The sequence below is a fragment of the Pseudomonas sp. LAM2023 genome (genome assembly GCF_016620375.1).
Classification (GTDB): domain Bacteria; phylum Pseudomonadota; class Gammaproteobacteria; order Pseudomonadales; family Pseudomonadaceae; genus Aquipseudomonas; species Aquipseudomonas anuradhapurensis.
The window spans coordinates 1-57,671 of the sequence record NZ_JAENHV010000029.1; the positions used below are offsets into that span (position 1 = coordinate 1).

General features: G+C 62.4%; 42 protein-coding genes and 3 rRNA genes (1 of these 45 running past the window's edge). 31 read left to right on the forward strand and 14 right to left on the reverse strand.

The features are described 5' to 3' along the window. The 3 genes from JKP78_RS18380 to rrf (JKP78_RS18390) form a co-directional block, all read left to right on the forward strand. Positions 1-98 (forward strand): 23S ribosomal RNA (locus JKP78_RS18380); the annotation flags it as partial. 134 nt (positions 99-232) lie between these two features. Beyond that, a 5S ribosomal RNA gene (gene rrf / locus JKP78_RS18385) occupies positions 233-348 on the forward strand. 109 nt (positions 349-457) lie between these two features. Then, positions 458-573: ribosomal RNA gene (gene rrf / locus JKP78_RS18390) — 5S ribosomal RNA — on the forward strand. Positions 574-688: 115 nt separating this feature from the next. Here the strand turns inward: rrf (JKP78_RS18390) and JKP78_RS18395 are convergent. The 4 genes from JKP78_RS18395 to JKP78_RS18410 all read right to left on the reverse strand — a co-directional run bounded on the left by JKP78_RS18395 (position 689) and on the right by JKP78_RS18410 (position 5,554). Beyond that, the gene (locus JKP78_RS18395) at positions 689-3,169 is read right to left on the reverse strand and encodes a TonB-dependent siderophore receptor (protein WP_200627143.1); all 2,481 of its coding nucleotides are present in this window, start codon (positions 3,167-3,169) and stop codon (positions 689-691) included. Positions 3,170-3,289: 120 nt separating this feature from the next. Further along, positions 3,290-4,246: a FecR domain-containing protein gene (locus tag JKP78_RS18400; protein ID WP_186690701.1), complete on the reverse strand. Its 957-nt coding sequence runs from the start codon at positions 4,244-4,246 to the stop codon at positions 3,290-3,292. 4 nt (positions 4,247-4,250) lie between these two features. Next, the gene (locus JKP78_RS18405; RefSeq protein WP_200627144.1) at positions 4,251-4,754 is read right to left on the reverse strand and encodes a sigma-70 family RNA polymerase sigma factor; all 504 of its coding nucleotides are present in this window, start codon (positions 4,752-4,754) and stop codon (positions 4,251-4,253) included. Positions 4,755-4,864: 110 nt separating this feature from the next. Beyond that, entirely contained in the window at positions 4,865-5,554 is a 690-nt protein-coding gene (locus tag JKP78_RS18410; protein ID WP_186690705.1) for a GntR family transcriptional regulator, read from the reverse strand. A gap of 203 nt (positions 5,555-5,757) precedes the next feature. On the opposite strand from JKP78_RS18410, the gene lapG reads away from it, so the two are divergent. Together lapG and lapD are read left to right on the forward strand one after the other, a co-directional pair. After that, on the forward strand, positions 5,758-6,519 hold the full coding sequence (gene lapG, locus JKP78_RS18415) for a cysteine protease LapG (RefSeq protein ID WP_200627321.1): 762 nt from the start codon (positions 5,758-5,760) through the stop codon (positions 6,517-6,519). 10 nt (positions 6,520-6,529) lie between these two features. Continuing rightward, a complete protein-coding gene (lapD, locus tag JKP78_RS18420; RefSeq protein WP_200627145.1) occupies positions 6,530-8,476 on the forward strand; it encodes a cyclic di-GMP receptor LapD in 1,947 nt (648 codons plus the stop codon). A gap of 157 nt (positions 8,477-8,633) precedes the next feature. Here lapD and JKP78_RS18425 read toward each other — a convergent pair whose 3' ends face one another. Beyond that, positions 8,634-9,992 (reverse strand): HlyD family type I secretion periplasmic adaptor subunit, encoded by a 1,359-nt coding sequence (locus tag JKP78_RS18425; protein WP_170027725.1) that lies wholly within the window; start codon positions 9,990-9,992, stop codon positions 8,634-8,636. Between the two features lie 7 nt (positions 9,993-9,999). Continuing rightward, on the reverse strand, positions 10,000-12,156 hold the full coding sequence (locus JKP78_RS18430; RefSeq protein WP_170027726.1) for a type I secretion system permease/ATPase: 2,157 nt from the start codon (positions 12,154-12,156) through the stop codon (positions 10,000-10,002). On the opposite strand from JKP78_RS18430, the gene JKP78_RS18435 reads away from it, so the two are divergent. From JKP78_RS18435 to JKP78_RS18465, 7 genes are all read left to right on the forward strand, one after another. Next, positions 12,103-12,585, forward strand: a complete 483-nt coding sequence (locus JKP78_RS18435; RefSeq protein ID WP_200627331.1) for a hypothetical protein — start codon at positions 12,103-12,105, stop codon at positions 12,583-12,585. The two genes, JKP78_RS18430 and JKP78_RS18435, sit on opposite strands and share 54 nt — an antisense overlap. A 573-nt stretch (positions 12,586-13,158) precedes the next feature. Continuing rightward, the gene (locus JKP78_RS18440) at positions 13,159-27,507 is read left to right on the forward strand and encodes a retention module-containing protein (RefSeq protein ID WP_200627146.1); all 14,349 of its coding nucleotides are present in this window, start codon (positions 13,159-13,161) and stop codon (positions 27,505-27,507) included. Positions 27,508-27,678: 171 nt separating this feature from the next. Further along, positions 27,679-28,020 carry a tryptophan synthase subunit beta gene (locus JKP78_RS18445; RefSeq protein WP_170027728.1) on the forward strand — a complete coding sequence of 114 codons (342 nt, stop codon included), beginning with the start codon at positions 27,679-27,681 and terminating at the stop codon, positions 28,018-28,020. Positions 28,021-28,218: 198 nt separating this feature from the next. Next, the gene (locus JKP78_RS18450) at positions 28,219-29,118 is read left to right on the forward strand and encodes a TauD/TfdA dioxygenase family protein (protein ID WP_186687798.1); all 900 of its coding nucleotides are present in this window, start codon (positions 28,219-28,221) and stop codon (positions 29,116-29,118) included. Positions 29,119-29,135: 17 nt separating this feature from the next. After that, on the forward strand, positions 29,136-30,155 hold the full coding sequence (locus JKP78_RS18455; protein ID WP_200627147.1) for an ABC transporter substrate-binding protein: 1,020 nt from the start codon (positions 29,136-29,138) through the stop codon (positions 30,153-30,155). 6 nt (positions 30,156-30,161) lie between these two features. After that, entirely contained in the window at positions 30,162-31,025 is an 864-nt protein-coding gene (locus JKP78_RS18460; protein WP_200627148.1) for an ABC transporter ATP-binding protein, read from the forward strand. A 14-nt stretch (positions 31,026-31,039) separates the two neighbouring features. Continuing rightward, entirely contained in the window at positions 31,040-31,903 is an 864-nt protein-coding gene (locus tag JKP78_RS18465) for an ABC transporter permease (protein WP_200627149.1), read from the forward strand. 53 nt (positions 31,904-31,956) lie between these two features. Here JKP78_RS18465 and JKP78_RS18470 read toward each other — a convergent pair whose 3' ends face one another. Further along, entirely contained in the window at positions 31,957-32,517 is a 561-nt protein-coding gene (locus JKP78_RS18470) for a WYL domain-containing protein (RefSeq protein WP_186687779.1), read from the reverse strand. A gap of 207 nt (positions 32,518-32,724) precedes the next feature. Between JKP78_RS18470 and JKP78_RS18475 the strand changes: the two genes are divergently transcribed. From JKP78_RS18475 to JKP78_RS18505, 7 genes are all read left to right on the forward strand, one after another. Next, positions 32,725-33,519 (forward strand): tetratricopeptide repeat protein, encoded by a 795-nt coding sequence (locus JKP78_RS18475; RefSeq protein WP_186687777.1) that lies wholly within the window; start codon positions 32,725-32,727, stop codon positions 33,517-33,519. 139 nt (positions 33,520-33,658) lie between these two features. Further along, positions 33,659-34,111 carry a MarR family winged helix-turn-helix transcriptional regulator gene (locus JKP78_RS18480; RefSeq protein ID WP_186687775.1) on the forward strand — a complete coding sequence of 151 codons (453 nt, stop codon included), beginning with the start codon at positions 33,659-33,661 and terminating at the stop codon, positions 34,109-34,111. Continuing rightward, positions 34,108-36,195 carry an FUSC family protein gene (locus tag JKP78_RS18485; RefSeq protein ID WP_186687773.1) on the forward strand — a complete coding sequence of 696 codons (2,088 nt, stop codon included), beginning with the start codon at positions 34,108-34,110 and terminating at the stop codon, positions 36,193-36,195. The genes JKP78_RS18480 and JKP78_RS18485 overlap by 4 nt, the downstream gene beginning before the upstream one ends. Continuing rightward, on the forward strand, positions 36,192-36,404 hold the full coding sequence (locus JKP78_RS18490; RefSeq protein WP_114169105.1) for a DUF1656 domain-containing protein: 213 nt from the start codon (positions 36,192-36,194) through the stop codon (positions 36,402-36,404). Before JKP78_RS18485 ends, JKP78_RS18490 begins: the two co-directional genes overlap by 4 nt. Then, complete coding sequence (locus JKP78_RS18495; protein ID WP_186687770.1) at positions 36,401-37,276, forward strand: efflux RND transporter periplasmic adaptor subunit; 876 nt, start codon at positions 36,401-36,403, stop codon at positions 37,274-37,276. Before JKP78_RS18490 ends, JKP78_RS18495 begins: the two co-directional genes overlap by 4 nt. Beyond that, on the forward strand, positions 37,273-38,691 hold the full coding sequence (locus tag JKP78_RS18500; RefSeq protein WP_200627150.1) for an efflux transporter outer membrane subunit: 1,419 nt from the start codon (positions 37,273-37,275) through the stop codon (positions 38,689-38,691). Before JKP78_RS18495 ends, JKP78_RS18500 begins: the two co-directional genes overlap by 4 nt. Before the next feature lie 192 nt (positions 38,692-38,883). Beyond that, a complete protein-coding gene (locus JKP78_RS18505) occupies positions 38,884-40,827 on the forward strand; it encodes an FTR1 family protein (RefSeq protein ID WP_186687764.1) in 1,944 nt (647 codons plus the stop codon). Between the two features lie 152 nt (positions 40,828-40,979). Here the strand turns inward: JKP78_RS18505 and JKP78_RS18510 are convergent, their stop codons facing one another. Continuing rightward, positions 40,980-41,225 carry a TIGR02647 family protein gene (locus JKP78_RS18510; protein WP_170027740.1) on the reverse strand — a complete coding sequence of 82 codons (246 nt, stop codon included), beginning with the start codon at positions 41,223-41,225 and terminating at the stop codon, positions 40,980-40,982. A 69-nt stretch (positions 41,226-41,294) separates the two neighbouring features. Then, positions 41,295-41,597, reverse strand: a complete 303-nt coding sequence (locus tag JKP78_RS18515; RefSeq protein WP_186687761.1) for a hypothetical protein — start codon at positions 41,595-41,597, stop codon at positions 41,295-41,297. Between the two features lie 148 nt (positions 41,598-41,745). Between JKP78_RS18515 and JKP78_RS18520 the strand changes: the two genes are divergently transcribed. After that, a complete protein-coding gene (locus JKP78_RS18520) occupies positions 41,746-42,408 on the forward strand; it encodes a glutathione S-transferase (RefSeq protein ID WP_186687759.1) in 663 nt (220 codons plus the stop codon). 120 nt (positions 42,409-42,528) lie between these two features. Here the strand turns inward: JKP78_RS18520 and argH are convergent, their stop codons facing one another. Further along, positions 42,529-43,923, reverse strand: coding sequence for an argininosuccinate lyase (gene argH, locus JKP78_RS18525; protein WP_186687757.1), 1,395 nt, complete (start codon positions 43,921-43,923; stop codon positions 42,529-42,531). A 298-nt stretch (positions 43,924-44,221) separates the two neighbouring features. Here argH and JKP78_RS18530 point away from each other — a divergent pair, with 298 nt between their 5' ends. The 7 genes from JKP78_RS18530 (at position 44,222) to rsd (ending at position 50,681) form a co-directional block, all read left to right on the forward strand. Continuing rightward, the gene (locus JKP78_RS18530) at positions 44,222-44,965 is read left to right on the forward strand and encodes a LytR/AlgR family response regulator transcription factor (RefSeq protein WP_186687755.1); all 744 of its coding nucleotides are present in this window, start codon (positions 44,222-44,224) and stop codon (positions 44,963-44,965) included. 199 nt (positions 44,966-45,164) lie between these two features. Then, positions 45,165-46,106, forward strand: a complete 942-nt coding sequence (gene hemC / locus JKP78_RS18535; RefSeq protein WP_186687753.1) for a hydroxymethylbilane synthase — start codon at positions 45,165-45,167, stop codon at positions 46,104-46,106. Continuing rightward, positions 46,103-46,870, forward strand: coding sequence for a uroporphyrinogen-III synthase (locus tag JKP78_RS18540; RefSeq protein WP_200627151.1), 768 nt, complete (start codon positions 46,103-46,105; stop codon positions 46,868-46,870). Before hemC ends, JKP78_RS18540 begins: the two co-directional genes overlap by 4 nt. A gap of 45 nt (positions 46,871-46,915) precedes the next feature. Then, positions 46,916-48,016, forward strand: coding sequence for a uroporphyrinogen-III C-methyltransferase (locus tag JKP78_RS18545; RefSeq protein ID WP_200627152.1), 1,101 nt, complete (start codon positions 46,916-46,918; stop codon positions 48,014-48,016). Further along, complete coding sequence (locus tag JKP78_RS18550; RefSeq protein WP_170027747.1) at positions 48,013-49,251, forward strand: heme biosynthesis protein HemY; 1,239 nt, start codon at positions 48,013-48,015, stop codon at positions 49,249-49,251. The genes JKP78_RS18545 and JKP78_RS18550 overlap by 4 nt, the downstream gene beginning before the upstream one ends. A gap of 221 nt (positions 49,252-49,472) precedes the next feature. After that, positions 49,473-49,979: a disulfide bond formation protein B gene (locus JKP78_RS18555; protein ID WP_186687751.1), complete on the forward strand. Its 507-nt coding sequence runs from the start codon at positions 49,473-49,475 to the stop codon at positions 49,977-49,979. Positions 49,980-50,210: 231 nt separating this feature from the next. Further along, complete coding sequence (gene rsd, locus JKP78_RS18560; RefSeq protein WP_170027749.1) at positions 50,211-50,681, forward strand: sigma D regulator; 471 nt, start codon at positions 50,211-50,213, stop codon at positions 50,679-50,681. A gap of 9 nt (positions 50,682-50,690) precedes the next feature. Here the strand turns inward: rsd and JKP78_RS18565 are convergent, their stop codons facing one another. Then, entirely contained in the window at positions 50,691-51,329 is a 639-nt protein-coding gene (locus tag JKP78_RS18565; protein ID WP_186687750.1) for an FKBP-type peptidyl-prolyl cis-trans isomerase, read from the reverse strand. A 381-nt stretch (positions 51,330-51,710) separates the two neighbouring features. Here JKP78_RS18565 and JKP78_RS18570 point away from each other — a divergent pair, with 381 nt between their 5' ends. Then, on the forward strand, positions 51,711-52,928 hold the full coding sequence (locus tag JKP78_RS18570; RefSeq protein WP_200627153.1) for an AlgP family protein: 1,218 nt from the start codon (positions 51,711-51,713) through the stop codon (positions 52,926-52,928). On the opposite strand, the gene JKP78_RS18575 is transcribed toward JKP78_RS18570, so the two are convergent. Next, positions 52,907-53,386, reverse strand: coding sequence for a TIGR02444 family protein (locus JKP78_RS18575; RefSeq protein WP_200627154.1), 480 nt, complete (start codon positions 53,384-53,386; stop codon positions 52,907-52,909). The two genes, JKP78_RS18570 and JKP78_RS18575, sit on opposite strands and share 22 nt — an antisense overlap. A 50-nt stretch (positions 53,387-53,436) precedes the next feature. On the opposite strand from JKP78_RS18575, the gene abc-f reads away from it, so the two are divergent. The 3 genes from abc-f to JKP78_RS18590 all read left to right on the forward strand — a co-directional run bounded on the left by abc-f (position 53,437) and on the right by JKP78_RS18590 (position 56,684). After that, positions 53,437-55,347 (forward strand): ribosomal protection-like ABC-F family protein, encoded by a 1,911-nt coding sequence (gene abc-f, locus JKP78_RS18580; protein WP_200627162.1) that lies wholly within the window; start codon positions 53,437-53,439, stop codon positions 55,345-55,347. Next, on the forward strand, positions 55,347-55,934 hold the full coding sequence (locus JKP78_RS18585; protein ID WP_170027754.1) for a mechanosensitive ion channel family protein: 588 nt from the start codon (positions 55,347-55,349) through the stop codon (positions 55,932-55,934). The genes abc-f and JKP78_RS18585 overlap by 1 nt, the downstream gene beginning before the upstream one ends. A 117-nt stretch (positions 55,935-56,051) precedes the next feature. Next, the gene (locus JKP78_RS18590) at positions 56,052-56,684 is read left to right on the forward strand and encodes a LysE family transporter (protein ID WP_170027755.1); all 633 of its coding nucleotides are present in this window, start codon (positions 56,052-56,054) and stop codon (positions 56,682-56,684) included. A gap of 81 nt (positions 56,685-56,765) precedes the next feature. Here JKP78_RS18590 and JKP78_RS18595 read toward each other — a convergent pair whose 3' ends face one another. Next, positions 56,766-57,518: a slipin family protein gene (locus JKP78_RS18595; RefSeq protein ID WP_186687741.1), complete on the reverse strand. Its 753-nt coding sequence runs from the start codon at positions 57,516-57,518 to the stop codon at positions 56,766-56,768. 2 nt (positions 57,519-57,520) lie between these two features. Further along, positions 57,521-57,671, reverse strand: the end of a protein-coding gene (locus JKP78_RS18600; RefSeq protein WP_200627163.1) for an NfeD family protein. The gene runs 1,196 nt beyond the window's last position; only the last 151 of its 1,347 coding nucleotides appear in the window; its start codon lies beyond the right edge, outside the window; the stop codon is at positions 57,521-57,523.

A 57,671-nucleotide genomic window follows, 5' to 3' on the forward strand; every position in this document is an offset into this window, starting at 1 on the left:
TGAAGGGCCGTCGAAGACTACGACGTTGATAGGTTGGGTGTGTAAGCGCTGTGAGGCGTTGAGCTAACCAATACTAATTGCCCGTGAGGCTTGACCATATAACACCCAAGCAATTTGCTAGCGCAGATTGCGGTGGTGAAGATGATACGAACCGAAAGTTCGCAACGAACCACGAACATCACATATCCGAATTCGCTGGAGTGTCTATCAGGACCTTCTGGCAACAGAATTTCTTGACGACCATAGAGCATTGGAACCACCTGATCCCATCCCGAACTCAGCAGTGAAACGATGCATCGCCGATGGTAGTGTGGGGCTTCCCCATGTGAGAGTAGGTCATCGTCAAGATTCATTTCGCAAAACCCCTATCTGCACATGCAGGTAGGGGTTTTGTCTTTAAGTAGGAACTACAGAGATTCGCAGGCACGTCCGAGGGACGGGCCAGCACACAGAATTTCTTGACGACCATAGAGCATTGGAACCACCTGATCCCATCCCGAACTCAGCAGTGAAACGATGCATCGCCGATGGTAGTGTGGGGCTTCCCCATGTGAGAGTAGGTCATCGTCAAGATTCAAATCCAAAGCCCCTGTCTGCGCTGCAGACAGGGGCTTTGTCTTTTCCGGGCCATGACTCCCAAGCCAGGGCGATAGCGGTATAGGAATGTGCAGCTACGGCTACCGCGGGTTCAGAACTGATAGCTGACGGTAGCACTCACGTTGCGTTCCTCTCCCATGTAGCAGTAGTCCAAGCTGGCACACGAGCTGATGTAGCTTTCATTGGTCAGGTTGTTGGCGTTCAGGCGGACATCCACACCCCGAAGGCCGATCTTGCTCAGGTCATAGCCGATCGAGGCGTCGAACAAGGTGTAGGCGGGCACTTTCATGCTGTTTTCCGCATCGACCCAGCTGTACCCCACATATCGCACGCCACCGCCCAGCCGCAGGCCATCCAGCGCCCCTTGCCGGAAGTTGTAATCCGCCCACAGGGAGAACATCTGTTTTGGCGCCTGGGTTGGTGAATTGCCCTTGTTGTCCAAGGTGGCCGACACCAGGCTGGGCATGGACTTGGCGTACTCGATATCGGTGAAGGTATAGCCGCCCAGCACCTTCAAGCTGTCGGTCAGCTGCACATGGGCCTCCAACTCGAGCCCTTGCGAGCGCACTTGGCCTACAGGGCGATAGAAGTCTTCGTCAGGCTGCTTGGAGGCCAGGTTCTCCTGTTCTATTCGGAATAACGATGCAGTGAACAGGTTGTCGCTCCCGGGCGGTTGATACTTGATGCCGGCCTCCCATTGAGTGCCCTCGGTTGGTGCCAATGGGCGACCAGCCTGGTCGGAAACCGTATTGGGGTTGAATGACTCCGAGTAGCTGACATAAGGCGCAATGCCATTTTCGAACAGGTAGAGCACCCCAGCGCGGGTAGTAAACCTGGAGCGCTGATCATTGACCTTGGTGTTGCTATCGCGGTTCTCCTCGGACACCTTCACCCAATCCTGGCGCAGCCCCAAGGACAAACGCCACTGGTCCAGTTCCACAAGGTCCTGCAAGTACACACCCGTTTGTTGTAAACGCCGCTGGTAGCGGTTTTCGCCCAGCACCCGCAGGTTGCCATTGCCGTACTGCGGGTTGCCGGCATCCAGCGGGTCGACTGTGCCATAACGCCATGCCACATCGGCCTTGCGTCGTTGATAATCGGTACCCAGCAGCAAGGTATGTTTGGCGGCCCCCGTGAAGAATTCGGCCTGCAGCATGTTGTCGATGATGTACGAATGCAGGCGCTCGTCGCCGCCGGTGTAGGCGCGGTTGAGGATATTGCTGTCGGCATCCGCCCAACCGGCGGAATACACCTGGTCCATCGACACGTCCGAATCCTGGTAGCGGAAGTTCTGTCGCGCGGTGAGTACATCGTTGAAGCGATGCTCGAACTGGTAGCTGAAGGACTGCTGGGTACGCTCGTAGTTGTCGATACCCGGCTCACCCTCGAAGAAATGGTCCGACAGGCGCAAGCCGTTGCGCTTGTGCAGCATGCCGTTTGCGGGGTTGCCGCCGTGGTACCCGCCGTTGGGGTCGTGTTGCAGGTAGGCCTGCAGGGTAAGCGAGGTGTCCTCGCTGAAGTCGATGCTGATGGCCGGCGCGATGGCGTAGCGTTCTTCCTTGTTGTGGTCGAACTGCGTGTCGGAAGCATCCGCAAGGCCTGTCAGGCGGTACGCAATGCGCTTGTCGTCATCCACAGGGCCGCTGAAGTCGAAACCCATGCCTCGCTGGCCTTGGGTACCGACCGTGGCCTGAACTTGGCGGTAGCGGGTGAACAACGGCTTCTTGGTGGTCAGTGCTACCAGGCCTCCTGGGGAGCTACGGCCATAGAGTACCGAAGAAGGCCCCTTGAGGATGTCTATCCGTTCCAGGAAGTAAGGGTCCACCTGCATGGTGCTGTAGGTACCGTTGTCCCCCATCGACTTGAGCCCATCGACGTAGATGTTGTCCACCGAGCCGTCATTGAAACCACGCATGGCCACATAATCGTAGCGGTGGGTAGCACCGTAGGGGTTGGTCAGTACCCCGGGTGTGTAGCGCATGGCCTGGGCAACCGTCTGTGAGCCCTGGTCGTCCATCTGCTGCCGGGTGACCACCGAGACCGATTGGGATGTTTCGACCAACGCCATACTGGTCTTGGTCGCCACCTGGCTGTGCGTGGCGTTGTACCCGTCCATGCTACCCAGCGCATTGCCTAGGGTGAAACCATGGATATCGGTGTCTGGCAGCGACAACGCCGCACCTTGCGGTTGGGCTTGCAGCACGTAGCTACGCCCGTCCTGGCTGACTGCTTCCAGGCCGCTGCCGTTAAGCAGCTGCCGCAGTGCCTTGTCGGTAGGGTATTGCCCCTGCAACCCGTTGGACTGCAAGCCTTGGGTGAGCTGCGGTGTGGCTGACAGGGTGATGCCGGCCTGGCGGGCGAACTGGTTGAGCACATCATCCAACTGGCCGGCCGAAATTGTATAGTGTTGGCTAAGCTCGGCAGGTTCAGCTGCCATGGACATCGATGTGACAGCTGTCAGGCCCAATGCGGTACCGAACAAGGCGGCCCGGATCGCTTTGTGAAGTTTTGTTGAGTCTAAGACAGGTCGAAAATCATTCGCGTTGGCTGGGTGCGCGGAGGCGGTAGGCATGAAGGGTCCGTTAACGTGAGGGCAGGGGAAGGTTTACTGTCCTAGCCGAACTGGCATTCGAAACCCGCCAAAAAAGCTGTTGGAGCGCTTCGCAGCGCCCAAGGCAAGCGTCGTCACCCGTCAGGCCAGCCCCTCGACACGCACCCACCAGCGGGTGACTTGCCGGAGCTTTACCGGCAGCGTCCGTGGCAGCACCAGCAACAATTGCTCCGGGTCTTCGAGGCGGAATACACCAGACAGGCGCAAATCGGCGGTGTCATCGCTGCAGCCCAGATAACCATGACGATAACGGCTGACCTGCGTGAGAAAGTCGACCAGGCGAATGTCCCGGGTGACGAGCAACCCTTCAGTCCAGGCCATCGCATCCATGTCCACCTGCTCAAGCCGATAGGCCCCTTGTGCATCCAGGCGCCAGTTCTGGCCGCTTTCAATCCACTGCATCGCGCCTTTGCCGGGCCGGTGTATCGCTACCCTGCCATGGCTGACACTGACCCTGGTGCAGTCGCTGTCCTGCCGCGCCACGAAGCGTCCTTCGAGCCCTTCCAGCAGTGCGTCGCGTGTTTGTACAAGAATCGGCCGCTGCGGGCCGCAGGTAATCAGCATTTCCCCTTGCTTCAGGCGGATCAGGTTTTGCCCGTCTTTGAAAGCCAGGTCGACTGCGCTGCGCGTATTCAGTTGTATCGACGTTCCATCGGGAAGCCGGAAGCTGCGTCGTTCTCCCGTGGCGGTGGCATAGTCCGATGTCCAGCTATTGATGCCATCAAGGCCTGTGCCTAGCCATGCCGCCGAGCCAACCATCGCAACCCCGCCAAGCAGTTTCAGGGCCTGCCGACGCTGCAAGCGGCGCTGGCTGCTTTCCAGGGTTTGCATGGCCAGCCCAGCTCCGGGGATTGCGCGCATGTCGAGTTCCTGGTGCAGGTGTACCAGCCGTTGCCAAGCCTGTTCGTGTTCGTGGCGGGCTTCCCGCCATTGCGCGCACTGTCGCTGCAGGGCAGGATCGTGCCCGCTTTCGCGTAGCCTCAGCATCCACTGGATGGCCTGCTTGACCGTCGTTGCATCAGGCTGTGCGGTGCTCATGGCATCAGTACTCGTCTGCGTAGCGCAGCAGGTAGCAGTGGTAGAGCGCATCGGCTATGTAGCGCTCCACGGTACGCACCGAGATTCCCATCTGGTCGGCAATGGCCTGATGCTTCAGCCCCTCGTATTGGGCCAGCAGGAAGGCGCGGCGTACCTTGGGTTTGAGGCCGTCGAGCATGCGCGCGATGCGCTCCAGCAACTCCAGCAGCAATTCCTGGGTTTCGGCCGAGGGGGTGTGTGCTTGCGGCAGGTGTGCCAGCGCCTCGAGATAGGCCCTGTGCAGTTCCTCGCGCCGCCAGTGATCAATTACCAGCCCACGCGCGACCGTCCGCAGGAAGGCACGTGGCGTATTCAGTTGCAGGTGTTCGCGACGCTGCAGCAAGCGCACGAAGGTATCCTGGGCCAGGTCTGCGGCATCGGCGGCATTGCCCAGCTTGCTGCGCAGCCAGGCATGCAACCAGCTGTGGTGGTCACTGTAGAGCGTTTGCAAGGAGTCGTTGCTGGACATGGATGAGGGCGCTGCCATCAATGGACATGAATGATAATTAGTCTCATTGTTGGCGGAGGCCGATCGATTTGCAACCCATGCCTGATCCGTGCCCGGGTGTCATTGCACGGCTAGCGCCCCAACTGGCTATCGAGGTACCTGCGGATCACCCCTGCTGCGGTATTCAGGTGTTTTTCCAGCACCGTTATCGCTTCGTCTACCTGCTTGGCGCTGGCCGCATCGACCAGTGCGTTGTGATCGTCCTGGGTAAGCTTGCCCAGGCCCATGGATGAGAGATGAAAGCGCAGGAAGCGTTCTTCCTGGTTCAGCTCATCTTCGATCAGGCGCAGCAATTTCTTGTTGGGTGCCTTGTTGTACAACGACATGTGCAACAGGCGATTGAGACGGCCGATTTCGGCATGCCGGGTTTCGTTCTCCAGTTGCTGGATATATCCGCGAGCGCTGGCGATGTCGCTGGCATCGAGCAGCGGAATGGACTGCCGCAGCGCCTCGGTTTCGAGCAGTACGCGCAGGGCATAGGTATCCACTGCGTCCTCGCCAATCAACGGTGCAACCACTGCACCCTTGTGCATTTCCACCTTCAGCAACGATTGAGCCTCGAGCTGGCGCAGCGCCTCGCGCACGGGCATGCGGCTGACACCGAACAAGGTAGCGAGCTCCTGTTGCCGCACAGCAGTACCCGGAGGCAGGCGGCCATCCAGAATGGCACTGCGCAGGCGTTCTTCGATAACGCCACGGGCCTGGTGCGGCAACAGCTGTTCACTGGCCAGCACATTGCTCAATTTGAATTTCTGGGCCACGCGACGTCTGCCTCAACGATGACTAAAGTTGGATCCAATGACACTAGTAAAGCTCATGGGAGCGTCCAGCTTGCCCCCGCAGTGGAACGGGCGCCCCAAAAGCGCGGCTATGGTGGATGAAGTCGCCTGTCAAAGGAAGCGGCCCAACGAAGGTTATAAGCCTAAAGTGTAGGTCGGCTGACAAGCGGATGCATGATTGCAGGGTGCCATTGTCTTTTGCCGCTGCAAGCCGCACCATCGCTGCTTTCGACAGGCCTGAACAGGGCTTCGCAGTGGCGCTAACCTGGATGCTCAAAACCGTTGTGCAACGTGTCGGCCTCGCTGCGCTGCTGGGCAGCATGCTGCTGGGCGGCCTGCACGCGGATTGGGACTTTTCCCAGATCAGCCGCAAGTCGCAGGCGCTGTATGGCTCGTTGGGGAGCGGGCAGGGTCGCATCGATGCCTGGCAGAACCTGATGGCTACCCAGAAGCAGGGTACGGAGCTTGAGCGACTGCAGGCGGTCAACCGCTTCTTCAACCAGCAGTTGCGCTATGTCGAGGATATCGACCTGTGGCACGAGGTCGATTACTGGGCCACGCCGATCCAGGCGCTGATCAAGGGCGCAGGGGACTGTGAGGACTATGCCATCGCCAAGTATTTCAGCCTGCGGCGCATGGGTATCCCTAGCGAGAAGCTGCGTATCACCTACGTCAAGGCGCTGCGGCAGAACCGGGCGCACATGGTCCTGACCTATTATTCAAGCCCACAGGCACAGCCATTGGTGCTGGACAGCCTGATGGACGCCATCAAGCCGGCCAGCCAGCGCACAGACCTGCTGCCGGTTTACGCTTTCAATGGTGAAGGGCTGTGGCTGACGGGCGCCGCAGGCAACAAGAAGGTCGGCGATACCAAGCGGCTTTCACGCTGGCAGGATCTGCTGAAGAAAATGCAGGCCGAAGGGTTCCCGGCCGAGCCGGTTTACTGAAGGAGCACAGATGTCACTGTTCAAACAATTGCTGTTGGCCATTTGCCTGTTCCTGGTGGTCGCCTTCAGTGGCAGTTTCATGGTCAGCCTGGAGAGTTCGCGCAGCCAATACGTCAACCAGTTGCGCTCGCACGCCCAGGATGCGGCGACTGCGCTGGCGCTGTCGCTGACACCGAATATCGACGACCCGGCGATGGTCGAACTGATGGTCAGTTCAATCTTCGACAGCGGTTACTATTCGAGCATCAAGGTCGTCGACCTGGGTTCCAATGCGGTGCTGGTGGAACGCCATGCCGAACCGGACCCTGGCGGTGTGCCGCGCTGGTTCGTACGCCTGATCGGCCTGGAAGCCGCCGGGGGCGATGCCATCGTCAGCCGCGGCTGGCAGCAGGCCGCGCGCGTTGAAGTGATCAGCCACCCAATGTTCGCCGTCGCCAAGCTCTGGCAAAGCGCCCTGGGCAGCCTGGGCTGGTTGCTGCTGTGTGGCGCGGCCAGCGCGGTGCTCGGCGCGTTGCTGCTGCGCCGCCAATTGCGCCCGCTGGATTATATGGTCGAGCAGTCCCACGCTATCGCCCGCCGGGAATTCCTCAGCCTGCCAGAGTTGCCGCGTACGCCGGAACTGCGCCGCGTGGTGCAGGCGATGAACCAGATGGTCGAGAAGCTCAAGGCCCTGTTCACCGAACAGGCCGAGCGCAGCGAACGGCTGCGGGCCGAGTCCTACCAGGACAGCCTGACCGGGTTGTCCAACCGGCGTTATTTCGAGATGCAACTGAACACCCGTGTGAGCAACCTGGAAGAAGCGCGCTCCGGCTACCTGCTGTTGCTGCGGGTCCAGGGGCTGGCGGGGTTGAACGCCCGCCTTGGTGGTCAGCGTACCGACCAGTTGCTGCAGGCTGTGGGCGAGCAGTTGCGCCGCACCTGTGCCAGCTACCCGGAAACCAACGACCTGATTTCCCGCAGCCGCGGTGGCGAGTTCGCGGTGCTTGCGCCAGGCATGGTGCATGAAGAGGCGGTGCAGCTTGCCCAGGCCCTGGAAGCGACCTTGCACAGCCTGCATGAGACTGGCGCCAGTGATATCGACCCAGTGGCGTGCATCGGCCTGGCGCCCTACAGCCCAGGCGACTCACCACAGGCGCTGCTGAAGCTCGCCGATGAGGCCCTGGCGCGTGCCGAGAACCAACCGACGCCGGGCTGGGTATGCCTCGAGCAGGGTGTGGCCGCCGTTGCCGCCGACAGCCAGCATGCCTGGCATGAGCGGCTGGACCAGGCGTTCAACAATGGGCATTTCGAGCTGTTCTTCCAACCGGTGGTGGATTGCGACACCGCGCAACGAGTACTGCACCACAAGGTGATTTCACGTTTGCAGGATGGCCAGGGCGAGGCACTGCCGGCGGGCCGCTTCCTGCCCTGGCTGGAGCGTTTTGGCTGGATGCCACGGCTGGATGTGCTGGTGCTGGAAAAGGTGCTCGCACACCTGCGCGGGCATGACCAGGTGCTGGCGCTGAACCTGTCAGCAGCTACCTTGGCCGATGCCAAGGCCCTGCAGCGTATCTTCGAATTGATGAGCCAGCATGTGGCGCTGGGGCCGCGTCTGATTTTCGAGATTGGCGAAGAGCAACTGCCCGAACAAGCTGCCCTGGAGCAGCTGACCCGGCGCCTGCATGCGCTTGGCTTCGGCCTGGCGCTGCAACGCTTTGGCGGGCGCTTCAGCATGATCGGCAACCTGGCGCACCTGGGCCTGGCGTACCTGAAGATCGACGGTAGCTACATCCGCAACATCGACCATGAACAGCACAAGCGGCTGTTCATCGAAGCGATCCAGCGCGCGGCACACAGCATCGACTTGCCGCTGATTGCCGAGCGGGTCGAGACCGAAGGGGAGCGGCTGGTGTTGCGCGAGATGGGCGTGGGCGGGATTCAGGGGCAGTTGGTCGGCGAGCCTGCGCCTTGGCGCTGACAGCCTACAGGTATCGCTGAGGAACAATGCGGTAACTTGTAGGAGCGGCCTTGTGTCGCGAAAGGGCTGCACAGCAGCCCCAGCATTTCACGCATCGCTGCTGAATTCCGGGGCCGCTGTGCGGCCCTTTCGCGACACAAGGCCGCTCCTACAGCGATCAACGCTCGCGCAGCGCCTCCGAACGCGCCTTCATGATCGGCTTGAGCAGGTAGCTCATGATGGTCTTCTTGCCGGTCATGATGTCTACCGTTGCCACCATCCCCGGAATGATGAGCAACGGCTTCTCGTCAGTCCCCAGGTGGCTGCGATCGGTGCGCAGCTTGATCAGGTAGTAGGTGGTCTTCTTGTCTTCATCGGTGATGGTGTCAGCGCCGATCTGTTCCAGTTTGGCCTTGAGCCCGCCGTAGATGGTGTAGTCATACGCGGTGAACTTGACCGTCGCCTCCTGCCCCGGGTGCAGGAAGGCGATGTCCTTGGGCAGGATCTTCGCCTCGATGACCAGCGTATCGTCCAGGGGTACCACTTCGAGGATATCGCTGCCAGGCTGGATGACCCCACCAATGGTGTTGACCAGCAACTGTTTGACGATACCGCGTACCGGCGAGGTGACCATGGTGCGGTTGACCCGATCGTCCAGGGCCTTGCTGGTTGCGGTGGCCTTGTTCAACTCGGTGCGCGCTTCGTTCAGTTGGGTCAGCGCCTCGCTGCGGAATTTGCCGCGGGTCTCTTCGATCTTGCTTTGCACCTCACGGATCGCCGCTTCGGCCCGGGGGATGGCCAGCGCGGTGGAATCCAGCTGGCCGCGGTTTTCCACTTCGGCACGGCGCAGGCGCAGTACTTCGACCTGGGAGATCGCGCCGGTGGCCACCAACGGCTCGGACATGCTGATTTCTTTGCGCAGCAGTTCCAGGCTGTTGGCGTACTGGGCGCGTTTGGAGCTGTACTCGCGCAGCTCCTGCTGGCGCTGTACCAGCTGTTGTTGCAGGCCGCCAATTTCGTCCTGCAGTTGCTGGCGCCGGCTCTGGTACAGCGATTCTTCGCTGGCGGCCTGGCTTGGTGCAGCCTTGCGCAGCGCCTCGTCGATCTTCAGTGGGCGATCTTCCACTTCGGCACTCAGGCGCTCGACCCGCAGGGCCATGGACAGGCGGTCTGCTTCGGTTTCACCAACGTTGGAGGCGAAGCGGGTTTCATCCAGGCGCAACAACGGCTGGCCCACTTCGACGATCTGCCCTTCCTTGGCGAAGATTTCGGCAACGATGCCGCCTTCCAGGTTCTGGATCTTCTGTACTTTGGAGGACGGGATGGCCTTGCCTTCGCCGCGCGTGACTTCGTCGATGGGGGCAACGCTGGCCCATACGATAAGGAACACGAAGAACAGGATCACGCCCCAGATGGTCAGCCGCACGACCCGCGGGGCATCCTCGATCAGGGCCTTGTTGACCTCGGGCAGCGGCTGGCCGCCCAGTGAGTCGGAACCTTTGAAATAGCGCCGCAGGCCATCCTTGAATTGCCCCATATCCAGCTTATGCAACACTGATCTGCCCCTTCTTCAACGCATCCATGACCGCGGCTTTCGGGCCGTCGGCGACAATCTGCCCGCGATCGATCACGATCAGCCGGTCTACCAGCGACAGCAGCGAGGCACGGTGCGTGACGAGCAGCACGGTCTTGCCTTCCACCACCGCTTGCAGGCGTTGCTTGAGGCGTTCTTCACCGGTGTTGTCCATGGCGCTGGTCGGCTCGTCCAGCAGAAGAATCTGCGGGTTGAGCAGCAGCGCACGGCCAAGGGCGACGTTCTGCCGCTGGCCGCCGGAGAGGTTCTGGCCGCGTTCACCCACTTGCAGCTCGTAGCCGTCCGGGTGCAGCCGAGCGAACTCATGGACGCCCGCCAGTTCGGCGGCTTGCAGGATCAACTCGTCCTCGATGTAGCGCGCGCCGCTGACCAGGTTGTCGCGCAGGGTGCCCGCCAACAACTGGATGTCCTGCGGTACGTAGCCAATGTTGTGGCGCAGTTCGCTGACGTCGATCTGGCGAATGTCCACGCCATCGACCAGCAGCGACCCGGCATCGGCCTCGTAGAGGCCGACGATAAGCTTGGCCAGCGAGCTTTTACCCGAGCCGCTGCGGCCGATGATGCCCACCTTTTCGCCGGGGCGGATGGTCAGGTTGATGTTCTTCAGGGCCTGGTTCTGCTGGTTCGGGTAAGTGAAATCGACCCCGCGGAATTCGACGCTGCCCTGCAGCACCTTGCGGCTCAGCGGGCGCTCTTCGAAATTGCGCTCTTGCGGCAGCTCCATCATGTGGTCGGTGGAGACCATGGTTACCTTGGCCTGCTGGTAGCGGGCGAGCAGGCCGTTGAGCTGGCCCAGCGGGCCGAGGGCACGGCCGCTGAGCATGTAGCAGGCAACCAGGCCGCCCATGCTGAGGTTGCCGTCGATGATCAGGTACACGCCGACGCAGATCATCGCCACGCCCGCCAGTTGCTGGATCAGCAGGGTGATGTTCATCGCCAGGCTCGACAGTAACTTCACTCGCAGTTCCAGGCGGCTGAGGGTGCCCAGGGTCTGCTCCCAGAGGTACTGGCGTTCACTTTCGGCATTGTTGACCTTGACCGCGTCCAGGCCAGCCAGTGTTTCGATCAGGCTGGACTGGCGCTCCGAGGCCAGGGCCATGGTTCGCTCCATGGTCGCCATCAATGGCCGCTGCAGGGCATAACCGATGCCCAGGGCCAATGGGAAGGCGATGATCGGAATCCATACCAGGTGCCCGCCAATGACCGCGATGACAATCAGGATGAGAATGGTGAACGGCAGGTCGATCAGGCTGGTGAGGGTCAGCGAGGCGAGAAAATCGCGCAGGCCCTGGAACTCGTGAATGTTCTGGGCAAAGCTGCCGACCCTGGCCGGGCGGTACTTCATCGACATGCCGACGATGCGTTCGAACAGGGTTGCCGAGATGATCAGGTCGGTCTTCTTGCCGGCCAGGTCCAGGCACAAGCCTCGCAGGCCCTTGAGGATAAGGTCGAAGATGTAGGCGCCGGCGATACCGATCGCCAATACCCAAAGGGTCGAAGTGGCCTGGTTGGGCACCACCCGGTCATACACGTTCATCACGAACAAGGGGGCGGCCAGGGCGATCAGGTTGATCACCAGGCTGGCGGCGATGGCATCGATGTATAGCCACTTGCTGCGCAGCAAGGTGTCACGGAACCACGACTTCGCCCGCGGGATGAGGTTGCCGTGGTTGACGTCGAACTTGTGCTGCGGCTGGGCGAAGAACACCCGGCCGCTGTAATCGCTCTGCAGGGCTTCGCGGCTGACATGCACCTCGCCACCATCGCTCTCGCTCAGTAGCAGACGCGCAGTGTCTTCGTTTTCCCAGCCCAACAGGACGGCGCTGCGGCCTTCCTTGAGCAGTAGCATGGCCGGCATGGCGATGCTCGGGATCTGCTCCAGCTTGCGCTGGAGCAGGCGCCCTTGCAACCCGGCTCTGGCGGCTGCGCGCGGCAGCAGCTCGGGGCTCAGGCGCTGGGCAGGCAACGGCAGGCCGGTGGTCAGCATGACCCGGCTGGCTGGTTTCTGGTGCAGGACACACAGGCTCAACAGACTATCCAGCAGAGGATCGTCATGCTGACTGCGTGGATCGTGGCTGAGTTGGACTCGACTGACTTCGGATTCCACGCGGCGCTCTCTTCATCCTTGTGGTGGGTAGGGGGTGAGCCGCCGTTCGAGTTGGTTGGCTCACCTTGGCGTTCAAATGCTGCTGCCAGGCAGTGGGCCTGGGGGCTACGGCATCTGACGCTTGGGCAACCGGCCAATGGTCGCCTTGAATCGATATTGAGTAAACAATTCTTCGGTCTTCATTCTTACCAGACGATGCCTGGTTGTGGTTGCTTCAGTTTTGTACCAGTCGGCTTGCACGCCGAAGCTCATTTGCAGCATAGCCTGCCATCTCATTGCCGACAGATTGCAATCAGTACCGACTTATCCAGGCGTCAGGAATCAGGCGCTGGCGCGTTGACGTTTTTTGGCGGGTTATTAGTCAAAATTCATATATTGAAAAATGGGCTTCCGTCAGGTTTGGTTGCGCAGGTTCGCAATGCTTTTTGATTGACGGGGTTACAAGTATTCGCGCAGTTCTTCGTTATCTCTTTGATCCAAGGCAAATCGTTCTCACGGGCTAGGCAGCGCTGCGAGCTGCTGCCAATCGGATTGGCTTGCAACCCCGCTCCGGCCGGCCTTTCGGGCGCTGCAGGCCGCATGTTGGGCAAGGTTTGTGCTTGTAGTCATTGTGAGCGCCTGGGTGACGGAAATTAACCCTGAATATTGATTCGGCCTCTATGCCAGCTGCCGATGGACGGTGGCGCTGACGCCAAATATGTGACTGTGACCGCATGGAAAATCGCACGTTATTCAAACCATGGACACGCTTTTGATGATGTGCGGCAGTTGTTCCCAGGAAACGTTTGGCTAGGGTTCAAATATCAATGTGACATTACATTGCCGATTGTTTAGGATGGCATGTATAAGGTCAATAGTTTGGCAGTTATACAATCCTCAATCGTTATAGACGGAATATTGACGCCAAAAAGCGTCAACAGATCATCGACATAGTTCCGCCTGAAGTGGCTTGTGAGTGCCGCTCTGGCAGGGAAGTACCCATCGGGTCACACGGAGAGTCCAATGAGCAGCGTTGTAGCCATCGTCAAAAGTATTGTCGGCCAGGTTATTGCGGTATCCCCAGAGGGCATCCGGCGTGTACTGATTGAAGGAGATCGTCTGCTGGCCGGTGAGGAAGTGCTCACCGGCCCGGGCGGCGCAGTTACTCTGGAGCTGGCCGATGGCCGTCTGCTCGACCTGGGCCGCGATAGCCAATGGAGCGCTGATGCACCTGACAGCGGCGCCGACCTGAGCCAGGCGACTGCCCAGGCCGCACCGTCGGTGGAGGAACTGCAACAGGCGATCGCTGCCGGTGTCGACCCGACTACCGAACTGGAAGCGACTGCGGCTGGCCCATCGGCGGCGGGCGGTGGTGGTGCGCTGGGCGGTGGCCACAGCTTTGTCATGCTCGAAGAAACGGCAGGCCGGGTTGATCCTACCGTCGGCTTCCAGACTGAAGGGCTGGGTTTTGCCGCGGCGCCTGGTGACGAAGAGGTTGGCGTGCTGGACACAACCAGCAACAACCTGGTGACCACGCCGCCGACTGAAACCAATGTCATTACCGACCTGGTTCTGGGTGCTACACCCTCAATCAGCGAAGCGGGCGGCGTAATTGTTTATACCGCCACGGTTGGTCAGGCTCCGACCAGCAATCTGATCGTCACCCTGTCCAATGGTGCCGTCATCGTCATTCCCGCCGGGCAGACCAGCGGTAGCGTCAACGTGGTAGTCCCGGCGAACGATACCCCGTATATCGATGGTGGTCAGATTTCGACGACCGTGACGGGTACCAGCGGAGGCAATGGTTTGACGGTGACAGTGCCGCAAACGCCAGCGGTTACCCAGGTTACCGATACCATCGACACCACGACTGCCACCCTGACGGCTACCCCGTCCGTGAGCGAGGGTGGTGTTATCACTTACACCGTGACCCTGAGCAATCCGGCCCAGACTCCGGTGACCGTGACCTTGTCCAACGGTCAGACCATCACCGTTGAAGCCGGCAAGACCCAAGGCAGCGTTGACTTCGCGACCCCAGCGAACGACGTCTACAACAACGGTTCGACCGTCAGCACCACGATTACCGGTGCGACCGGTGGCAACTTCGAGCAGCTGGTTCCGAACCCGGCTCCGGCCCAGACCACGATCAATGACTCGGTCGACACCACCACTGCGACCCTGACGGCTACCCCATCGGTAACCGAAGGCGGCGTCATCACCTACACCGTGACCCTGAGCAATCCGGCCCAGACTCCGGTGACGGTGACCCTGTCCAACGGCCAGACCATCACGGTCGAGGCCGGCAAGACCCAGGGCAGCGTCGATTTCGCGACTCCGGCGAACGATGTCTACAACAACGGTTCGACCGTCAGTACCACGATTACCGGTGCCACTGGCGGCAACTTCGAGCAGTTGGTCCCGAACCCGACTCCGGCCCAGACCACGATCAACGACTCGGTCGACACCACCACTGCGACCCTGACAGCCACTCCTTCGGTAACCGAAGGCGGCCTCATCACCTACACCGTGACGCTGAGCAATCCGGCCCAGACTCCAGTAACCGTGACCCTGTCCAACGGCCAGACCATCACCGTTGAAGCGGGCAAGACCCAAGGCAGCGTTGACTTCGCGACGCCGGCGAACGACGTCTACAACAATGGCTCGACTGTCAGTACCACGATTACCGGTGCGACCGGTGGCAACTTCGAGCAACTGACCCCGAACCCGACTCCGGCCCAGACCACGATCAATGACTCGGTCGACACCACTACCGCGACTCTGACAGCCACGCCTTCGGTAACCGAAGGTGGCGTCATCACCTACACCGTGACGCTGAGCAACCCTGCTCAGACTCCGGTGACTGTGACCCTGTCCAACGGTCAGACCATCACTGTTGAAGCGGGCAAGACCCAGGGCAGCGTTGACTTCGAGACCCCGGCGAACGACGTCTACAACAACGGTTCGACCGTCAGCACCACGATTACCGGTGCGACCGGTGGCAACTTCGAGCAGCTGACCCCGAACCCGGCTCCGGCTCAGACCAAGATCAATGACTCGGTCGACATTACCACTGCGACCCTGACAGCCACTCCTTCGGTAACCGAGGGTGGTGTCATCACTTACACCGTGACCCTGAGCAATCCAGCCCAGACTCCGGTGAACGTGACCCTGTCCAACGGGCAGACCATCACTGTTGAAGCGGGCAAGACCCAGGGCAGCGTTGACTTCGAGACTCCGGCGAACGATGTCTATAACAACGGTTCGACCGTCAGCACCACGATTACCGGCGCAACCGGTGGTAACTTCGAGCAGCTGACCCCGAACCCGGCCCCGGCACAGACCACGATCAACGACTCGGTCGACACCACCACTGCGACCCTGACGGCTACCCCATCGGTAACCGAAGGCGGCGTCATCACCTACACCGTGACCCTGAGCAATCCAGCCCAGACTCCGGTGACCGTGACCTTGTCCAACGGCCAGACCATCACCGTTGAAGCGGGCAAGACCCAGGGCAGTGTCGATTTCGAGACCCCGGCGAACGACGTCTACAACAATGGCTCGACCGTCAGTACCACGATTACCGGTGCCACTGGCGGCAACTTCGAGCAGTTGACCCCGAACCCGACTCCGGCCCAGACCACGATCAACGACTCGGTCGACACCACCACTGCGACCCTGACAGCCACTCCTTCGGTGACTGAAGGTGGTGTCATCACCTATACCGTGACCCTGAGCAACCCTGCCCAGACTCCGGTGACCGTGACCCTGTCCAACGGTCAGACCATCACTGTGGAAGCCGGCAAGACCCAGGGCAGCATCGACTTCGCGACCCCGGCCAACGACGTCTACAGCAATGGTTCGACCGTCAATGTGAGCATCGAGAATGCAACCGGCGGTAACTTCGAGCAGCTGACTCCAAACCCGACTCCGGCCCAGACCACGATCAACGACTCGGTCGACACCACCACCGCGACCCTGACAGCCACGCCTTCGGTAACCGAGGGTGGTGTTATCACTTACACCGTGACCCTGAGCAATCCAGCCCAGACCCCGGTAACCGTGACTCTGTCTAACGGCCAGACTATCACCGTGGAAGCGGGCAAGACCCAGGGTAGCGTTGACTTCGAGACTCCGGCGAACGACGTCTACAACAACGGTTCGACCGTCAGCACAACGATTACCGGTGCGACCGGTGGCAACTTCGAGCAACTGACCCCGAACCCGACTCCGGCCCAGACCACGATCAACGATTCGGTCGACATTACTACCGCGACCCTGACAGCCACTCCTTCGGTGACTGAGGGTGGTGTCATCACCTACACCGTGACCCTGAGCAATCCGGCCCAGACTCCGGTGACCGTGACCTTGTCCAACGGCCAGACTATCACCGTGGAAGCGGGCAAGACCCAGGGTAGCGTCGACTTCGAGACCCCAGCGAACGACGTCTACAACAACGGCTCGACCGTCAGCACCACGATTACCGGCGCAACTGGTGGCAACTTCGAGCAGTTGGTCCCGAACCCGGCTCCGGCCCAGACCACGATCAACGACTCGGTCGACACCACTACCGCGACTCTGACAGCCACGCCTTCGGTAACCGAGGGTGGTGTTATCACTTACACCGTGACCCTGAGCAATCCGGCCCAGACTCCGGTGACCGTGACCTTGTCCAACGGTCAGACCATCACCGTTGAAGCGGGCAAGACCCAGGGCAGCGTCGACTTCGAGACCCCGGCGAACGATGTCTATAACAACGGCTCGACCGTCAGCACCACGATTACCGGCGCAACCGGTGGCAACTTCGAGCAGCTGACCCCGAACCCGGCTCCGGCTCAGACCACGATCAATGACTCGGTCGACACCACCACTGCGACCCTGACGGCTACCCCATCGGTGACCGAAGGTGGTGTTATCACTTACACCGTGACCCTGAGCAATCCAGCCCAGACTCCGGTGAACGTGACCCTGTCCAACGGGCAGACCATCACGGTTGAAGCGGGCAAGACCCAGGGCAGTGTCGATTTCGAGACCCCGGCGAACGACGTCTACAACAACGGTTCGACCGTCAGCACCACGATTACCGGCGCGACCGGTGGCAACTTCGAGCAGCTGGTTCCGAACCCGGCTCCGGCCCAGACCACGATCAATGACTCGGTCGACACCACCACCGCGACCCTGACGGCTACCCCATCGGTAACCGAAGGCGGCGTCATCACCTACACCGTGACCCTGAGCAATCCGGCCCAGACTCCGGTGACCGTGACTCTGTCCAACGGGCAGACCATCACTGTTGAAGCGGGCAAGACCCAGGGCAGCGTTGACTTCGCGACGCCAGCGAACGATGTCTACAACAACGGCTCGACCGTCAGCACCACGATTACCGGTGCAACCGGTGGCAACTTCGAGCAGTTGGTCCCGAACCCGACTCCGGCTTCTACCGTCATCAATGACAGCATTGATACCGTCACGGTAAGTATCGTCAGCAATGGCAATGTGACTGAAGATCAGCAGCCGTCCTTTACCGTGAAGGTAAGCCAGGCGCTGGATCGACCATTGACCGTAACCCTGTCTAACGGCGAGACCGTGACCATCGAGGCAGGTAAAACCGAAGTCGAATACAAAACGCCAGCCCAGGGCGATGACGTCATCAAGGACGCCGGCTCTATTACCCTGAGCGTTACTGACGCCACTGTTCCGGGTGCCACTTTCGAGAAGCTGGCCTTGAGTGGCCCAGCTACCGTTGAGATCTCGGATACTATCAGTGAGGTCGTGGCCAAGCTGACCGCCACCCCTTCGGTTACCGAGGGTGGCCAAATCACCTATACCGTGACCTTGACCAACCAAGACGGCCTGCCAATCGACAAGCACGGCGCGCTGACCTTCACGCTGAACGATGGCACCACCATCACCATGCCGGCGAACAGCACTACCGGCAGCACCACTGTCACTGCGCCGGACAACGTCTACGTCGGTGCCAACGACCCTGTGATCAAGTCGATCGCCTCGGTCAGCGGCAACGATGTCGGCAAGTTCGAGCAACTGACCCTGGACAAGACCCCCGTCAGCACCACTGTCACTGACGAACCGGGTACTCCGGGCAACGAAGGCGACCTGGTCAAGGTCACCATCACCGCCGACCAGCCTTCGGTGGCCGAGAACGTCAAGCCGACCTTCACCGTGCACATCAACCAGGCCCTGGCTCACGATCTGGTCGTGACCCTGAGCAACAATGCCCAGGTCACCATCAAGGCGGGTGAAACCAGCGCAGCGTACGAGCACGCGGCACAAGGCGATGACGTGTACAAGGACTCGGGTGAACTCAGCCTGGGTATCAACTCCGCCGTTGATGTCGATGGCCGTACCTTCGAAAACCTGCAGCTGGGCGATGCCGCCAAGGTTCAGGTCACCGACACTACTGACGAAGTGGTGGCCAAGCTGACTGCTACTCCTTCGGTTACCGAAGGTGGCGTAATCACCTACACCGTGACCCTGACCAACAAAGACGGCCTGCCGATCGACAAGCACGGTGCGCTGACCTTTACGCTGAACGATGGCACTACCATCACCGTTCCGGCGAACAGCACTACCGGCAGCATAAATGTCACTGCGCCGGACAATGTCTACGCAGGTGCCAATGATCCGGTTGTGAAGTCCATCGCCACCGTTGATGGCGTTGACGCCGGCAAGTTCGAGCAACTGACTCTGGACAAGACCCCGGTCAGCACCACGGTCACCGACGAGCCAGGTACGCCGGGCAACCCAGGCGGCAACAACGAAGGCGACCTGGTCATGGTCACTATCACTGCCGACCAGTCTTCGGTGGCCGAGAACGTCAAACCGACCTTCACCGTGCACATCAACCAAGCCCTGGCCCACGACCTGGTCGTGACCCTGAGCAACAATGCCCAGGTCACCATCAAGGCGGGTGAAACCAGCGCAGCGTACGAGCACGCGGCCCAAGGCGATGACGTGTACAAGGATGCGGGCGAAGTCAGCCTGGGTATCAAGTCCGCGGTGGACGCCGATGGCCGTACCTTCGAGAACCTGCAACTGGGCGATGCCGCCAAGGTTCAGGTCACCGACACCACTGATGAAGTGGTGGCCAAACTGACCGCAACGCCGTCGGTTACCGAAGGCGGCGAGATCACCTACACCATCACGCTGACCAATAAAGACGGCTTGCCGATCAACAACCACTCGGAGCTGTACTTCAAGCTGACCGATGGTACAACCGTCGTTGTGGCAGCCAACAGCACCACCGGTTCGGCTACTGCAGCCGCGCCTGACAACGTCTACGTCGGTGCCAACCAACCGGTGGTCAATGCCATCGAGGCGGTCAGTGGTGCGGATGTCTGGAAGTTCGAAAATCTGAATCTGGACAAGACTCCGGTCAGCACTTCCGTCACCGACGAGCCGGGTACCCCGGGCAACGAAGGCGACCTGGTCAAAGTAACCATCACCGCCGACCAGCCTTCGGTGGCTGAAAACGTCAAACCGACCTTCACGGTGCACATCAACCAGGCCCTGGCCCATGACCTGGTCGTGACCCTGAGCAACAATGCCCAGGTCACCATCAAGGCGGGTGAGACCAGTGCAGCATACGAGCATGCTGCGCAGGGAGATGACGTCTACAAGGACTCGGGTGAACTCAGCCTGGGCATCAAGTCCGCTGTGGACGTCGATGGTCGTACCTTCGAGAACCTGCAACTGGGCGATGCGGCCAAGGTTCAGGTCACCGATACCACTGACGAAGTGGTGGCCAAGCTGACCGCAACGCCGTCGGTTACCGAAGGCGGCGAGATCACCTACACCATCACGCTGACCAATAAAGACGGTCTGCCGATCGACAACCACTCGGAGTTGTACTTCAAGCTGAGTGATGGCACCACAGTCGTCGTGGCAGCCAACAGCACTACCGGTTCGGCTACTGCAGCCGCGCCAGACAACGTCTACGTCGGTGCCAACCAACCGGTGGTCAATGCCATCGAGGCAGTCAGCGGTGCAGATGTCTGGAAGTTCGAAAATCTCAATCTGGACAAGACCCCCGTCAGCACCACTGTCACTGACGAACCGGGCACCCCAGGCAACGAAGGCGATCTGGTCAAGGTGACTATCACTGCCGACCAGCCTTCGGTGGCCGAGAACGTCAAGCCGACCTTCACCGTGCACATCAACCAGGCACTTGCCCACGATCTGGTCGTGACCCTGAGCAACAATGCCCAGGTCACCATCAAGGCGGGTGAAACCAGCGCAGCGTACGAGCACGCGGCACAAGGCGATGATGTGTACAAGGATGCGGGCGAAGTCAGCCTGGGCATCAAGTCCGCCGTGGACGTCGATGGTCGTACCTTCGAAAACCTGCAGCTGGGCGATGCGGCCAAGGTTCAGGTCACTGACACTACCGACGAAGTCGTGGCCAAGCTGACCGCCACCCCTTCGGTTACCGAAGGCGGTGACATCACCTACACCGTAACCCTGACCAACAAAGACGGCCTGCCGATCGACAAGCACGGTGCGCTGACCTTCACGCTGAACGATGGCACCACCATCACCGTGCCAGCTAATAGCACGACCGGTTCGGCTACTGTCACCGCTCCGGACAACGTCTATGTCGGTACCAATGACCCTGTGATCAAATCGATCGCCTCGGTCAGCGGCACCGACGTCGGCAAGTTCGAGCAACTGACTCTGGACAAGACGCCCGTCAGCACCACCGTCACCGACGAGCCGGGTACTCCGGGCAACGAAGGCGATCTGGTCAAGGTCACCATCACTGCCGATCAGCCTTCGGTGGCCGAGAACGTCAAACCGACCTTCACCGTGCACATCAACCAGGCCTTGGCCCACGATCTGGTCGTGACCCTGAGCAACAATGCCCAGGTCACCATCAAGGCGGGTGAAACCAGCGCAGCGTACGAGCACGCGGCACAAGGCGATGACGTGTACAAGGATGCGGGCGAAGTCAGCCTGGGCATCAAGTCCGCGGTGGACACCGATGGCCGTACCTTCGAGAACCTGCAACTGGGCGATGCGGCCAAGGTTCAGGTCACTGACACTACCGACGAAGTCGTGGCCAAGCTGACCGCCACCCCTTCGGTTACCGAAGGCGGTGACATCACCTACACCGTAACCCTGACCAACAAAGACGGCCTGCCGATCGACAAGCATGGCGCGCTGACTTTCACGCTGAACGATGGCACCACCATCACCGTGCCGGCTAATGGCACGACCGGTTCGGTCACTGTCACCGCTCCGGACAACGTCTATGTCGGCGCTAACGACCCTGTGGTCAAATCGATCGCTTCGGTGAGCGGCACCGACGTCGGTAAGTTCGAACAGCTGACCCTGGACAAGACCCCCGTCAGCACCACTGTCACTGACGAGCCAGGTACGCCGGGCAATCCAGGTGGCAACAACGAAGGTGACTTGGTCAAAGTCACCATCACCGCCGACCAACCTTCGGTGGCCGAAAACGTCAAACCGACCTTCACCGTGCACATTAACCAGGCACTCGCCCACGATCTGGTCGTGACCCTGAGCAACAATGCCCAGGTCACCATCAAGGCGGGTGAGACCAGCGCAGCCTACGAACACGCGGCCCAAGGCGATGACGTGTACAAGGATGCGGGCGAAGTCAGCCTGGGCATCAAATCCGCCGTGGACGTCGATGGTCGTACCTTCGAAAACCTGCAACTGGGCGATGCGGCCAAGGTCCAGGTCACCGACACCACTGACGAAGTGGTGGCCAAGCTGACCGCTACCCCTTCGGTTACCGAAGGCGGCGTAATCACTTACACCGTGACCCTGACCAACAAAGACGGCCTGCCGATCGACAAGCATGGCGCGCTGACTTTCACGCTGAACGATGGCACCACCATCACCGTGCCGGCTAATGGCACGACCGGTTCGGTCACTGTCACCGCTCCGGACAACGTCTATGTCGGCGCTAACGACCCTGTGGTCAAGTCGATCGCTTCGGTGAGCGGCACCGACGTCGGTAAGTTCGAACAGCTGACCCTGGACAAGACCCCCGTCAGCACCACTGTCACTGACGAGCCAGGTACGCCGGGCAATCCAGGTGGCAACAACGAAGGTGACTTGGTCAAAGTCACCATCACCGCCGACCAACCTTCGGTGGCCGAGAACGTCAAACCGACCTTCACCGTGCACATCAACCAGGCACTTGCCCACGATCTGGTCGTGACCCTGAGCAACAATGCCCAGGTCACCATCAAGGCGGGTGAGACCAGCGCAGCGTACGAGCAAGCGGCCCAAGGCGATGACGTGTACAAGGATGCGGGCGAAGTCAGCCTGGGCATCAAATCCGCCGTGGACGTCGATGGTCGTACCTTCGAAAACCTGCAACTGGGCGATGCGGCCAAGGTTCAGGTCACTGACACCACTGACGAAGTGGTGGCCAAACTGACCGCCACCCCTTCGGTTACCGAAGGTGGTGACATCACCTACACCATCACCCTGACCAACAAAGATGGCCTGCCGATCGACAAGCATGGCGTGCTGACCTTTACGCTGAACGATGGCACCACCATCACTGTTCCGGCGAACAGCACTACCGGCAGCACTACTGTCGCTGCGCCGGACAACGTCTATGTCGGCGCTAACGACCCTGTGTTCAAATCGATCGCTTCGGTGAGCGGCACCGACGTCGGTAAGTTCGAACAGCTGACCCTGGACAAGACGCCCGTCAGCACCACCGTCACCGACGAGCCGGGTACTCCGGGCAACGAAGGCGATCTGGTCAAGGTCACCATCACTGCCGATCAGCCTTCGGTGGCCGAGAACGTCAAACCGACCTTCACCGTGCACATCAACCAGGCCCTGGCCCACGATCTGGTCGTGACCCTGAGCAACAATGCCCAGGTCACCATCAAGGCGGGTGAAACCAGCGCAGCGTACGAGCACGCGGCACAAGGCGATGACGTGTACAAGGATGCGGGCGAAGTCAGCCTGGGCATCAAGTCCGCGGTGGACGCCGATGGCCGTACCTTCGAGAACCTGCAACTGGGTGATGCGGCCAAGGTCCAGGTCACCGACACCACTGACGAAGTGGTGGCCAAGCTGACCGCAACGCCGTCGGTTACCGAAGGCGGCGATATCACCTACACCATCACGCTGACCAACAAAGATGGTCTGCCGATCAACAACCACTCGGCACTGACCTTCACGCTGAGCGACGGCAAAACCATTACCGTGCCCGCCAATGACACGACCGGTTCGGTCACGGTCACCGCTCCGGACAACGTATACGTAGGCGCCAACGACCCCGTGATCAAGTCGATCGCGTCGGTCAGCGGCACCGACGCCGGCAAGTTCGAGCAACTGACCCTCGACAAGACGCCGGTCAGCACCACGGTCACCGACGAGCCGGGTACTCCAGGCAACGAAGGCGACCTGGTCAAGGTCACCATCACTGCCGACCAGCCTTCGGTGGCCGAGAACGTCAAACCGACCTTCACGGTAAACATCAACCAGGCACTGGCCCACGATCTCGTCGTGACCCTGAGCAACAACGCCCAGGTCACCATCAAAGCCGGCCAGACCAGCGCAGCGTACGAGCACGCAGCACAAGGCGATGACGTCTACAAGGACGCAGGCGAAGTAAGCCTGGGTATCAAGTCGGCTGTGGACGTCGATGGCCGTACCTTCGAAAACCTGCAACTTGGCGATGCGGCCAAGGTTCAGGTCACCGACACCACTGACGAAGTGGTGGCCAAACTGACCGCAACACCGTCGGTTACCGAAGGCGGGGTAATCACCTACACCGTGACCCTGACCAACAAAGACGGCTTGCCGATCGACAAGCACAACGCGCTGACCTTCACCCTGAACGACGGCACCACCATCACCGTGCCGGCGAACAGTACTACGGGCAGCACCACTGTCACTGCGCCAGACAACGTCTACGCAGGTGCCAACGACCCCGTGATCAAGTCGATCGCGTCGGTCAGCGGCAGCGACGTCGGCAAGTTCGAACAGCTGACCCTGGACAAGACCCCGGTAAGCACCACCGTGACCGATGAGCCAGGCAGCGGGCAGGGCGATGTCACCACGGTTGGCATCAGCGGTAGTACGTCGCTGACCGAAGGCGAAACCGGCCACTACACGCTGGCCCTGAGCAACCCATCGAAGTCTGAGGTAACCATTACCCTCAGCTACAGCGGCACTGCCAAGAATGGCGAGGACTTCACCGGTGTCACCACTGTGAAGATCCCGGCCAACAGCACTGGCACCACCTTCGACATCGCGACCATTGACGACAAGCTTGTCGAGGGTACCGAGAACTTCACCGTGAAGATCGAAAGTGCCACCGGTGGCAGCTTCGAGAACCTGAAGGTCGACAGCAGCAATGCCAGCGTGACCACGGCCATCCTCGACAATGACCACTTGCCGGTTTCTCCTGGCGGTGCAGTGTTTGGCGTGGAAGACACCGACTACGTGTTTGCCTGGGGCGATTTCAAAGTCACCGATGCCGATACCAACACCGGCTTGTCCGTGACCATTACCTCGCTACCGGCTGCGGGTAGCCTGCAGTTCTTCAACGGTACAACGTGGGTGAACGTGACCGTTGGCCAGGTGGTCAGCCAGGCTGATATTACGGCCAACAACCTCAAGTTCGTTCCGGCTCCCAACCAGTCAGGTACGGACAACTACGGAGGGAATGGCGTAGGTAACCAGCAGGCCGACTACGCGCAGTTCAAGTTCAAGCCGAACGATGGCACCAACCTGGGCAGTGAAGTGACCATGAAGGTCGACATCAGCCCGGTTGCCGACAAGCCGACCCTGAGCTTCGGCAGCGCCGAGATCGAGTCCAAAGGCCTGACCAAGGAAGTTTGGACCAGCCTCAAAGGCCTGGGTACCGACGGTAGTGGCATTACCGGCGACGCCCTGAAGACGGTCTTTGCCAACTCCGGCAATGCCAACGCCAGCAGCACCACCACCAATGTGCAGTCCGATGGCAGCGTCAGTGCTGGTACCGGCTCGAAAACCTCCGGCCTGATCTATCTGGAAGCCGGCAAGACCTACAACTTCAGCGGCACCGCCGACGACAGCTTCGTGGTCACCATCGGTGGCAAGACTGTGGTCACCGCCACCTGGGGCGCGGGTGGCCAGGTTTCGGGCAGCTTCACCCCGAACACCAGTGGCTACTACCCGATCGAGGTCTACCATGCCAACCAGACTGGGCCAGGCAGCTACGACCTTAACATCCAGGTCGGCTCGGGTGCTGTCACCGACCTGAGCAGCTCGAACATCAAGATGTACCAGAACGTGACCGAGATGGCCAACGCAGGCCTGGGCGTGTCCGACCTGCACACCGTCAATGGCCAGAGCTACTACGACGGCTACAAGCTCAATGAAGGGCCGGAAGGTGGTTCGGTGAAACTGGTCGGTATCTCGACCGCGCTGACCGATACCGACGGTTCCGAGAGCCTGAGCGTATCCCTCAGCGGTATTCCGAAAGGCACTGTGCTGAGCGATGGCGCAGGCCACACTGTCACGGTCGGTACGGGCCCCGTAGACGTGACCGGCTGGAAACTCAGCAGCCTGACGCTGACTCCGCCGGCCTACTTCAAAGGTTCGTTCGACATCGCGGTCACTTCGGTCGCAACCGAAAGCGTGGGCGGTTCGGCTGTCACCACCGGCAATATTCCGGTGACCGTATACGCTGCCACCTATAAAGCCAACGTTGGTACTTCGGGCAACGATACGATGACCGGCGGCGAAGGCAACGACATCATGGTCGCCGACGTATCCGGGCTGAACGTGGTTCAGGGCAAGAACTACAACATTGCCTTTATCGTCGACAGCTCCGGCAGTATGAGCGACAAGTCGATTTCGGACGCGAAGACTCAGCTGGCCTCGGTGTTCAATACGCTCAAGGCCAGCCTGGGTTCGGATACTTCGGGCACGGTCAACATCTTCCTGGTCGACTTCGATACCCAGGTCAAGCAGAACGTGGCGGTGAACCTTGCCGACCCGAATGCCCTGAGCAAGCTGCAGTCCGTGTTGAACTCCATGGCGAGCGGTGGTGGTACCAACTATGAAGACGTGTTCAAGGCTACGGCCAACTTCTTCAAGAGCACCATGGCCAGCAGTAACACCAATGCCGAGAACCTGACCTACTTCATCACCGACGGCAAGCCGACCTACTACCAGAGCGGGGAGAGCACCAACCCGCGGCTGTGGACCAACGGCAAGTATCTGGATGACGTGGTCAACGTCAACAACTACAAACTCGGCGACACTTTCAGCGTTTGGGCCGACGCCACTCACAAAGTCGAGATCAGCAGCAGTGGCTCGGTCAAGGTTCTGACCTACGGCGAGAACAAGAAAGGGGAGTTGGTGCTGCAGTCCACCAACACCGTCGGCACCTTGCATGCCCAGGGCGATGGCACCTATGAGTTCTCCAGCCTGGACGGTTCGGGCTACGGTGAGTACTGGAACTACCAGGAGTCGGCAGCAGGCACTACCGCCAGCTTCAACCTGCTCGGTGGCACCAACGGCGTGAGTAAAGTGCAGGCGATTGGCTTGAACAGCGATGTCACGCTGAACGACCTGAAACCGTACGACTCTGCTGGCAAACCCCAGGCAGGCATTGACCCGTCCGATCTGGCCAAGGCGATTCTCGGCCATTCCGAGGCGACCTTGCCGGGCGCCGACAGCCTTGATGGCGGCAATGGCAACGACATCATCTTCGGCGACCTGATCACCCTCGACGGTGTCGTCAGCGAAGGCTACCAAGCGCTGCAGACCTATGTGGCACAGAAGAGCGGCGTCGAAGCCAGTGCCATTACCACCAGCAACGTCCACCAGTACATTACCGAGCACTACAACGAGTTCGATATTTCCGGTGCCAACGACGGCCACGACTTCCTGTCGGGCGGCAATGGCAATGACATCCTCTTTGGTCAGGGGGGTAACGACACGCTGGATGGTGGCAAAGGTAACGACATCCTGCTGGGCGGTACCGGCAACGACACCCTCATCGGCGGCCAGGGTAACGATATCCTGATCGGCGGAAGCGGTGCCGACACCTTCGTGTGGAAGGCTGGTGACATCGGCAACGATGTGATCAAGGACTTCAAGGTGGCCGAGGGCGACCGGATCGACCTGAAGGACCTGCTCCAGGGCGAGAAGGGCAGCACCATCGACAACTACCTGAAGCTCACCACGGTGGAAGGCACGACGACACTGCAGGTGAGCAGCGAAGGCAAGCTGAACGCCGAAGGTGGTATCGCCAATGCTGATGTGACCATCAAGCTGGAAGGGGTGAACTGGTCCAACACCACGATCAACTCGTTGATCAGCGGTGCTGACCCGACCATCATCATCCACAACAAGGACAGCTGATAGCTGGTGCGCTATTGGGCTGCCCTGCAGCCCAATAGCCAGCTGGCACGCTCCCTCAGATCTTTCCCGCAACCCTGCGACAGCGCATACTCTGGCGCCGTGCCTGCGCGCCCGGCAATCTTTGCCTATGCTGCTGCCTACCAACAAGGAACCAATGTGACGAGGGACGCCATGTTCTATGTGCAACGCGATGCTGCCGGCCAGTTGCGGCGGGTAGAGGCAGCCGCTTTCGACGAGTTCACAGAAATGCTCCCTGCCGACCATGCCGATATCCAGGCCTGGTTCGCCGACGACATTGTGGAAAACAGCCTCAACCAGCTCAAGCAAAGCGACCTCGACATGATCCGGGTGCTCGAGGACCTGATCGACGTGCTGACTGCCAAGGGGGTCTTCAAGATCACCGACCTGCCTCCCGGGGCGCAGGCCAAGCTGCTTAATCGCTCCACGGCGCGCAAGGCGCTCAGCAGCCTGAACAACCTTATCGAAGAAGAAGAGCAGGGCGGCCTGATCTGATCGGGGAATAGGCAAACGCCAGTGCTATGGTTATTCATTAAAGATATTTAAATTATAGGTTTTATGCCTTTATAGTCGCTTCCACTGCGTACCCGTCGACCAATCGGCGCGCCGCACGACTTGAATCCACACGGGAAATCCCCGTGCGTTTCTGATCGTTGCGCGCCATTGACGTCGCGCACTGCGTGGGAGTTAAAAATGTCAGCCGCCTCGAACGCCTTGTCGATCATCGACAGCGCCCAGCCGCAACGCTTCGAAATCCGCCCGTTCTCCGCTGCCACAGGCGCCGAAGTCATCGGCCTGGACCTGGCTCAACCGGTCAACACCGAAGATTTCGCCCGTATCCACCGCGCCCACCTCGACCATCATGTGCTGGTGTTTCGCGACCAGCGCATCAGCCCCGAGCAGCAGATCGCCTTCAGCCGCCGTTTCGGCGAGTTGCAGATCCACGTGCTCAAGCAGTTCCTGCTAGCCGGCCACCCCGAAATCCTGATCGTTTCCAACATCATCGAGGATGGTCGCAACATTGGCCTGGGGGATGCCGGCAAATTCTGGCATTCGGACCTGTCGTACAAGGAACTGCCAAGCCTCGGCTCCATGCTGCATGCCCAGGAGCTGCCCATCGAGGGCGGCGATACCCTGTTCGCCGACATGCACAAGGCCTGGGACGCCGTCCCCGAAGCCTTGCGCAAGGTGGTCGAGGGGCGCAGTGCCGCGCACTCCTACACGGCCCGTTACGCCGAGAACAAGTTCGAAGGCAACTGGCGCCCGACCCTGACCGCAGAGCAGTTGGCGCAAGTTCAGGAAGTCATCCATCCGATCGTCCGTACCCACCCGGAAAACGGCCGCAAGGCGCTGTTCGTCAGTGAAGGCTTCACCACCCGCATCGTCGGCATGCCAGACGACGAAAGCCGCGAGGTGCTGCTACAGCTGTATGCCCTCAGCGTGCTGGAACAGAACATCTACCGCCACCAGTGGCAGCCCCACGACCTGGTGTTCTGGGACAACCGCTCGTTGATCCACCTGGCCACCGGCTGCCCAGCAAACCTGCGCCGCAAGCTGTACCGCACCACTATCCAGGGCGATGCCCCGTTCTGACCACTGAGGAACCCAACATGCGCAAATCCATCAGCCGCCTGGCGGCAAGCATCGGCCTGGGTGCGAGCCTGGTTGTCGGCAGCCTGGCCGCTCCTGCTGCGGCGCAGGCAGAAGGCAAGATCCGCATTGCCGAACAGTTCGGTATCGTCTACCTGCTACTTAACGTGGTGCGGGACCAGCACCTGATTGAAAAGCACGGCAAGGCGCAGGGCATCGACATCGAAGTCGACTGGGCCCAGCTATCCGGTGGTTCGGCCATCAATGACGCTTTGCTGTCCGGCTCGGTGGATATCGCCGGCGCTGGCGTCGGCCCGTTGCTGACGGTTTGGGACCGTACCCAGGGCCGGCAGAACGTCAAGGCTGTGGCCTCGCTGGGCAACTTCCCGTATTACCTGGTCAGCAGCAACCCCAACGTCAAGACCATCGCCGACATCTCCGACAAGGACCGCATCGCCGTGCCGGCGGTAGGCGTTTCGGTGCAGTCGCGCTTCCTGCAGTACGCTGCCGCCCAGCAATGGGGTGACAAGCAATACGACCGCCTCGACAAGTACACCCTGGCCGTGCCGCACCCGGATGCCACTGCCGCGCTGCTGGCCGGCGGCACCGAGCTCAACGGGCATTTCTCCAACCCGCCGTTCCAGGACCAGGTGCTGGCCAACAAGGCCGTGCACGTGGTGCTCAACAGCTACGACCTGCTCGGCCCCAATTCGCCGACCTTGCTGTTTGCCACCGAGAAATTCCGCAAGGACAACCCCAAGACCTACAAGGCCTTCGTCGATGCGCTGGCCGAGGCTGCCGACTTCGCCCAGAACGACAAGGCAGCGGCTGCCGACACCTATATCCGCGTGACCAAAGCCAAGATCGACCGCGACACGCTGATCAAGCTGATCGACAACCCGCAGTACGAATTCACCATCACGCCAAAAAACACCTACAAGCTGGCCGACTTCCTCTATCGGGTGGGCGCCATCAAGCACAAGGCGGAATCGTGGAAGGACTATTTCTTCCAGGATGAACGCCCGCTGCAGGGGAGCTGACCGATCATGACCGCCCCTTTGCCAGGCCGCACGGCCAGCAACCTGAGCCATGTCGCTACGCCGCCTTTGCTCAAGGTGGACAACCTCAGCCTCGAATACCGTACCGCGCAACGCGTGGTGCGGGCCACCCACCAGGTCAGCTTCGAAGTCGACCGTGCCGACCGGTTCGTGCTGCTCGGCCCCTCTGGTTGTGGCAAGTCCACCTTGCTCAAGGCGGTGGCTGGCTTCATTTCGCCCCAGGAAGGGCAGGTGCTGTTGCAGGGCCGGGCGGTCAATGGCCCGGGCCCCGATCGCATCGTGGTGTTCCAGGAATTCGACCAGTTGCCGCCCTGGAAGACGGTGAAGCAGAACGTCACGTTCCCGCTGCTGGTATCGGGCCAACTCAAGCGCGCGGAGGCCGAGGAGCGGGCGCTGCATTATCTGGACAAGGTCGGCCTGGCCGCCTTCGTCGATGCCTACCCGCACACCCTGTCGGGCGGCATGAAGGCCCGCGTGGCCATCGCCCGGGCCTTGGCCACGCAGCCGAAGATCCTGCTGATGGATGAGCCGTTTGCCGCACTCGATGCGCTGACCCGACGCAAGATGCAGGAAGAACTGTTGCTGTTGTGGGAGGAGGTGCGCTTCACCTTGCTGTTCGTCACCCACTCCATCGAAGAAGCGCTGGTGGTCGGCAACCGCATCCTGCTGTTGTCGCCACACCCTGGGCGGGTACGGGCCGAAGTGCACAGCCACCAGTACGACCTGGGCAGCCTGGGCGGCAACGACTTCCAGGCCAGTGCCCGGCGCATCCACCGTTTGCTGTTTGACGAAGCGGGCGCGCCGGAACCGGCTGGTGAGCTTGGCTTCAACGATATCCGCATCGCCTACTGACAGGAGCTTCAGCCATGACCACTACACCTGTACGCCAGGAATACGAGGTGCAACTACAGCCCCTACTCAGTGTGCCCGTGGAACGTCAACTGCCGTTGCTGCAGCGCCTGTGGCAGCAAGGCTGGTTGCGCAAGGCGGTCATCCTGCTGGTGATCGTCGTGCTCTGGGAGGCCGTGGCCCGCTACCAGGCCAACGACCTGTTGCTGCCAAGCTTTGTGCAAACCGCCGTCGCCTTGTGGGATGGCCTGTTCAGCGGTGAACTGCCAGCCAAGGTCGGCGTCTCGCTGGTGATTTTGCTCAAGGGTTATGTGCTGGGCATCGTCCTGGCCTTTGGCCTGACCAGCCTGGCAGTGTCGACCCAGTTGGGCCGTGACCTGCTGGGCACATTGACCTCGATGTTCAACCCGCTGCCGGCAATTGCCCTGCTGCCATTGGCCTTGCTCTGGTTCGGGCTGGGTGACAACAGCCTGATCTTCGTGCTGGTGCACTCGGTGCTATGGGCGTTGGCGCTCAATACCTATGCCGGCTTCCTCGGCGTGTCGGAGACGCTGCGCATGGCCGGTCGCAATTATGGCCTGAAGGGGCTGCGGCTGGTGCTGCACATCCTGGTGCCGGCGGCGCTGCCGTCGATCCTGTCGGGGTTGAAGATCGGCTGGGCATTTGCCTGGCGCACCTTGATCGCCGCCGAGCTGGTGTTCGGTGCCAGCAGCGGCAAAGGTGGGCTGGGCTGGTACATCTTCCAGAACCGCAACGAGCTTTACACCGACAAGGTATTCGCCGGGTTGGCGGTGGTGATCCTGATTGGTCTGCTGGTGGAAGGGCTGGTGTTCAATACCCTGGAGCGGCTGACCGTGCGGCGGTGGGGGTTGCAGCGCTAACGGTAAGCCGGTACCGGTGCCTCGCGGCTTCACCCGCGAGAGGCCGGTACCGGCTATGAATTCTGGTACTGCGCAGCCGCATTGTTGAGTATTCTGCCAATCTCTTCCCGCAGGCCGGTAGGCTGCTCGACCACCACCCCATCGCCATGGCTCAACAGCCACCAGCGCAGCGGCCAGCCATCACTCACCGTGGCCCGCATCCGATGCCCGTGTTCCAGCGCCGTCAGTTGCATGTCACTACTCAGCGGCGCATCGCGCAATTGCCGCGCCAGTGCATCGCTGATCCGTGCCACCAACTCGACCCCCTCACCCCGTGCCGGTTGCAGCGCGTCGCCGCGCAGGTGCGTCAGCAGATCGAAATTGCCGCGCAATTCGCCCACCGCGCTCGCCGACCAGTGCCAGCCAAACGGGATGCTCTTGTCATTGCGCTCCAGCGGGAATATCAGCGACAGCTCATTGAGGTCGCGTTCGACGGTACGTTTGCTGACAGTGAAGCCTACGTCACGCAGGCGCCAGACCAGCTCGGCGCTGGTAATGCCTGGAGAGCGGCTGGGCAGCTGGCGCAGCAGCGCCCACTGACGGCTGAGGGTGGCGCGGGTAGTGGCGAACGGCAAAAGGTAACGTCCTTGTCTAGGCTTGCCGCAATAGGATGGCGGCAGGCGTGGGGCATGGCAATTGGCCACAGCCTGCTCAGATCAAGGAAGTCGCATTTGGTTGCCAGGTGCCGATTCGTTCGCGACAGGTTTTGACGTGTCGTCACGCAGAATCACGCCTCATCACAGCCGAAGGTTGGGGTTGTGCGTCGTTCAATGAGGATGAACATGTCTGCTGCCAGCAATATCCATTCGCTGCTTGCCCGTCTCCTGCCCGAGCGGGTCATCGCCCCACCGATTGCTGTCGGGAGGCGACAGCGGTTGTTTGCCGGGGTAGGGCTGCCCAGCCAGCGCTCGCTACTGATCAGCCGCCTGGACGAGGCCAGCGACGTGCAGGCGGTATATGCCGACCTGCGCCGCCAGGCGCTGCAAGGCAACGTGGCGGCGCTCAATGACCTTGGCTGGATCTGGCTCAACGGCAAGTACTGGCGTGCCGATACCGTGCTGGCCGGCCACCTGTTGCGCATGGCCGCCCTGCAGGGCAGTGCCGCGGCCTGGTTCAACCTCGGCCAGCAGCATTACTTCGGCAAAGGTATCGAACCCTCCTATGTACAGGCGGCAGAGTGCTACCGCCAGGCGTTCGAGCGCGGCCTGTTGCATGCCGCCGCTGCGCTGGGCGACCTGTACGAGGAAGAAGTGTGCGACGGCGACCTGCAGTGGCAGGTCGACCTGGTGCAGGCCTACCAATGGTTCCTGCGCGGTGCCGAGCGGGGCGAGGCACGTTGCCGTTTCGAGGTGGGATACCGGTTGATGCACGGGCTGTACGTGGAAGCCGATATCAAGGCGGCGCTGTACTGGCTGGAGCTGGCGGCAGCGGCGGGCGTGGTGCAGGCCGCCGAAGAGCTGGCAGTGCACTTCAGCAACCGTGACGAGGTGCGGTACCAGGAGTGGCGCGACCGGGCGGTACAGATGGGCAGCACATTGGCCTTGACCATGAAGCTGGAAGACCAGATTCAGCCCTGAGTCGTTCTGCTCAGGCCGGTACTGACAACAGGCATGAACAACATTTCACCCAGGCTATCCGTCACCGCTGGTTGACGACAGGGGGAGGGCCAAGCGTATATTGATAGTTAGCAAACTATGAATATCCTTGGTTTCTTCAATGTCCCTTGATCTCCTGCGCCTGCAAGTCAGCAGCGGCATGGTGGTCGCCGCCCGGCATTGGCGGCGCATCTGCCACACCGCCCTGACCGGCTACGGCATCTCCGAAGCCTGCGCCACGCCCCTGCTGATGATCGTGCGTCTGGGCGACGGTGTGCACCAGGTTGCCGTGGCCCAGGCTGCGGGCCTGGAAAGCCCGTCGTTGGTGCGCCTGCTCGACCAGTTGTGCAAGGCTGGCCTGGTATGCCGCAGCGAAGACCCGCTGGACCGCCGTGCAAAGGGCCTGAGCCTGACCGCCGAAGGCCGCGCCCTGGCCGAGTCCATCGAAGCCGAACTGGTGCGCCTGCGCCGTGAGGTGCTGCAGCATATCGACCAAGCTGACCTGGAAGCCGCCTTGCGCGTGTTGCGTGCCTTCGAAGCTGCCGGCCTGGGCAGCACAGGCGAGGCCGCATGAACGGTTTCTTCAGCTCGGTGCCGCCGGCGCGCGACTGGTTCTATGGCGTGCGTACCTTCGCCGCCTCCATGATCGCCCTGTACATCGCCCTGCTCATGCAGCTGCCGCGCCCCTATTGGGCCATGGCCACGGTGTACATCGTCTCCAGCCCCTTCCTCGGGCCAACCAGCTCCAAGGCCCTGTACCGTGCCCTGGGCACCCTGCTTGGTGCCGGTGGCGCGATCTTCCTGGTGCCGCCGCTGGTACAGTCGCCATTGCTGCTGAGTATCGCCATCGCCTTGTGGACCGGCACCTTGCTGTTCCTTTCGCTGAATCTGCGCACCGCCAACAACTACGTGCTGATGCTGGCGGGCTACACCTTGCCGATGATCGCCCTGGCGGTGGTCGACAACCCATTGGCAGTGTTCGACGTGGCGTCTTCCCGTGCCCAGGAAATCTGCCTGGGTATCGTTTGCGCGGCAGTGGTCGGGGCCATCTTCTGGCCGCGTCGGCTGGCGCCAGTGGTGGTCGGTGCCACCACTACCTGGTTCAGCGAGGCGATCCGTTACAGCGATACCTACCTCGCCCGCCAAGCCAGCGCCGACCAGGTGGGTGGCCTGCGCGGCACGATGGTCACCACCTTCAACTCGCTGGAACTGATGATCGGCCAGCTCGGCCATGAAGGTGCCGGCCCGCACACCCTGAAGAATGCTCGCGAATTGCGCGGGCGCATGATCCACCTGCTGCCGTTGATCGACGCCCTCGACGACGCCCTGGTCGCCCTCGAAGGCCGTGCTCCGGAGAAATTCGCCCAGATGCGACCGCTGCTGGAGGCCGCCCGCGAATGGCTCAGGGGCACCGCCGACAGCGCTTCGCCCGCCCGCTGGGCCGCCCTGCACGAGCAGATCGAGCGCCTGCAGCCCGGCGCCGCAGCCCTCGACCAACGTGCCGAGCTGCTGCTGTCCAACGCCCTGTATCGCCTTACGGAATGGGCCGACCTCTGGCAGGACTGCTGCAGCCTGCAGCACGCCTTGCGCAGCGACGATGCCAAACCCTGGCGCGCGGTGTACCGCCACTGGCGGCTGGGCCGCCTGACAGCGTTCTTCGACCGCGGGTTGATGCTGTATTCGGTAGCCTCTACCGTGCTTGCGATCATTGTCGCCTGCGGCCTGTGGATCGGCCTGGGCTGGAACGACGGGGCCAGCGCGGTGATCCTTGCTGCCGTGTCGTGCAGCTTCTTCGCTGCGATGGACGACCCGGCGCCGCAGATCTACAGGTTCTTCTTCTGGACGCTGATGTCGGTGATCTTCTCCAGCCTGTACCTGTTCCTGGTGCTGCCCAACCTGCACGACTTCCCGATGCTGGTGCTGGCGTTTGCCGTGCCGTTCATCTGCGTCGGCACCCTGACCGTGCAACCGCGCTTTTACCTCGGCACCTTGCTGACCATCGTCAACACCTCGACCTTCATCAGCATCCAGGGTGCCTACGACGCGGATTTCTTCACCTTCCTCAACTCCAACCTGGCCGGCCCCGTCGGCTTGCTGTTCGCCTTCATCTGGACCCTGGTGATGCGCCCGTTCGGTGTGGAGCTGGCGGCCAAGCGCATGACCCGCTTCGCCTGGCGCGACATCGTCGAAATGACCGAACCGGCCACCCTTGCCGAACACCGCCACGTGGGTGTGCAGATGCTCGACCGCCTGATGCAGCACCTGCCGCGCCTGTCGCAGACCGGCCAGGACAGTGGCGTGGCACTGCGCGACCTGCGCGTAGGGCTCAACCTGCTGGACCTGCTGGCCTACATGCCGCGTGCCGGCCAGCAGGCCCGTGAGCGCCTGGGCACCGTGATCGAGGAAGTCGGCGCGCATTACGCCGCCTGCCTGCGCGCTGGTGAACGCCTGCATGCGCCTGCCGCGCTACTGCGCAACATGGAGCGCGCGCGCCTGGCGCTGAACCTCGATGAGCTGTACGAGCGCGGCGATGCCCGCACCCACCTGCTGCATGCCTTGAGCGGCCTGCGCCTGGCGCTGTTGCCGGGTGTCGAGGTGATGCTCGAACCCGCCGAACAGCCGCAATTGCCCCCCGGACTCGACGGAGCGCCCCTGTGATTGGTGAACTGGATATCAGCGGGGTATTCCTGCCCACGCTGCTGGTGATGATGTTTGGCACCTACCTGCTGTTCCTCGGGGTGCACGCGGTGCTGGTGCGCGTGCATTTCTACCGCCTGGTCTGGCACCGGGCGTTGTTCAACGTTGCCTTGTATGCCGTGCTGCTTGGCGCGGTGGACCACTTTTGCCGAAACCTGATGCTGCCATGAAAAAACCTTTGCTGACCCTGGGCCGTGTGGTCCTGACCTTGCTGGTAGTGAGCTTCGCCGCCGTGCTCGTGTGGCAGATGGTGGTGTACTACATGTTCGCCCCGTGGACCCGCGACGGCCACATCCGCGCCGACGTGATCCAGATCGCCCCGGACGTTTCCGGGCTGATCCAGAAGGTCGAGGTGCGCGACAACCAGACCGTCAAGCGCGGCGATGTGCTGTTCACCATCGATCAGGACCGCTTCACCCTGGCCCTGCGCCAGGCCAAGGCGACCCTGGCCGAGCGCCAGGAAACCCTGGCCCAGGCTACCCGCGAGGCGCAGCGCAACCGCAAGCTGGGCAACCTGGTGGCGGCCGAGCAGCTGGAAGAGAGCCAGTCTCGCGAAGCCCGTGCCCGCTCGGCGGTCAGCGAAGCGCAAGTGGCAGTCGACAGCGCCCAGCTCAACCTCGACCGTTCGGTGGTGCGCAGCCCGGTGGACGGCTATCTCAACGACCGTGCGCCGCGTAACCATGAATTTGTCACTGCTGGCCGGCCGGTGCTGTCGGTGGTCGATAGCGCCTCGTACCACGTCGACGGTTACTTCGAAGAAACCAAGCTGGGCGGCATTCACATTGGCGATGCCGTGGATATCCGGGTCATGGGCGACAACACCCGCCTGAGCGGCCATGTGCAAAGCTTTGCTGCCGGTATCGAAGACCGCGACCGCAGCAGCGGGGCCAACCTGCTGCCCAACGTCAACCCAGCGTTCAGCTGGGTGCGCCTGGCCCAGCGTATTCCGGTACGCATCGCCTTCGACGAGGTACCAGAGGACTTCCGCATGATCGCCGGGCGAACCGCCACGGTGTCGATCATCGAGGGCCAGCGGCCATGAAACAGCTGATGCTGGCTGGCCTGTGCCTGTCGCTGGGGGCCTGCATGATGGTTGGCCCCGACTACCAGGTACCGAAGGATGCCGCGGTGCAGCGCAGCGACCTCAATGGCCCGTTGCGCCAGGATGCTGACAGCGTGGTGTCGACGCCGGTGCCTGAGGACTGGTGGCAGTTGTATCAGGACCCGCGGTTGAACGAGCTGGTGCGCCAGGCCCTGAGTGCCAACAGCGAACTGCGTGTGGCCGCTGCCAACATTGCCAAGGCCCGCGCGCAGGTCGAAGTGGCTGAGTCGCAAGGCGGCTTCAACGGCGGCGTCAAACTGGGTGCCCAGCGCCTGCAGGAGTCTGGCGAAGCCTTCCTGCTGCCCGAGAAAGTACCGGTGGCGAATATTGGTGAGGCGATCATCAGCGCCTCGTACCAGTTCGACCTGTGGGGTACCTTCAAGCGCGGCACCGAGGCCGCCAAGGCCAATGCCGATGCTGTGCAGGCCGCAGCCGATACCGCCCGCATCACCTTGGTGGCAGACGTGGTCAAGGCCTATACCCAGGTTTGCTCGGCCAACGAGGAATACCATATCGCCCGCGAGTCGCTCGACCTGCAGGAACAAAGCGTCAAGCTCACCCAGCGCTTGCGTGATGCCGGCCGTGGCGATGAGACCCAGGTCACCCGCTCGCAGACCCAGTTCAAGTCCTTGCGCGCGGAGCTGCCACGCTTCAAGGCCGAGCGCGAGGCCGGCCTGTACACCCTGGCGGCGTTGTTGGCCAAGCCGGTGGAGCAACTGCCTGCCGGCACTGCCGATTGTGCCGAACTGCCGCACCTGAGCCAGCTGCTGCCCGTCGGCGATGGCGCAGCCCTGCTCAAGCGCCGCCCCGACGTACGCCAGGCCGAACGCCAGTTGGCTGCGGCCACTGCCAACATCGGTGTGGCCACCGGCGCGTTGTACCCGGATATCAGCATCGGCGCCCAGGTCGGCACCATCGGTATCCTCGAGAACCTTGGCGAGCCCTCGACCAACCGCTGGGGTTTTGGCCCGCAGGTCAGCTGGAGCATCCCCACCAATGGCACCCGTGCTCGCATCCGCATGGCCGAAGCCTCGACCCAGGCGGCCTTGGCTAACTTCGATGGGGTGGTGCTGAACGCCATCCGCGAAACCCAGACTCGCCTGGCGCAGTACAGTGCCTTGCTGGACCGGCGCGATGCGCTGGCCGAGGCGGAGCAGTCGGCCAAGGACGCGGCCGACCAGACCCACCGCTATTACCAGGCGGGGCGTGAATCGTTCCTGGCGGACTTGCAGGCAACGCGGACTTATACCGACATGCGCGCGCAGTTGGCGGCGGCCAATAGCCAGGTGGCGTTGGGGCAGATTGGTGTGTTCCTGGCGTTGGGTGGGGGGTGGAATGAGGCTGGGAGGCGCTGAAGTTGCGGGGTGTTTGACGGGAGATCGGGGGAGGGCAGGCATCCGTCAGGCCCACCCAATCCCCCGCCAGGCACCTCAAGATCCACGGCATTGCCCAGCCGTCATGCCTTTCCCTCACTTCGTCTGATTTGTAGCAAGATTTTTCATGAAATCCGTCCGACACCCTTGAGAGAAGCAAAGTGGAAGTGAACAATGTTCTCTTTCGCATTTCCCTCGAGACTGGCCATGAATACCCGTTCCCGTCTGCTTGCCTGGCTGCCTGCTTTGGTGCTGGGCCCGGTGCTGGCGCTGTGCAGTACCCTGGCGCTGGCCGAAGCCCCCGCCGAGGCTACCAAGGCGCTGCACCTGCTCGACTATATAGGCGCCGACTACCCGCCGACCGTGGAAAACGGCAAGGTCATCGACGACGGCGAATATCGCGAACAGCAGGAATTCAGCACTGTGCTGGCCGACCTGATCAAAGGCCTGCCTGCGCACGCCGAGCAAGCGGCCCTGGAGCAGGGCGTGCAGGCGTTGCGCCAAGCCATCGACCAGCGCCAGGATGGTGCAGCGGTAGCCAAGCAGGCCCGTCAGCTGGGCGCACGTCTGGCAGTGGCCTACGAGGTCAGCCAAGCCCCGGTGATCACCCCGGACCCGGCCCGTGGCGCGGCGCTGTATGCGCAAAACTGCTCGATCTGTCACGGCGACACCGGTGCCGGCGACGGCCCGGCTGGCGTGGGCCTGGAGCCGGCACCCGCCAACCTGCGCGATGTCGCGCGCCTCGACCAGTTGAGCTTGTTCGACCTCTACAACACCTTGGCCCTGGGTATCGACGGCACCGAGATGCCGTCCTTCGCCGACCAGCTGGATGATCGCCAGCGCTGGGACGTGGCCGCCTATATCGCCGGCTTTACCGCCAAGCCGGAAGCCGGCAAAGGCGACAAGACCTGGAACATTGCCGACCTGGCCCGCCAGACCCCGGCCGAAGTCGCCGCCAAAGAGGGCGATGCCGTCGTCGAGGCGTTCCGCGCCCAGCGCGCGCAGCCACCCCAGGTCAAGCGTGGCCCGGCGCAATTGCTCGAATACACCGCCAGTACCCTGGACAAGAGCCTGGCTGCCTACCGTGCAGGCGACCATGACCAGGCCTACGACCTGTCGGTGGCGGCCTACCTGGAAGGCTTCGAACTGGTGGAAAGCTCACTGGACAACATCGATACCCTGGCGCGCAAGGACACTGAAAAATCCCTGATGGCCTACCGCCAGGCGCTGCAGGACGGTTTGCCCGTCGCCCAAGCCGAGCAACGCCTGGGCGAAGCCAAGGCCAAGCTCGAGCAGGCAGCCAAGCTGCTGGGCAGCAATGGCTTGAGCTGGTCGTTGAGCTTTGTGTCCGGTTTGCTGATCCTGCTGCGCGAAGGCCTCGAGGCGATCCTGGTACTGGCGGCGATCCTGGCCTTCCTGCGCAACACCGGCCAGCAGTCGGCGGTGCGCAGCGTCAACATGGGCTGGGGCCTGGCGCTGGTGGCCGGCTTCGCCACCTGGGCCTTGGCGGCCTATGTGATCGACGTGGGCGGCGCCCAGCGTGAGCTGCTGGAAGGCTGTACGGCGCTGTTCGCCGCGGTGATGGTGCTGTGGCTTGGTGTATGGATGCACGATCGCCGCCACGCCGCCGCCTGGCAGGATTACATCAAGAGCAGCCTGGTCAGTGGCGGTGGGCGTTTCGGCTTTGCCGTGCTGGCGTTCTTCTCGGTGTACCGCGAACTGTTCGAGGTGATCCTGTTCTACGAGACCCTGTGGCTGCAGGCAGGCCCAGGCGGGCACCAGGCGGTGCTGGCGGGTGGTGCTACGGCGCTGGTGCTGCTGGTGGGGTTGGCCTGGGTGATCCTGCGGGGCTCGGCCAAACTGCCGTTGTCGCTGTTTTTCAGTATCAACGCCGGGTTGCTGTGCGCCTTGTCGGTGGTATTCGCCGGGCATGGCGTGAAGGCACTGCAAGAGGCCGGGGTGCTCGGTACGCGGCCAGTGGCGTTCTTCGAGTTCGATTGGCTGGGGATCCACGCCGATGCCTACTCGCTGTCGGCGCAGGCTGTGGCCTTGCTGGCCATCGTATTCCTGTACGGGCGCTCGCGCCTGGCGGAAAAGCGCCGGGCAGTAGCACACTGAAGGCATATACGGACCGCCTGTAGGAGCGGCCTTGGATCGCGATCGGGCCGCCAGGCGGCCCCCGGATTTCAGCCACGCTGCACTCATTGCCGGGGCCGCCTTGCGGCCCGATCGCGACACAAAGCCGCTCCTACAGGCATTGCTGCAATCTGTCAGGCCGGCTGTGGCGCCTTGAGGATGTTCTGCAACAGCTGGACACTTTCGACGGCGTCATGACCCAGGCTGGTCAGGTAGCCGCCATCAGGTTGATCGGTCAGCCCCTTTTCATGCAGGCGTTGCGCGGCGGCAACCAGGGCAGGCGAGGCGTTCTTGTGAATCTTGATGCCTTCCTGGCTGCTGTCGTGTTTGAACAGCGCGAGCACTTCCAGTTCAGCGATCAGATCGGGGGTGAAGGACATGGCGACTCCTGACTTCCAGACAAGGATGGCGGCACCAGTGGCGGTGCCTGATCCTGGAGTGTAGACGGGTTATTCGTCGTCGCCTTGATCCATCTCAGGCGGCAACTCCGGCAGCGCTCGCAGCGCGCTTTCATACCACTCGCTGTCGAACGCGCGGTCTTCCACCAGCATGTTGTCGATCTCGAAGGCCAGCACATGGGCCATCAGGTTGAGAATGTCTTCGCGCGCATAGCCGACCAGGGTCAGCTTGTTGAAGGTGGCCTTGGCCGCAGGCGGCTCGCCGCTTTCGATCTGGTTTTCGATGGCCTGGGTCAGCGTCGCCTCGGCGAAGGCTTCGTCGTCGTCATTGTCGATGTCGGTGGGCTCGCTCATGGCGGTACTCCTGTGATGGGATGCACAGTGTGCCACGCCTGCGACGGCAATGCCCGGGCATTGACGGGGCGCATGACACTGGTCAAGGGGCTGGCGATCGGTCTATAAAAGCCAGGCCAACCCCTTACGGCCTGGAGGCTGTTACCTCATGCTCAAGCTTCACGGATTCGCGGTCAGCAACTACTACAACATGGTCAAGCTGGCCCTGCTGGAAAAAGGCCTGCCCTTCGAGGAGGTCACCTTCTATGGCGGCCAGGCGCCGCAGGCGCTGGATGTGAGCCCACGAGGCAAGGTGCCGGTGTTGCAGACCGAACATGGCTTCCTCAGCGAAACCAGCGTGATCCTCGACTATATCGAGCAAACCCAGGGCGGCAAGGCGCTGCTGCCGGCCGACCCGTTCGGGCAGGCCAAGGTGCGTGAGCTGCTCAAGGAAATCGAGCTGTACATCGAGCTGCCGGCGCGTACCTGCTACGCCGAATCGTTCTTTGGCATGGCGGTGGAGCCGCTGATCAAGGAAAGGGCGCGTGCCGACCTGCTGGCCGGGTTTGCCACGCTCAAGCGCAACGGCCGCTTCGCACCCTATGTGGCGGGTGAGCAACTGACGCTGGCAGACCTGATGTTCTGCTTCTCGGTCGACTTGGCCTGCGCCGTGGGCAAGAAAGTGCTGAACGTCGACTTCCTGGAAGATTTCCCCCAGGCCAAGACCTTGCTCGGGCTGATGGGCGACAACCCGCACATGGCGCGGATCGTGGCGGACAAGGCGGCGGCGATGCCAGCCTTCATGGAGATGATTCGCAGCGGCAAGCGCTAGAAGCCAGAAGCTGCTTCACAGCCCAAAGCGACACAAGGCCGCTCTAGCAGCGGGTACCCGAACCCCTGTAGCAGCGGCCTTGTGTCGCGATGGGCCGCACAGCGGCCCCAAGTCCAGGGCTTAACGCGAAGCCAGCAGCGCCTTGCCGCGAGCCACTGCCGCACGCACCTGCGCCGGTGCGGTGCCGCCAATGTGGTTGCGGGCATTCACCGAGCCTTCCAGGGTCAGCACGGCAAACACGTCCTGCTCGATCTGGTCGCTGAACTGGCGCAGTTCATCCAGGCTCATCTCGGCCAGGTCCTTGCCGGTGTCCACACCATATTTCACCGCATGCCCGACGATCTCGTGGCAGTCACGGAACGGCAGGCCACGACGTACCAGGTAGTCGGCCAGGTCGGTGGCGGTGGAGAAGCCGCGTAGGGCCGCTTCACGCATGATGGAGTGCTTGGGCTTGATTGCCGGAATCATGTCGGCAAAAGCACGCAGCGAGTCGCGCAGGGTATCGGCGGCGTCGAACAGCGGCTCCTTGTCTTCCTGGTTGTCCTTGTTGTAGGCCAGCGGCTGGCCTTTCATCAGGGTCAGCAGGCCGGTCAGGGCGCCGAATACACGGCCGCTCTTGCCACGTACCAGTTCTGGCACGTCGGGGTTCTTTTTCTGCGGCATGATCGAGCTGCCAGTGCAGAAGCGGTCTGGCAGGTCGATGAACTGGAACTGCGCACTGGTCCACAGCACCAGCTCTTCGGAGAAGCGCGACAGGTGCATCATCGCCACGCTGGCTGCAGCGCAGAATTCGATGGCGAAGTCACGGTCCGACACGCCGTCCAGCGAGTTGCCGGCCACGGCTTCGAAGCCCAGCAGCTTGCAGGTCAGTTCACGGTCGATCGGGTAGGTGGTACCGGCCAGGGCGGCGCTGCCCAAAGGCATGCGGTTGGCACGCTTGCGGCAGTCGACCAGGCGCTCGTAGTCGCGGCTGAGCATTTCGAACCAGGCCAGCAGGTGGTGGCCGAAGGTAACCGGTTGCGCCGTCTGCAGGTGGGTGAACCCGGGCATGATGGTTTCGGCTTCACGCTCGGCCTGTTCCAGCAGGCCCTGCTGCAGGCGGGTGATCTCGGCCAGGATCAGGTCGATCTCGTCACGCAGCCACAGGCGGATGTCGGTGGCCACCTGGTCGTTGCGGCTACGGCCGGTGTGCAGCTTCTTGCCGGTGATGCCGATGCGGTCGGTCAGGCGTGCCTCGATGTTCATGTGCACGTCTTCGAGGTCGACGCGCCAGTCGAAGGTGCCGGCCTCGATCTCACCCTGGATGGTCTTCAGGCCATCGATGATGGTGTCACGCTCGGCGTCGCTGAGCACGCCGACCTGCGCCAGCATGGTGGCGTGGGCGATCGAACCCATGATGTCGTGGCGGTACAGGCGCTTGTCGAAATCGACCGAGGCGGTGAAACGGGCGACGAAGGCGTCGACGGGCTCACTGAAGCGGCCGCCCCAGGACTGATTGGTCTTGTCGGTGCTCATGGATTCACTCATTGCAGGCGTGAACGAAAGAAGTGGCGCGGATGATAGCAGGGTTGTGCGGGGCGCCGCAGGGCGCTGGTCGAGAGAAATGCAAGGGAAAACGCCGAACAACGATTTCATGGAATGAACGGCAGTGTTCCACGGACCGTCTACAGTTGGACAGAGGACTGGCAGTGAATCTGCCTGCCGAGTGAATCTTTGGCCATCGCACCGGTCTAGAGCCTGACCGCAGTGTCGCTCGAACCATACCTGTCTACGCTATACCTGTGCGAGACTCATTCAGGAATCCAGCGCAATTATGAATGTCCTGATCGTTGATGACGAACCCCAAGGCCGTGAGCGCCTCAGCCGCCTGCTCGGCGAGCTGGAGGGATACACCGTGCTGGAGCCTAGCGCCACCAACGGCGAGGAGGCCCTGGCGCTGATCGAAAGCCTGAAGCCCGATGTGGTCCTGCTGGACATCGGCATGCCAGGCCTGGACGGCTTGCAGGTCGCTGCTCGCCTGTGCGAGCGCGAGGCGCCGCCGGCGGTGGTGTTTTGCACCGGGGACGATGAATATGGTGCCGAGGCGTTCAAGGACAGTGCCCTCAGCCATGTGACCAAGCCTTTCCAGGCGCAGGCCTTGCGCGATGCCTTGCGCAAGGCCGAAAAACCCAATCGCGCGCAGTTGGCCGCGCTCACCCGGCCGGGCAGTGAAGGTGGCGGCCCGCGCAGCCACATCAGTGCCCGCACCCGCAAAGGCATCGAGCTGATCCCTTTGCCCCAGGTTATCTATTTCATTGCCGACCACAAGTACGTGACCTTGCGCCACGAGGCCGGCGAAGTGCTGCTCGACGAGCCGCTGAAGGCCCTGGAAGACGAGTTTGGTGAACGTTTCGTGCGTATCCACCGCAACGCACTGGTTGCCCGTGAACGTATCGAACGCCTGCAGCGCACCCCGCTGGGGCATTTCCAGCTGTACCTGAAGGGCCTGGACGGCGATGCCCTTACCGTCAGCCGACGCCATGTCGCCGGCGTGCGCAAGATGATGCAAACCCTCTGATACGGCACCCGCATGGCAAGGGCTGCGCCCTTGTTCGCGGCTGAAGCCGCTCCCACAGGTCCGGCATTGCCCCGTCGAGCGGCACTGTAGCTTGTGAGAGCGGCTTAAGCCGCGAAGAGGCCCTCAACTGATCCACATCTGCTAGCGATAGCGGCGATGCTGTTATCATCGGCAGCATTTCTCTGGATCGGGGCGTTTCATGTCCACTCGCGAAATCCGCATCGCCACCCGTAAAAGTGCCTTGGCCCTGTGGCAGGCCGAATACGTCAAAGCCCGCCTCGAGCAGGCCCACCCCGGTCTGCTGGTGACCCTGGTGCCCATGGTCAGCCGCGGTGACAAGCTGCTCGACGCGCCCCTGGCGAAAATCGGCGGCAAGGGCCTGTTCGTCAAGGAACTGGAAACCGCCCTGCTGGACAATGAAGCCGACATCGCCGTGCATTCGATGAAGGATGTGCCCATGGACTTCCCCGAAGGCCTGGGCCTGTACTGCATCTGCGAGCGCGAAGACCCGCGTGATGCCTTCGTCTCCAACCGCTTTGCCAGCCTCGAAGCACTGCCGGCCGGCAGCATCGTCGGCACCTCCAGCCTGCGCCGCCAGGCCCAGCTGCTGGCGCGCCGCCCCGACTTGCAGATCCGGTTCCTGCGCGGCAACGTCAACACCCGCCTGGCCAAGCTGGATGCCGGTGAGTACGACGCCATCATCCTCGCCGCTGCCGGCCTGATCCGCCTGGGCTTCGAAGACCGCATCACCTCCACCATCAGCGTCGAGGATAGCCTGCCGGCGGGTGGCCAGGGGGCGGTGGGCATCGAATGCCGCAGCGCCGACCGCGAGATCCACGCATTGCTGGCACCGCTGCACCACGTCGATACCGCCGACCGGGTGGTGGCCGAGCGCGCCCTGAACAAACGCCTGAACGGCGGCTGCCAGGTGCCGATCGCCTGCTACGCGGTGCTGGAAGGTGACCAATTGTGGCTGCGCGGCCTGGTCGGCCAGCCCAGCGGCGGCACCCTGCTGGTGGCGGAAGCCCGCGCACCCCGTGGCAACGCCGAGACGCTTGGCGTGCAGGTCGCCGAAGAGCTGCTGGGGCAGGGCGCCGAGGCCATCCTCAAGGAAGTCTACGGCGAGGCCGGCCACCCGTGAGCCCCTGGCGCCTGTTGCTGACCCGGCCTGTCGAAGACTGCGCAGCGCTGGCGCAAAGCCTGGCGGCGGCGGGGGTGGGCAGTAGCTGCCTGCCGTTGCTGGCGATCGAACCGGTTGCCGTGGATAACCGCCAACGCCAATTGCTGGAAGGCCTGTCGGGCTTCCAGGCGATCATCGTGGTCAGCAAGCCGGCCGCCAGGTTATTGCTCGAACAACTGGCCGAGGCCGGCCTGCAGCCGCCACGGCAAGGCTGGTTCACCGTGGGCGAGGCGACTGCGGCGGTGTTGCAGGCGGCGGGCCTGGAAGTGAACGTCCCATCGGCCGGCGATGACAGCGAAGCCTTGCTGGCGCTGCCAGCCCTGCGCCGGGCTGTGGCCGTGCCGACGCCGCGCATCTTGATCGTGCGCGGGGTCGGAGGTCGCGAACTGCTGGCAGAGCGTCTTGCAGAGCAAGGTGCTAGTGTCGATTATCTGGAACTGTATCGTCGTTGCCTGCCGGTTTACCCGCCGGGCACCTTGATGCGCCGCATCGAAGCGGAACGCCTCAATGGCCTGGTGGTCAGCAGTGGGCAGGGTTTTGAACACTTGCAGCAGATGGCCGGCGCCGATTGGCCGCAGCTGGCGCGCCTGCCGCTGTTCGTGCCCAGCCCGCGGGTCGCCGAACAGGCCAGGGCCGCCGGGGCCCAACAGGTTGTGGATTGCCGTGGCGCCAGTGCCACGGCCTTGCTGGCAGCCGTGCAGCGCAGCGCTGCACCTGCCTCCTAAGGCGCTAAGCTGAACGCGGTGCGCCCCCATGCAAAGGATGGATACGTGAGCGAGACTGTCTTGTCCAAAAACGATCAGCCGTCGGCACAGGCGCCGACGGAACCCGTCACCCCCCCACCTGCCAAGCGCTCCGGCAGTGGCCTGGCAGCCCTGGCCCTGCTGCTGGGGGCGGCCGGGGTCGCGGTAGGTGGCTGGGGTGTCTGGCAGGTGCGTCAACTGCAAGGCAGCGAATTCAACCAGGGCCAGCACATCGAGGCGCTGAACCAACGCGCCGAAGCCCTGCAGCAGCGTGAACAGCAGATCAGCGCGCAACTGGCCAGCCTGCCGCCTGCCAGCGAGCTGGAAGACCGCCGCCGCCTGGTGGCGCAACTGCAAGGCGACCAGCAACGCCTCAGCCAGCGCCTGGAAACCGTGCTGGGTGAAAGCCGCAAGGAATGGCGCCTGGCCGAAGCCGAGCACTTGCTGCGCCTGGCCACCCTGCGCCTGTCGGCGCTGCAGGACATCACCAGTGCCAAGGCGCTGGTCGAGGGTGCCGACGAGATCCTGCGTGAACAGAGCGACCCGGGCGTCTTCGCCGCTCGCGAGCAGCTGGCGCGTAGCCTGGCCACGCTCAACAGCACGCAGCAACCGGACCGTACCGGCCTGTTTCTGAAACTGGCCGCGCAGCGCGAGCTGGTGCAGCAACTCAGCGCTCAGTCGCCAGAGTTCGCCAGCAATGCCGATGCGCTCGGTGCCCTGACCTCCGACGGCGATGGCGCCAGCCGCCTGTCGCAGTGGTGGGCCGAGATCTCCAAGTATTTCCAGATCGACTTCAACGCCGATGACAACGTGCGCCCACTGCTGGCCGGGCAGCAGCTGAACCAGCTGCGCCTGGCCCTGAGCCTGACCATCGAGCAGGCCCAGTGGGCGGCGCTCAATGGCGATGCCAAGGTCTACACCCAGGCCCTGGACGATGCCCGTAGCGTGCTGCTGGCCAATTTCAATGCCGACAACCCGCAGAGCAAGGCCATGCTCGACAGCCTCAATGCCTTGGCCGAACAACCCGTCTCGGTGGTCACCCCCGACCTGAGCGAAAGCCTGGCCGCAGTACAGGCGTATATCCAGCGCCGTCACCTGCCGGCCGAGGCGGAAGGGGGCAAGCCATGAAGCGCGTCTACCTGCTGGCCGTGCTGGCGATCGTGATCGCCGCAGCGCTGGGTATCGCGGTCGCCAAGCACAGCGGCTATGTGCTGATTTCCTATGGCAGTTTCCGCTACCAGTCGGGGTTGTGGGCCGCCCTGGCCGGCTTGTTGGCCGTGATCGTGCTGCTGTGGCTGCTGCGCTACCTGGTCGGTTTGGTGCTGACTTCCAGCGGCGTGGTCAACCCATGGTCGCGACGCAACCGCAGCCGACGCATCCGCTTGTCCATCGAACAGGGCCAGCTGGACCTTGCCGAGGGCCGCTGGGCCAGCGCCCAACGCCACCTGCACCGGGCCGCCGAGGCCGAGCGCCAGCCGCTGCTGTTCTACCTCGGTGCGGCGCGCGCCGCCAACGAGCAAGGCCGCACCGAAGACAGCGACAACCTGCTGGAGCGTGCCCTGGAGCGTCAGCCGCAAGCGGAACTGGCCATCGCCCTGACCCATGCGCAGCTGCAGATGGACCGTGGCGAAAGCGACGGCGCCCTGGAAACCCTGCTGGCCATGCAGGACCGCCACCCGCATAACAGCCAGGTGCTGCGCCTGCTGCAGCGCCTGTACCAGGCGCGCGGCGACTGGTCGGCCCTGATCCGCCTGCTGCCCGAGCTGCGCAAAGGCAAGGTGCTGCCGGCTGCCGAGCTGGCCGCCCTGGAGCAGCGCGCCTGGGGGCAGAACCTGAGCCTGGCCTCGACCCGGGGCGAGGATGCGCAAAGTGCGCGTCAGGCATTGGAGCGTGCCTGGCAGCAACTGACCGCGGCGCAGCGCCAGGAACCACAGCTGGTGCTGGCCTACGCCGAACAGTTGCGCCAGGTCGGCGCCCAGAGCGAAGCCGAGCAAGTGCTGCGCGCCGCCCTCAAGCGTGACTACGAAAGCCACCTGGCCCGCCTGTACGGCCTGGTGCGCGGCGAAGACCCGGCGCGCCAGCTGCAAACCGCCGAAGGCTGGCTCAAGGCACACCCGGACGACGCCAGCCTGCTGCTGACCCTGGGCCGCCTGAGCTTGCAGAACCGCCTGTGGGGCAAGGCGCGCGACTACCTGGAAAGCAGCCTGCGCATGGAACGCAACCCCGAGGCCTGCGCCGAGTTGGCCCGGTTGCTCGCCAGCCTTGGCGAGACCGAGCGCAGCAACCAGTTGTTCCAGGAGGGCCTCGGCCTGCTGGACGAGCGCCTGCTGGCCCTGCCATTGCCAGAAGGCGTGCGCGCCTGACCTTACCCATGGCCCGCGCCAAGGTGCGGGCCATGGGGCCGGGTAACTTATCCGCTGATGCAAGCTGGATCTGCAGTCCCTGTCTTCAGACGTTTCCTACTCGTCTGCTAGAAATTTCCCTCGCGATTCAGCGACTTGTCGCTGCTGTCGCGCCTTGAAACAAAGCGTGTCTTTCCTCTACCGTTTCAAGCCACTTCATCATCTCGGGACCTTGACCGCCCATGCTGCCGGCCCGTTTACGCACCTTTTTCCTACCCGCCTGCTTGGCCGCACTGGCGGTGCTGGCGGCATCCTTTCAGCTGGAAAAGGTTCTGGGGTTGGTGCCGTGTCCATTGTGTTTCAGCCAGCGCGTGCTGCTTGGCCTATACGCGCTGCTGTGCCTCGCGGCGGTGCTGCAGGCACCGCGTTCGCAGGGTGTCCGCCGTTATGCGCGGGCGACGCTGGGTTGTGCGCTGGCGGGGGCGTTGCTGGCGGCACGGCACGTCTGGTTGCAGGGCGCGGACGATGCCCTGCCTCTCTGCCCGCTGCCGATCGCATGGGTATTGGAACAATCCTGGAGCGAAGCGGCGCGGCAATTGTTGCTCGGCGGCCCTGACTGCAACGCGCTGACCTGGAGTTTTCTCGACCTGACGCTGCCCGAGTGGAGCCTGCTGGCCTTCCTGCTGTTGGCGGTACCACCCGCGAGCTGCCTGCTGGCGTATCGTTTCCGCACCCTGGCCGGAAGTTGACCTGGCGCAAGGCTTGGCCAGTAGCGCGACCAATGGCGGTGTAACAGGGTATTAAACGCTTGTATGAACTTTGTCCGCTGCGTACCTTGATGGGCAGCACGCGCGGGAATAATCTCGCAACACGCATACCGAAAACACAACTGCTCGATGCCGTCCTGCTGATGTCACCTTTGTGCTGCACGGTCGTAGTGCGAGGTGCAGCGGCATCTACCCAGAAGGGAAGAGATCGCCATGCTCGATAGTTGTCAGAACGCTCAGGAACGCTGGGGTGGGGTTCACAAGCTGATCGATCGCTGGCTGGAGGAGCGCCAGGAACTGGTGCAGGCTTTCCGCGCATTGCGCGACGCCAAGCCGGCCTTTGCCGACAAGGAAAAAAACCGCGATTTCTGCGCGGTTCTGGTCGACTACGTTTCAGCGTGGCATTTCGAAGTCTGCGAGCAACTGGTCAGTGAGGCCAAGGCTTTCGACGACGAAAAGGCGCTGAAGCTGGCCGAAGAAATCAATCCCCGGATCAACGACATCACCCAGATCGCGCTGGCGTTCAATGACCATTGCGAAAAGGGTGAATGCAAGGACACCGAACGCTTCGCCGAGAAGCTGTCCAAGCTGGGAGCCCTGCTGCACGAACGCTTCGAGCTGGAAGACTGCCTGATCGAGGTACTGCACAACGCGCACAAGGAAGAGGGCGCGGTCGAGGCCTGACGGCCGAGATCAGTCAGCAACCGACAGCAGTTCGATCTCGAACACCAGCGGGGTGTAGGGTGCGATCAGGTCACCCGCACCGTCGGCGCCATAAGCTTGCGCCGACGGAATCACCAGGCGCCATTTGGCGCCGGTGCGCATCTGCGGCAACGCCACCTGCCACCCTTCGATTACCGAATCCAGGCTGAACCACTGGGGTGTCTGGTTCTGATCGAATATCGAGCCATCGGGCAGCCTGCCCACATAGCGCACCTGCACCTTGCCGCCGGCTTTGGGCTGCGCGCCAGAGCCTGCCTGCAGCTCGCTGTAGAGCAGGCCCCCTGGTAGTTCGTGTACACCATAACGACCGCGCTCGTTGGCCATGAAGCGTGTCTCGGCAGCCTGCTGTTTCTGCGCGGCGGCATCGTCTTCCTGCGCTTCATGTTGCTGCAGCACGGCCTGCATGCGTGCCTTGTCGAGCTTCAGCGGTTGCCCTTGGTAAGACGCACGCAGGCCTTCGACCAATGTGTCCAGTTGCAGGCCCGGCATCTCCTGGCGCAGCCGCTCGCCCAGGCTGGCGCCAAGGCTGTAGGCCAGGTCGTGTTCGTCGCTGTTGGCCAGGGCGAGAGGGGCCAGCAGGCATAAACCTAAAACTAGATATCGAGGCATGATCAGTTCCTGCGCCAATGAGCGGGGAATTATGCCAGTGTTCAGTTTTGTATTGTGCGTGCTTGCAGGCCCTTGTAGGAGCGGCCTTGTGTCGCGATGGGGTGCGAAGCAGCCCCAGGATTTGTGCATCGGGTTGATAATGCCGGGGCTGCTTCGCACCCCATCGCGACACAAGGCCGCTCCTACAAGGGCACCGCGCAGTTCAGATAGTTGCCGAATATCTGCAATCATTTATTCAGCAACTACACTTGCTCGGAGCTGCAAGATAACAACTTTGCCCAGGCATGCAACGCGGCGTAAACAATACTGTCAACATGCCCTAGCGGCGGTAGCAGCAGAAGCATAGTATGAGCCGCAATCTCATCAGCCAGGAGGTAAACCATGTCGGCCAAGAAGAAGCCAGTAAGTACGCCGTTACACCTGCTCCAGCAACTTTCGGGCAGCCTGCTCGAACACTTGGAGGATGCCTGCTCGCAAGCGCTGGCTGATGCGGAAAAACTGCTGGCCAAGTTGGAAAAGCAGCGTGTCAAGGCGCAGGAAAAACTGCACGGTGGACGTCAGAAACTGCAAGACGCAGCCAAGGCAGGTAAAGCCAAGGCGCAGGCCAAGGCACATAAAGCCATTGGTGAACTGGAAGAATTGCTCGATTCTCTCAAGGAACGTCAAAGCCAGACCCGTTCTTATATTCAACAACTCAAGCGCGATGCACAGGACAGCCTCAAGCTGGCTCAAGGTGTAGGCAAGGTTCGAGAAGCAGCAGCCAAAGCCCTTGACCAACGCGCAGCTGCCAAGCCAGCAACCAAAGCCACTGCAACTGCCAGACCGGCGGCCAAGCCAGCAGCCAAAACCACTGCAGCTGCCAAATCGGCGGCCAAGCCAGCAGCCAAAGCTACCGCAGCTGCCAAACCGGCAGCCAAGCCAGCAGCCAAAGCTACCGCAGCTGCCAAACCGGCAGCCAAGCCAGCAGCCAAAGCTACCGCAGCTGCCAAACCGGCAGCCAAGCCAGCAGCCAAAGCTACCGCAGCTGCCAAACCGGCAGCCAAGCCAGCAGCCAAAGCTACCGCAGCTGCCAAACCGGCAGCCAAGCCAGCAGCCAAAGCTACCGCAGCTGCCAAACCGACAGCCAAGCCAGCGGCCAAAGCCAGCGCAGCTGCCAAACCGGCAGCCAAGCCAGCGGCCAAAGCTACCGCAGCTGCCAAACCGGCGGCCAAGCCAGCAGCCAAGACTACTGCTGCCGCCAAACCGGCAGCCAAGCCTGCGGCCAAGACCACTGCAACTGCCAAACCGGCGGCCAAACCTGCAGCCAAGGCTACCGCTGCTGCCAAACCAGCGGCCAAGACCACCGCTGCGGCCAAACCAGCGCCAGCCAAAGCCACTGCTGCCAAGCCGGCCGCGAAACCCGCCGCAGCCAAAGCACCAACCCGTGCAGCGACCAAGCCTGCTGCCGCCAAGCCTGCTGCCAGCAAGCCAGCCGAAACCAAACCGGCAACACCTGCCGCCAGCAGTACGGCTGCTGGGACCAACTCGGCCACGCCGGCTGCTTCGGTAGCCCCTTCGGCACCTGCCAGTACCTCGGTTCAGGCGCCTTCGGCGTCCTGAAGCGCGGTCGCCGCGACGCGCAACTGGTCCAGCGCGTCGTGGTGGCGGGCCGGGTCCGGCGCCAGCCGGGCCAGCCAGTCGCCCGCGGGCACGTCAGCGTCCGTGGGCCACTGTTGTGCACACGCTTGCAAGCGTTCCAGCAAGGCTTTCTCGGCCTGCAGTTCCAACTGCTTGACCTGATCACGCAACGCTGCCAGCCGCGCATCGCCCTGCGCTGCCGCGCGCCACTGTTGGCGCAGGCTGCGTAACGGCGCAACCACTTCACGCTGCCAGGGCTCGGCAACCCCGTGCAATAACTGCGCGCGCTCATCCAGCACGGCCACGCCACGTGCTTGCAGCCAGGTTGCGCACAGCAACAGGCAGACATCGCCACCCTGCGCCTGCAAGGCGAGGCAGGCCGCTTCCACGCCGGGCCTGGCGTACAAGGCCAGGGCGTGATTCCACAGGTCGGTGTGCATGGTTCCACTCGCGCTATGGGCCGAGGAAGCTGGTAGACTCCGCGACCATCATGATCAGACTATCCAACCTCACTTTACAGCGTGGTCCGCAGCGCTTGCTAGAAGGCGCCGAGATGACCCTGCACGCCGGTCACAAGGCCGGCCTGATCGGCGCCAACGGTGCCGGAAAATCCAGCCTGTTCGCCTTGCTGCGTGGTGAGCTGTCGCCCGATGCCGGCGATTGCCAACTGCCCGGCGACTGGCGCATCGCCCACATGCGCCAGGAAGTAGACACGCTCGACCGCCTGGCCGTGGATTATGTGCTCGACGGCGACGCGCGCCTGCGCAAGGTTCAGGCCGAGCTGGCTGCGGCAGAGCAGGCCCACGATGGCACCGCCCTGGCACGCCTGCACAGTGAGCTGGAAAGCGCCGACGGTTATACCGCCGATGCCCGCGCCCGCAAGTTGCTGGCCGGCCTGGGCTTCACCAACGAGCAGATGGATCGCCGCGTCGGCGACTTCTCCGGGGGCTGGCGGATGCGCCTGAACCTGGCCCAGGCGCTGATGTGCCCGTCCGACCTGCTGCTGCTCGACGAGCCCACCAACCACCTGGACCTGGACGCGATCCTGTGGCTCGAGGACTGGCTCAAGGGCTACCCAGGCACGCTGTTGCTGATCTCCCACGACCGCGACTTCCTCGACGCCGTGGTCGACCATGTGCTGCACGTCGAGCAACGCAAGCTGAACCTGTACAAGGGCGGCTACACCGCCTTCGAGCGCACCCGTGCCGAGCGCCTGGCGCAGCAGCAGCAGGCCTACGAGAAGCAGCAAGCGCAGCGCGCGCACATGGAAAAGTACATTGCCCGCTTCAAGGCCCAGGCCACCAAGGCCCGCCAGGCCCAGAGCCGAATCAAGGCCCTGGAGCGCATGGAAGAGCTGTCGGCGGCGCACGTCGATTCGCCGTTCGACTTTGTCTTCCGCGAGTCGCAAAAAATTTCCAGCCCGCTGCTGAGCCTGTCCGAAGGCCGCCTGGGCTACGGTGACAAGGCCATTCTCGACAAGGTCAAGCTGCAGCTCACCCCGGGCGCACGGATTGGCCTGCTCGGCCCCAACGGTGCCGGCAAATCGACCTTGATCAAGAACCTGGCCGGCGAGCTTGAGCCGCTGTCGGGTCGCCTGGTACGTGGCGAGAACCTGGCCGTGGGTTACTTCGCCCAGCATCAGCTGGACTCGCTGGACGACAAGGCCAGCCCGCTGCTGCACTTGCAGCGCATTGCGCCTGCCGAGCGTGAGCAGACCCTGCGCGATTTCCTCGGTGGCTTCGACTTCCATGGCGACCGTGTCGACGAGCCGGTAGTGAACTTCTCCGGTGGCGAAAAGGCCCGCCTGGCGCTGGCGCTGATTGCCTGGGAGCGGCCGAACCTGCTGCTGCTTGACGAACCGACCAACCACCTCGACCTGGAAATGCGCCTGGCTCTGACCATGGCCCTGCAGGAGTTCGCCGGTGCTGTAGTGGTGGTGTCCCACGACCGTCACCTGCTCAAGAGCACCACCGACGACTTCCTGTTGGTGGCCGACGGCAAGGTCGATACCTTCGATGGCGACCTGGACGACTACAGCCGCTGGCTGGTCGAGTATCGCCAGCGCAGTGCGCCGGCCAGTAGCACCCCGGCCAACCCGGACAAGACCGACAAGAAGGCCCAGCGCCAGGCTGCCGCAGCCTTGCGCCAGCAACTGGCTCCGCACAAGAAGGCCGCCGACAAGCTCGAGACCGAGCTCAACCAGGTGCACGCGCAGCTGGCTGAAATCGAAACCGCGCTAGGTGATGGTGGCCTCTACGACGCGGCGCGCAAGGATGAACTGCGTGAATTGCTGGCGCGGCAGACCAAGCTCAAGCAGCGCGAGGGCGAACTGGAAGAGGCCTGGATGGAAGCACTGGAAACCCTCGAAAGCATGCAGGCCGAACTCGAGGCGCTGTCCTGATGGAGGAACTGCGTTCGCTGCTGCCAGGGCAATGGATGGACACCTTCTGGGTGGGCTTGCAGATTCTGTTGATCCTGATCGTGGCGTTCGTCCTGCAACGCATTATTGCCCGTGGGCTGAGCCGCCTGGGCCAGCGTTATCCTCTGCCGCCGGAGTTGCTGGTGCCGGTGCGCGGAGGCCTGCGTTGGCTGATCATGGGCAGCGCGCTGTTGTTCGTGCTGGAGCGCCTGGGTGTATCGGCAACCGTGCTGTGGACAGCATTGTCCGGTTTCGTCGCGGTAGCGGCGGTGGCCTTCTTCGCCATCTGGAGCGTGCTGTCCAACCTGCTGTGTGCGGTGCTGATCTTCACGGTCGGGCCGTTTCGCATCGGTGACGTGGTCGAACTGGTCGACACCCTCGACAAGCCGGGCGTAAAGGGCCGGGTCATCGCCATCAACCTGCTGTTCACCACCCTGCTGGAAATGCCCGAGGCGGGAGGGGCGCTGGTGCAGGTGCCGAACAGCCAGTTTTTCCAGAAGTCGGTGCGGCGCTGGCGCGGCGCTGAAGTGCAGTCGCTGCAACAAGAGGCGCCGGCCGAGGCTGACTGAACCTGTACTGCCCTCTTCGCGGGTACAGCCAATGCAAACCCTGCAAAATCTGCTGGTTATTTTTTCATCAACGCCTTAGCTTAACGTTTTGCGACAAATGTTCGAGCGAGGTGTGTGATGTCGATGGAAGTATGGCTGGGCTTCTTTGCCGCCTGTTGGGTGATCAGCCTTTCACCCGGCGCCGGGGCAATTGCCTCGATGTCCAGCGGCCTGCAATACGGTTTCTGGCGTGGCTACTGGAACGCCCTGGGCCTGCAGCTGGGCCTGATTGTGCAAATCGCCATCATCGCCGCCGGCGTCGGTGCCATCCTGGCCGCTTCGGCCACGGCTTTCCACATCATCAAATGGTTCGGTGTCGGCTACCTCGTGTACCTGGCCTACAAGCAGTGGCGCGCCCTGCCGATGGACATGAGCGATGAGTCCGGCGTGCGCCCGATCGGCAAGCCACTGAGCCTGGTGTTCCGCGGTTTCCTGGTCAACGTCAGCAACCCCAAGGCGCTGGTGTTCATGCTGGCGGTGCTGCCACAGTTCATCAACCCGCATGCCCCCCTGCTGCCGCAGTACGTGGCCATCACCGTGACCATGGTCGCCGTCGACATGCTGGTGATGGCCGGCTACACCGGCCTGGCTGCACGGGTACTGCGGCTGCTGCGTACGCCCAGGCAGCAGAAACGCCTGAACCGGACCTTTGCCGGGTTGTTCATTGGTGCGGCTACCTTCCTGGCGACCCTGCGCCGCGCGCCCATCTGATCGACCCAGGGCTCCTGCAGGCGTTAAACGACCCTTGTAGGAGCGGCCTTGCGTCGCGAAAGGGGCGCAAGGCGCCCCCCGCTATTCCTGCTTGCCCACCACCCCCTTGAGCAACTCCACCGGCAGTGGAAAGACGATGGTCGAGCTCTTGTCCCCGGCAATCGCCCCCAGTGTCTGCATATAGCGCAGTTGCATCGCGCCCGGCTCCTTGCTCAGCATCTGCGCCGCCTGCATCAGCTTCTCCGATGCCTGCAACTCACCTTCTGCATGGATTACCTTGGCGCGCCGTTCGCGCTCGGCCTCGGCCTGGCGGGCAATGGCGCGCACCATCGACTCGTTGAGGTCGACGTGCTTGATCTCGACGTTGGCCACCTTGATGCCCCAGGCATCGGTCTGCGCGTCCAGCACCTGGCGGATGTCCGCGTTCAGCTGTTCGCGTTCGGCCAGCAGTTCATCCAGTTCGTGCTTGCCCAGCACCGCGCGCAACGTGGTCTGCGCCAGTTGGCTGGTCGCCACCAGGAAATCCTCGACCTGGATGATCGCCTTCTGCGGGTCAAGCACGCGAAAGTAGACCACGGCATTGACCTTGACCGAGACGTTGTCACGGGTGATCACGTCCTGCGGCGGCACATCCAGCACCACCGTGCGCAGGTCGACCCGCACCATTTGCTGCACCACCGGAATCAACAGGATCAGCCCCGGCCCCTTCACCTGCCAGAAGCGCCCCAACTGGAACACCACTGCGCGCTCGTATTCGCGCAGGATGCGGAACGCCGACAGCAACAGCATCAGCAGCACGACCAGCACCGCGCCGAAACCCAGTTGCATGAACATGGTCACTCTCCTTGCGCCGCAGGAGCGGCGGCGCTCACTTGCAGCATGACGCCATGGCGGGCTGTCACCCGCACGCTCTGGCCTGGTTGCAGCGGCGTTGCACACTGCACCTGCCATTGTTCGCCCTGGGCCAGGACCACGCCGCAGAACGGG

Excerpts from the sequence above, each read along its gene's own strand:
- JKP78_RS18575 (WP_200627154.1), bottom strand. The coding sequence starts at position 53,386 with ATGCACACCGACCTGTGGAATCACGCCCTGGCCTTGTACGCCAGGCCC.
- abc-f (WP_200627162.1), top strand. The coding sequence starts at position 53,437 with ATGATCAGACTATCCAACCTCACTTTACAGCGTGGTCCGCAGCGCTTG.
- JKP78_RS18515 (WP_186687761.1), bottom strand. The coding sequence starts at position 41,597 with ATGAGCGAGCCCACCGACATCGACAATGACGACGACGAAGCCTTCGCC.
- JKP78_RS18435 (WP_200627331.1), top strand. The coding sequence starts at position 12,103 with ATGCTGACTGCGTGGATCGTGGCTGAGTTGGACTCGACTGACTTCGGA.
- JKP78_RS18460 (WP_200627148.1), top strand. The coding sequence starts at position 30,162 with ATGACCGCCCCTTTGCCAGGCCGCACGGCCAGCAACCTGAGCCATGTC.
- rsd (WP_170027749.1), top strand. The coding sequence starts at position 50,211 with ATGCTCGATAGTTGTCAGAACGCTCAGGAACGCTGGGGTGGGGTTCAC.
- JKP78_RS18450 (WP_186687798.1), top strand. The coding sequence starts at position 28,219 with ATGTCAGCCGCCTCGAACGCCTTGTCGATCATCGACAGCGCCCAGCCG.
- JKP78_RS18475 (WP_186687777.1), top strand. The coding sequence starts at position 32,725 with ATGTCTGCTGCCAGCAATATCCATTCGCTGCTTGCCCGTCTCCTGCCC.
- JKP78_RS18530 (WP_186687755.1), top strand. The coding sequence starts at position 44,222 with ATGAATGTCCTGATCGTTGATGACGAACCCCAAGGCCGTGAGCGCCTC.
- JKP78_RS18510 (WP_170027740.1), bottom strand. The coding sequence starts at position 41,225 with ATGTCCTTCACCCCCGATCTGATCGCTGAACTGGAAGTGCTCGCGCTG.
- JKP78_RS18565 (WP_186687750.1), bottom strand. The coding sequence starts at position 51,329 with ATGCCTCGATATCTAGTTTTAGGTTTATGCCTGCTGGCCCCTCTCGCC.
- JKP78_RS18465 (WP_200627149.1), top strand. The coding sequence starts at position 31,040 with ATGACCACTACACCTGTACGCCAGGAATACGAGGTGCAACTACAGCCC.
- JKP78_RS18495 (WP_186687770.1), top strand. The coding sequence starts at position 36,401 with ATGAAAAAACCTTTGCTGACCCTGGGCCGTGTGGTCCTGACCTTGCTG.
- JKP78_RS18585 (WP_170027754.1), top strand. The coding sequence starts at position 55,347 with ATGGAGGAACTGCGTTCGCTGCTGCCAGGGCAATGGATGGACACCTTC.
- JKP78_RS18550 (WP_170027747.1), top strand. The coding sequence starts at position 48,013 with ATGAAGCGCGTCTACCTGCTGGCCGTGCTGGCGATCGTGATCGCCGCA.
- JKP78_RS18555 (WP_186687751.1), top strand. The coding sequence starts at position 49,473 with ATGCTGCCGGCCCGTTTACGCACCTTTTTCCTACCCGCCTGCTTGGCC.
- JKP78_RS18440 (WP_200627146.1), top strand. The coding sequence starts at position 13,159 with ATGAGCAGCGTTGTAGCCATCGTCAAAAGTATTGTCGGCCAGGTTATT.
- JKP78_RS18485 (WP_186687773.1), top strand. The coding sequence starts at position 34,108 with ATGAACGGTTTCTTCAGCTCGGTGCCGCCGGCGCGCGACTGGTTCTAT.
- argH (WP_186687757.1), bottom strand. The coding sequence starts at position 43,923 with ATGAGCACCGACAAGACCAATCAGTCCTGGGGCGGCCGCTTCAGTGAG.
- JKP78_RS18595 (WP_186687741.1), bottom strand. The coding sequence starts at position 57,518 with ATGTTCATGCAACTGGGTTTCGGCGCGGTGCTGGTCGTGCTGCTGATG.
- JKP78_RS18520 (WP_186687759.1), top strand. The coding sequence starts at position 41,746 with ATGCTCAAGCTTCACGGATTCGCGGTCAGCAACTACTACAACATGGTC.
- JKP78_RS18425 (WP_170027725.1), bottom strand. The coding sequence starts at position 9,992 with ATGGGGCAATTCAAGGATGGCCTGCGGCGCTATTTCAAAGGTTCCGAC.
- lapD (WP_200627145.1), top strand. The coding sequence starts at position 6,530 with ATGTCACTGTTCAAACAATTGCTGTTGGCCATTTGCCTGTTCCTGGTG.
- JKP78_RS18500 (WP_200627150.1), top strand. The coding sequence starts at position 37,273 with ATGAAACAGCTGATGCTGGCTGGCCTGTGCCTGTCGCTGGGGGCCTGC.
- JKP78_RS18505 (WP_186687764.1), top strand. The coding sequence starts at position 38,884 with ATGTTCTCTTTCGCATTTCCCTCGAGACTGGCCATGAATACCCGTTCC.
- JKP78_RS18480 (WP_186687775.1), top strand. The coding sequence starts at position 33,659 with ATGTCCCTTGATCTCCTGCGCCTGCAAGTCAGCAGCGGCATGGTGGTC.
- JKP78_RS18445 (WP_170027728.1), top strand. The coding sequence starts at position 27,679 with ATGTTCTATGTGCAACGCGATGCTGCCGGCCAGTTGCGGCGGGTAGAG.
- JKP78_RS18590 (WP_170027755.1), top strand. The coding sequence starts at position 56,052 with ATGTCGATGGAAGTATGGCTGGGCTTCTTTGCCGCCTGTTGGGTGATC.
- JKP78_RS18400 (WP_186690701.1), bottom strand. The coding sequence starts at position 4,246 with ATGAGCACCGCACAGCCTGATGCAACGACGGTCAAGCAGGCCATCCAG.
- JKP78_RS18455 (WP_200627147.1), top strand. The coding sequence starts at position 29,136 with ATGCGCAAATCCATCAGCCGCCTGGCGGCAAGCATCGGCCTGGGTGCG.
- JKP78_RS18570 (WP_200627153.1), top strand. The coding sequence starts at position 51,711 with ATGTCGGCCAAGAAGAAGCCAGTAAGTACGCCGTTACACCTGCTCCAG.
- JKP78_RS18395 (WP_200627143.1), bottom strand. The coding sequence starts at position 3,169 with ATGCCTACCGCCTCCGCGCACCCAGCCAACGCGAATGATTTTCGACCT.
- JKP78_RS18405 (WP_200627144.1), bottom strand. The coding sequence starts at position 4,754 with ATGTCCAGCAACGACTCCTTGCAAACGCTCTACAGTGACCACCACAGC.
- hemC (WP_186687753.1), top strand. The coding sequence starts at position 45,165 with ATGTCCACTCGCGAAATCCGCATCGCCACCCGTAAAAGTGCCTTGGCC.